The organism is Pseudomonas sp. JE3303 (genome assembly GCF_056312565.1).
The window spans coordinates 140,401-197,222 of the sequence record NZ_JBWGIF010000003.1; the positions used below are offsets into that span (position 1 = coordinate 140,401).

Annotated in this window: 52 protein-coding genes and 2 pseudogenes (1 of these 54 running past the window's edge); 23 read left to right on the forward strand and 31 right to left on the reverse strand. The window is 61.1% G+C overall.

Annotated features, from left to right (window positions below; genetic code table 11):
• From AC0ZZU_RS06135 to AC0ZZU_RS06155, 5 genes and pseudogenes are all read right to left on the reverse strand, one after another.
• The coding region (locus AC0ZZU_RS06135) for an FGGY-family carbohydrate kinase (RefSeq protein WP_476339630.1) at positions 1-1,622 on the reverse strand (1,622 nt) is incomplete at its 3' end.
• A gap of 17 nt (positions 1,623-1,639) precedes the next feature.
• Complete coding sequence (locus AC0ZZU_RS06140; RefSeq protein WP_476339796.1) at positions 1,640-2,500, reverse strand: ABC transporter permease; 861 nt, start codon at positions 2,498-2,500, stop codon at positions 1,640-1,642.
• Positions 2,501-2,609: 109 nt separating this feature from the next.
• The gene (locus AC0ZZU_RS06145; protein WP_476339797.1) at positions 2,610-3,095 is read right to left on the reverse strand and encodes an ATP-binding cassette domain-containing protein; all 486 of its coding nucleotides are present in this window, start codon (positions 3,093-3,095) and stop codon (positions 2,610-2,612) included.
• Positions 3,004-4,122, reverse strand: coding sequence for a sugar ABC transporter ATP-binding protein (locus AC0ZZU_RS06150; RefSeq protein WP_476339631.1), 1,119 nt, complete (start codon positions 4,120-4,122; stop codon positions 3,004-3,006). The genes AC0ZZU_RS06145 and AC0ZZU_RS06150 overlap by 92 nt, the downstream gene beginning before the upstream one ends.
• 73 nt (positions 4,123-4,195) lie before the next feature.
• Positions 4,196-5,121, reverse strand: a pseudogene (locus AC0ZZU_RS06155) (substrate-binding domain-containing protein).
• Between the two features lie 209 nt (positions 5,122-5,330).
• Here AC0ZZU_RS06155 and AC0ZZU_RS06160 point away from each other — a divergent pair.
• From AC0ZZU_RS06160 to AC0ZZU_RS06170, 3 genes are all read left to right on the forward strand, one after another.
• A complete protein-coding gene (locus AC0ZZU_RS06160) occupies positions 5,331-6,329 on the forward strand; it encodes a LacI family DNA-binding transcriptional regulator (protein ID WP_476339632.1) in 999 nt (332 codons plus the stop codon).
• Between the two features lie 147 nt (positions 6,330-6,476).
• A complete protein-coding gene (locus AC0ZZU_RS06165) occupies positions 6,477-7,205 on the forward strand; it encodes an SDR family oxidoreductase (RefSeq protein ID WP_476339633.1) in 729 nt (242 codons plus the stop codon).
• A 500-nt stretch (positions 7,206-7,705) separates the two neighbouring features.
• Positions 7,706-7,930: a DUF2251 domain-containing protein gene (locus AC0ZZU_RS06170; protein WP_476339634.1), complete on the forward strand. Its 225-nt coding sequence runs from the start codon at positions 7,706-7,708 to the stop codon at positions 7,928-7,930.
• Positions 7,931-8,321: 391 nt separating this feature from the next.
• Here the strand turns inward: AC0ZZU_RS06170 and AC0ZZU_RS06175 are convergent, their stop codons facing one another.
• From AC0ZZU_RS06175 to AC0ZZU_RS06205, 7 genes are all read right to left on the reverse strand, one after another.
• Positions 8,322-9,329 (reverse strand): Ldh family oxidoreductase, encoded by a 1,008-nt coding sequence (locus AC0ZZU_RS06175; protein WP_476339635.1) that lies wholly within the window; start codon positions 9,327-9,329, stop codon positions 8,322-8,324.
• Between the two features lie 165 nt (positions 9,330-9,494).
• The gene (locus AC0ZZU_RS06180; RefSeq protein WP_476339636.1) at positions 9,495-10,328 is read right to left on the reverse strand and encodes a substrate-binding periplasmic protein; all 834 of its coding nucleotides are present in this window, start codon (positions 10,326-10,328) and stop codon (positions 9,495-9,497) included.
• Positions 10,329-10,386: 58 nt separating this feature from the next.
• Positions 10,387-11,046: an amino acid ABC transporter permease gene (locus AC0ZZU_RS06185; protein WP_476339637.1), complete on the reverse strand. Its 660-nt coding sequence runs from the start codon at positions 11,044-11,046 to the stop codon at positions 10,387-10,389.
• Positions 11,043-11,684: an amino acid ABC transporter permease gene (locus AC0ZZU_RS06190; RefSeq protein WP_476339638.1), complete on the reverse strand. Its 642-nt coding sequence runs from the start codon at positions 11,682-11,684 to the stop codon at positions 11,043-11,045. The genes AC0ZZU_RS06185 and AC0ZZU_RS06190 overlap by 4 nt, the downstream gene beginning before the upstream one ends.
• Positions 11,684-12,493, reverse strand: a complete 810-nt coding sequence (locus AC0ZZU_RS06195) for an amino acid ABC transporter ATP-binding protein (protein ID WP_476339639.1) — start codon at positions 12,491-12,493, stop codon at positions 11,684-11,686. The genes AC0ZZU_RS06190 and AC0ZZU_RS06195 overlap by 1 nt, the downstream gene beginning before the upstream one ends.
• 13 nt (positions 12,494-12,506) lie before the next feature.
• On the reverse strand, positions 12,507-13,814 hold the full coding sequence (locus AC0ZZU_RS06200; protein ID WP_476339640.1) for a M24 family metallopeptidase: 1,308 nt from the start codon (positions 13,812-13,814) through the stop codon (positions 12,507-12,509).
• A gap of 125 nt (positions 13,815-13,939) precedes the next feature.
• Positions 13,940-15,976 carry an oxidoreductase gene (locus AC0ZZU_RS06205; RefSeq protein ID WP_476339641.1) on the reverse strand — a complete coding sequence of 679 codons (2,037 nt, stop codon included), beginning with the start codon at positions 15,974-15,976 and terminating at the stop codon, positions 13,940-13,942.
• Positions 15,977-16,101: 125 nt separating this feature from the next.
• Between AC0ZZU_RS06205 and AC0ZZU_RS06210 the strand changes: the two genes are divergently transcribed.
• Together AC0ZZU_RS06210 and AC0ZZU_RS06215 are read left to right on the forward strand one after the other, a co-directional pair.
• Complete coding sequence (locus AC0ZZU_RS06210) at positions 16,102-16,749, forward strand: TetR/AcrR family transcriptional regulator (RefSeq protein ID WP_476339642.1); 648 nt, start codon at positions 16,102-16,104, stop codon at positions 16,747-16,749.
• A 416-nt stretch (positions 16,750-17,165) separates the two neighbouring features.
• Positions 17,166-17,354, forward strand: a pseudogene (locus tag AC0ZZU_RS06215) (DUF3077 domain-containing protein); the annotation flags it as partial.
• Positions 17,355-17,424: 70 nt separating this feature from the next.
• On the opposite strand, the gene yddG reads toward AC0ZZU_RS06215, so the two are convergent.
• Complete coding sequence (yddG, locus tag AC0ZZU_RS06220; protein ID WP_476339643.1) at positions 17,425-18,342, reverse strand: aromatic amino acid DMT transporter YddG; 918 nt, start codon at positions 18,340-18,342, stop codon at positions 17,425-17,427.
• Between the two features lie 269 nt (positions 18,343-18,611).
• The gene (locus AC0ZZU_RS06225) at positions 18,612-19,709 is read right to left on the reverse strand and encodes an oxidoreductase (RefSeq protein ID WP_476339644.1); all 1,098 of its coding nucleotides are present in this window, start codon (positions 19,707-19,709) and stop codon (positions 18,612-18,614) included.
• 116 nt (positions 19,710-19,825) lie between these two features.
• On the opposite strand from AC0ZZU_RS06225, the gene AC0ZZU_RS06230 reads away from it, so the two are divergent.
• Together AC0ZZU_RS06230 and AC0ZZU_RS06235 are read left to right on the forward strand one after the other, a co-directional pair.
• Positions 19,826-20,707: a LysR family transcriptional regulator gene (locus AC0ZZU_RS06230; protein ID WP_476339645.1), complete on the forward strand. Its 882-nt coding sequence runs from the start codon at positions 19,826-19,828 to the stop codon at positions 20,705-20,707.
• An 86-nt stretch (positions 20,708-20,793) separates the two neighbouring features.
• Positions 20,794-21,801, forward strand: a complete 1,008-nt coding sequence (locus tag AC0ZZU_RS06235; protein WP_476339646.1) for a zinc-binding alcohol dehydrogenase family protein — start codon at positions 20,794-20,796, stop codon at positions 21,799-21,801.
• 67 nt (positions 21,802-21,868) lie between these two features.
• On the opposite strand, the gene AC0ZZU_RS06240 is transcribed toward AC0ZZU_RS06235, so the two are convergent.
• Complete coding sequence (locus AC0ZZU_RS06240) at positions 21,869-22,678, reverse strand: DUF1206 domain-containing protein (protein ID WP_476339798.1); 810 nt, start codon at positions 22,676-22,678, stop codon at positions 21,869-21,871.
• A gap of 96 nt (positions 22,679-22,774) precedes the next feature.
• Positions 22,775-23,608 carry a LysR family transcriptional regulator gene (locus AC0ZZU_RS06245; protein ID WP_476339647.1) on the reverse strand — a complete coding sequence of 278 codons (834 nt, stop codon included), beginning with the start codon at positions 23,606-23,608 and terminating at the stop codon, positions 22,775-22,777.
• 169 nt (positions 23,609-23,777) lie between these two features.
• On the opposite strand from AC0ZZU_RS06245, the gene AC0ZZU_RS06250 reads away from it, so the two are divergent.
• From AC0ZZU_RS06250 to AC0ZZU_RS06300, 11 genes are all read left to right on the forward strand, one after another.
• Positions 23,778-24,515, forward strand: a complete 738-nt coding sequence (locus tag AC0ZZU_RS06250) for an AzlC family ABC transporter permease (protein ID WP_476339648.1) — start codon at positions 23,778-23,780, stop codon at positions 24,513-24,515.
• Entirely contained in the window at positions 24,512-24,850 is a 339-nt protein-coding gene (locus tag AC0ZZU_RS06255) for an AzlD domain-containing protein (RefSeq protein ID WP_476339649.1), read from the forward strand. The genes AC0ZZU_RS06250 and AC0ZZU_RS06255 overlap by 4 nt, the downstream gene beginning before the upstream one ends.
• Positions 24,851-24,993: 143 nt before the next feature.
• A complete protein-coding gene (locus AC0ZZU_RS06260) occupies positions 24,994-26,094 on the forward strand; it encodes an LLM class flavin-dependent oxidoreductase (RefSeq protein WP_476339650.1) in 1,101 nt (366 codons plus the stop codon).
• A 316-nt stretch (positions 26,095-26,410) separates the two neighbouring features.
• On the forward strand, positions 26,411-27,463 hold the full coding sequence (locus AC0ZZU_RS06265) for an ABC transporter substrate-binding protein (protein ID WP_476339651.1): 1,053 nt from the start codon (positions 26,411-26,413) through the stop codon (positions 27,461-27,463).
• 322 nt (positions 27,464-27,785) lie between these two features.
• Positions 27,786-28,715 (forward strand): ABC transporter permease, encoded by a 930-nt coding sequence (locus AC0ZZU_RS06270; RefSeq protein ID WP_476339652.1) that lies wholly within the window; start codon positions 27,786-27,788, stop codon positions 28,713-28,715.
• Positions 28,716-29,510, forward strand: a complete 795-nt coding sequence (locus tag AC0ZZU_RS06275; protein ID WP_476339653.1) for an ABC transporter permease — start codon at positions 28,716-28,718, stop codon at positions 29,508-29,510.
• A gap of 223 nt (positions 29,511-29,733) precedes the next feature.
• Positions 29,734-31,194, forward strand: coding sequence for an NAD-dependent succinate-semialdehyde dehydrogenase (locus tag AC0ZZU_RS06280; RefSeq protein ID WP_476339654.1), 1,461 nt, complete (start codon positions 29,734-29,736; stop codon positions 31,192-31,194).
• A 159-nt stretch (positions 31,195-31,353) separates the two neighbouring features.
• Complete coding sequence (locus tag AC0ZZU_RS06285) at positions 31,354-32,442, forward strand: ABC transporter ATP-binding protein (RefSeq protein WP_476339655.1); 1,089 nt, start codon at positions 31,354-31,356, stop codon at positions 32,440-32,442.
• 267 nt (positions 32,443-32,709) lie between these two features.
• The gene (gene gabT, locus AC0ZZU_RS06290; RefSeq protein WP_476339656.1) at positions 32,710-33,999 is read left to right on the forward strand and encodes a 4-aminobutyrate--2-oxoglutarate transaminase; all 1,290 of its coding nucleotides are present in this window, start codon (positions 32,710-32,712) and stop codon (positions 33,997-33,999) included.
• A gap of 97 nt (positions 34,000-34,096) precedes the next feature.
• Positions 34,097-34,783, forward strand: coding sequence for an HAD family hydrolase (locus AC0ZZU_RS06295; protein ID WP_476339657.1), 687 nt, complete (start codon positions 34,097-34,099; stop codon positions 34,781-34,783).
• Positions 34,784-34,821: 38 nt separating this feature from the next.
• A complete protein-coding gene (locus tag AC0ZZU_RS06300) occupies positions 34,822-35,313 on the forward strand; it encodes an Lrp/AsnC family transcriptional regulator (RefSeq protein ID WP_158458069.1) in 492 nt (163 codons plus the stop codon).
• A gap of 58 nt (positions 35,314-35,371) precedes the next feature.
• Here the strand turns inward: AC0ZZU_RS06300 and AC0ZZU_RS06305 are convergent, their stop codons facing one another.
• The 4 genes from AC0ZZU_RS06305 to AC0ZZU_RS06320 form a co-directional block, all read right to left on the reverse strand.
• The gene (locus AC0ZZU_RS06305) at positions 35,372-36,082 is read right to left on the reverse strand and encodes a cupin domain-containing protein (protein ID WP_476339658.1); all 711 of its coding nucleotides are present in this window, start codon (positions 36,080-36,082) and stop codon (positions 35,372-35,374) included.
• A 15-nt stretch (positions 36,083-36,097) separates the two neighbouring features.
• Positions 36,098-37,381: an NAD(P)/FAD-dependent oxidoreductase gene (locus AC0ZZU_RS06310; RefSeq protein ID WP_476339659.1), complete on the reverse strand. Its 1,284-nt coding sequence runs from the start codon at positions 37,379-37,381 to the stop codon at positions 36,098-36,100.
• A gap of 58 nt (positions 37,382-37,439) precedes the next feature.
• The gene (locus AC0ZZU_RS06315; RefSeq protein ID WP_476339660.1) at positions 37,440-38,144 is read right to left on the reverse strand and encodes an HAD-IA family hydrolase; all 705 of its coding nucleotides are present in this window, start codon (positions 38,142-38,144) and stop codon (positions 37,440-37,442) included.
• Positions 38,145-38,284: 140 nt separating this feature from the next.
• A complete protein-coding gene (locus AC0ZZU_RS06320; protein ID WP_476339661.1) occupies positions 38,285-39,232 on the reverse strand; it encodes a LysR family transcriptional regulator in 948 nt (315 codons plus the stop codon).
• Positions 39,233-39,371: 139 nt separating this feature from the next.
• Here AC0ZZU_RS06320 and AC0ZZU_RS06325 point away from each other — a divergent pair, with 139 nt between their 5' ends.
• The gene (locus tag AC0ZZU_RS06325) at positions 39,372-40,799 is read left to right on the forward strand and encodes an aldehyde dehydrogenase family protein (RefSeq protein ID WP_476339662.1); all 1,428 of its coding nucleotides are present in this window, start codon (positions 39,372-39,374) and stop codon (positions 40,797-40,799) included.
• 35 nt (positions 40,800-40,834) lie between these two features.
• On the opposite strand, the gene AC0ZZU_RS06330 is transcribed toward AC0ZZU_RS06325, so the two are convergent.
• The 3 genes from AC0ZZU_RS06330 to AC0ZZU_RS06340 all read right to left on the reverse strand — a co-directional run bounded on the left by AC0ZZU_RS06330 (position 40,835) and on the right by AC0ZZU_RS06340 (position 44,750).
• Entirely contained in the window at positions 40,835-42,568 is a 1,734-nt protein-coding gene (locus tag AC0ZZU_RS06330) for a GMC family oxidoreductase (RefSeq protein WP_476339663.1), read from the reverse strand.
• A gap of 14 nt (positions 42,569-42,582) precedes the next feature.
• Positions 42,583-43,632 carry an ABC transporter substrate-binding protein gene (locus AC0ZZU_RS06335; protein ID WP_476339664.1) on the reverse strand — a complete coding sequence of 350 codons (1,050 nt, stop codon included), beginning with the start codon at positions 43,630-43,632 and terminating at the stop codon, positions 42,583-42,585.
• Positions 43,633-43,838: 206 nt separating this feature from the next.
• Positions 43,839-44,750 (reverse strand): LysR substrate-binding domain-containing protein, encoded by a 912-nt coding sequence (locus AC0ZZU_RS06340; RefSeq protein WP_476339665.1) that lies wholly within the window; start codon positions 44,748-44,750, stop codon positions 43,839-43,841.
• A 108-nt stretch (positions 44,751-44,858) separates the two neighbouring features.
• On the opposite strand from AC0ZZU_RS06340, the gene AC0ZZU_RS06345 reads away from it, so the two are divergent.
• Both AC0ZZU_RS06345 and AC0ZZU_RS06350 read left to right on the forward strand, forming a co-directional pair.
• Positions 44,859-45,938: a tartrate dehydrogenase gene (locus tag AC0ZZU_RS06345; RefSeq protein WP_476339666.1), complete on the forward strand. Its 1,080-nt coding sequence runs from the start codon at positions 44,859-44,861 to the stop codon at positions 45,936-45,938.
• Positions 45,939-46,045: 107 nt separating this feature from the next.
• Positions 46,046-46,972 (forward strand): 2-hydroxyacid dehydrogenase, encoded by a 927-nt coding sequence (locus AC0ZZU_RS06350; RefSeq protein ID WP_476339667.1) that lies wholly within the window; start codon positions 46,046-46,048, stop codon positions 46,970-46,972.
• Between the two features lie 15 nt (positions 46,973-46,987).
• On the opposite strand, the gene AC0ZZU_RS06355 is transcribed toward AC0ZZU_RS06350, so the two are convergent.
• From AC0ZZU_RS06355 to AC0ZZU_RS06375, 5 genes are all read right to left on the reverse strand, one after another.
• Positions 46,988-47,926, reverse strand: a complete 939-nt coding sequence (locus AC0ZZU_RS06355) for a SphA family protein (RefSeq protein ID WP_476339668.1) — start codon at positions 47,924-47,926, stop codon at positions 46,988-46,990.
• 61 nt (positions 47,927-47,987) lie between these two features.
• The gene (locus AC0ZZU_RS06360; protein ID WP_476339669.1) at positions 47,988-49,181 is read right to left on the reverse strand and encodes an acetyl-CoA C-acyltransferase; all 1,194 of its coding nucleotides are present in this window, start codon (positions 49,179-49,181) and stop codon (positions 47,988-47,990) included.
• A gap of 42 nt (positions 49,182-49,223) precedes the next feature.
• A complete protein-coding gene (locus AC0ZZU_RS06365) occupies positions 49,224-49,994 on the reverse strand; it encodes a crotonase/enoyl-CoA hydratase family protein (protein ID WP_476339670.1) in 771 nt (256 codons plus the stop codon).
• 1 nt (position 49,995) lies between these two features.
• Positions 49,996-51,645 carry a (2,3-dihydroxybenzoyl)adenylate synthase gene (locus tag AC0ZZU_RS06370; RefSeq protein ID WP_476339671.1) on the reverse strand — a complete coding sequence of 550 codons (1,650 nt, stop codon included), beginning with the start codon at positions 51,643-51,645 and terminating at the stop codon, positions 49,996-49,998.
• Between the two features lie 78 nt (positions 51,646-51,723).
• Positions 51,724-52,488 (reverse strand): SDR family NAD(P)-dependent oxidoreductase, encoded by a 765-nt coding sequence (locus AC0ZZU_RS06375; RefSeq protein WP_476339672.1) that lies wholly within the window; start codon positions 52,486-52,488, stop codon positions 51,724-51,726.
• A gap of 132 nt (positions 52,489-52,620) precedes the next feature.
• On the opposite strand from AC0ZZU_RS06375, the gene AC0ZZU_RS06380 reads away from it, so the two are divergent.
• Entirely contained in the window at positions 52,621-53,250 is a 630-nt protein-coding gene (locus tag AC0ZZU_RS06380; RefSeq protein WP_476339673.1) for a TetR/AcrR family transcriptional regulator, read from the forward strand.
• On the opposite strand, the gene AC0ZZU_RS06385 is transcribed toward AC0ZZU_RS06380, so the two are convergent.
• The 3 genes from AC0ZZU_RS06385 to AC0ZZU_RS06395 all read right to left on the reverse strand — a co-directional run bounded on the left by AC0ZZU_RS06385 (position 53,195) and on the right by AC0ZZU_RS06395 (position 56,229).
• Positions 53,195-54,499: an MFS transporter gene (locus AC0ZZU_RS06385; protein ID WP_476339674.1), complete on the reverse strand. Its 1,305-nt coding sequence runs from the start codon at positions 54,497-54,499 to the stop codon at positions 53,195-53,197. The two genes, AC0ZZU_RS06380 and AC0ZZU_RS06385, sit on opposite strands and share 56 nt — an antisense overlap.
• Before the next feature lie 85 nt (positions 54,500-54,584).
• Positions 54,585-55,388 carry an enoyl-CoA hydratase-related protein gene (locus AC0ZZU_RS06390; protein WP_476339675.1) on the reverse strand — a complete coding sequence of 268 codons (804 nt, stop codon included), beginning with the start codon at positions 55,386-55,388 and terminating at the stop codon, positions 54,585-54,587.
• Between the two features lies 1 nt (position 55,389).
• On the reverse strand, positions 55,390-56,229 hold the full coding sequence (locus tag AC0ZZU_RS06395; protein WP_476339676.1) for an amidohydrolase family protein: 840 nt from the start codon (positions 56,227-56,229) through the stop codon (positions 55,390-55,392).
• Positions 56,230-56,431: 202 nt separating this feature from the next.
• On the opposite strand from AC0ZZU_RS06395, the gene AC0ZZU_RS06400 reads away from it, so the two are divergent.
• On the forward strand, positions 56,432-56,822 hold the 5' portion of the coding sequence (locus AC0ZZU_RS06400) for a TIGR03885 family FMN-dependent LLM class oxidoreductase (RefSeq protein ID WP_476339677.1). 569 nt of this gene lie beyond the right edge of the window; the window shows 391 of its 960 coding nt (coding positions 1-391); the start codon lies at positions 56,432-56,434; its stop codon lies off the right edge, out of view.

Genomic DNA, 56,822 nt, shown 5'->3' on the forward strand with positions numbered 1-56,822 from the left:
CCGCGCCCACCCCACCACCCCCACCCCCCGCACCCGCGCGGGGCCCCCCCCCCCCCCCCCCCCCCCCCCGCTTCCGGCTGTTTTCCACTCAGTTCGGCCAAGGCATGCATGCTCGGTCTCAAGGTTTGGTAAATACCGCAGTATTGCTCGAACATCAGGTCGTACATGTGCTTGTTCTGGGCATCGGGCAGGGCACGCGTGCGCAGCGTGCGCCAGTTCCGAACGTGCGCCAGGCTTTCTATCTCGCCTATCGCCAGTGCTGCCAGCATGGCACCACCCAGCGGAGCCTCCACCGCCTGCTCGATGGTCAGCACGGGATACCCGGTGATATCGGCGATGATCTGCATCCACAGGTCCGACGCCGTGGCGCCGCCCACGACGATGAGTTCGGGGTCCAGCCTCAACGCTCCCAGTTGTCCGCGCTCCATGTTGTGGCGCAAGGCAAATCCCAGGCCTTCCAGCACGGCGCGGTACATGTGCGCCCGGGTGTGGAATAGCGACAGACCGACGTAGGCACCGGACGCCTTCGCATCCCATACCGGGCTTCGCTCACCCATCAGGTAAGGCAAGAACACCAGTCCTTCCGCGCCCGCAGGGGTCTTGGCGGCGTCAAGCTCCATCAACTGGTGCACTTCCATGCCTGGCAACTGCGCCGCCGCCTGTTTCTCCTGTGCGCAGAACTGCTCCCGGAACCAGCTGACCGAGGCCCCCGCTGCAATAGCGCCACCGAAAATGTAGATATCCTGCTTAGCGTCATGCACGTACGGCATGCTGATCAGGCCCAGATCGGCATCCGTGCGCTGGTTGATGAAGCCCCAGCACATACTGGTCCCCAGCATCGCGACATGGTTGCCTGGCTCCAGTACCCCTGCAGCCAGGGTCGCCATTGCGGCATCCACACCGCCGGCCACCACGGGCGTCCCGGGACTCAACCCAAGTCGCCGCGCCGCGCCTGGCAGCAGCCCGCCGACAATCTCGCGGGACTCCACCAGGCGCTCGGGCATCAGGGCGGGGTCGATACCGAGCGCCTCGAGCATCGGGAGAGACCAAGTGCGGGCCTCGATGTCGTAGATGCCGCCGATATTGCCTGCCGAGCTGTGGTCCACGGCCAGCTCGCCGGTGAGGTGATAGTGCACATAGCTGTTAGGCGGCAGCAGATACCGCGTCCGGGCCCAGATCTGCGGCTGATTGCGTTTGATCCAGAGCATCTTGGTGTAGCCGTAATAACTGTCCACGCCGTTGCCGCTGATACGCTTGAGTTCCGTGACATCCAGATGCTGGCGCACCCACTGCACCTCCGCGGTGGCGCGCCGGTCCATCCAGATAAGACAGGGATGCAGCGGCTTGATCTCGGCGTCGACCGGGATTCCCGAGCCCCCGTACAAGCTGCTGACGCAGATCGCCTTGATTTCAGCGGCCGGGACAGGGCTTCGCGCAACCACTGCCGCCACCGTTTCATAGACTGCGTCCAGCCAGACGTCCGGCCACTGCTGCGCCCAGAGCGGGCGCGGCTGCTCGACCTGGTAGCTCACTGAAGCCTGCGCCAGGATCTCGCCCTTGGTCGACATCAGCAATGCCTTGGTACTTTGAGTACCGATATCCACCCCGATCACGTGGCTCATGTCTTGCTCCTTTCAATTTAACGGTCGCGGCTGCGGCTGATATAGATAGCCAGCAGGATGATCGCGCCCTTGATGATGTTCTGGATGTAAGGGGAGATGCCCATCAGGTTGAGCCCGTTGTTGAGCACACCCAGCATCATGGCGCCGATGAGGGTGCCGAGAATGGCGCCACGGCCGCCTGCAATCGCGGTACCGCCCAGTACCACGGCAGCGATGGCATCCAGCTCGAAACCCGCGCCGGCGTTCGGCTGCCCGCTCATCAGCCGCGAGCTCAGGACAATCCCGGCTACCGCGGCGGTCAGGCCGCTGAGGGTGTACACCAGCAGCTTGTAGCGTGAAACGCGCACGCCACTCAGGCGGGCTGCCTCTTCATTGCCGCCGATGGCATAGATGTATCGGCCGATGGGCGTCTTGTTCAGCAGGACGTAGGCCAGCGTGTACATCACGGCCATGACCAGGATCGGCACCTGTACGCCAAGCAGTTCGCCACGGCCCAGGAAGGCAAACCCATCCGGCAATCCGGATATCGGGTAGCCACCGGTGTAGACCAGTGCCAAGCCCCGGGCGATGCCCATTGTCGCCAGTGTCACGATGATCGGCGGCATCCTGGCATACGCGACGAAGATGCCGTTCCCGGCACCGAACAGCGCGCCCACGGCAAGGCCTGCGAGAACTGCCAGCTCAAGCGGAAAGCCGGCTACCATCAAGCCGGCGCTCAAGGTACCTGACAGCGCCATGACCGGACCTACGGACAAGTCGATACCGCCGGTAAGGATCGCGCAGGTCATTCCCACCGCGATGATGGCGATGATCGATACCTGGCGCAGGACGTTGCTGAGGTTGCTGGTGGTAAGGAAATTGTCGTTCGCCAGGGACATCGCCACGAAGATCACGATGAATCCCACCAGCGGATAGAAGACCGGCGACTTGCGCCATTTGCCCAGGCGCACGGCCAGCGGAGAGGGCGCCTGGCCTTGAACAGCGGTGTCAGTGACATTGTTCATCATGGGATGCTCCGGTCGCATACAGCATTATTTCGTTGGAATTCACCGCCGCGCCCGAGAGGGTCGTGACGATCTCGCCGTGCCGGAACACCGCCACCCTGTCGCTGAGCCCGACGACTTCGGGCAGGTCCGAAGACACCACGATGATCGAGACCCCGAGCCCCGTGAGCGCACGCATCAACCGGTAGATTTCCGCCTTGGCACCGACGTCGATTCCGCGGGTGGGCTCATCGAAGACCAGCACCTTGCAGGTGTGGTTGAGCCAGCGCGCGATCACTACTTTTTGCTGGCCGCCGCCGCTGAGGTTGTTCACCTGGCAGTCGTGATCCGGTGCCTTGACCTGCACCTTGCGCATCAGCTCGTCGACCAACCGGCCCTCATCGCGGCGATCGATGATGAAGCTCCTGCCGCAATGCTTGAGGAGATTGTTGAGGGTGATGTTTTCGCGAATCGAGAAGGGCAGTATCAGGCCCTCGGTCTTGCGGCTTTCCGGTAGCAGTCCGATACCAGGCCAGCGCATCGGCTGGAGACTTGAGGGACGCGGGCCGACCGCCAACCCGGACATCCTTGTGATGGAACGCATGCGCACCCAGCAGTCCCATGACCAGTTCGGTCCTTCCAGAGCCCACCAGGCCCGCAAAGCCGAGGATTTCACCCTTGTGCAAGTCGAAGCGGTTGACCGGGGCGCCTGGGTGAAGCTGGATGGCACGCACCTCCATCACTACCTCCTGGCCGTCGGCGTGGGCAGTCTTGGGCGGGTAGCTCTGCTCGACGGTGCGGCCGACCATCATCTGTACCAGCGCATCGACACCGGTGTTTTCCACCTCGCAGGTCGCCACTTTGCAGCCATCGCGCAAAATGGTGATGCGGTCACAGATTTCGTAGATCTCGTCCATGTGGTGGGAGATGAAGATCATGCCGACGCCTTGGGCTTTCAGTTCGCGCATGACCAGGAACAGCTGCTCAGCTTCGGCAGGCGTCAGGGTTGCCGTGGGCTCGTCGAGGATCAGGATCCGTGTGTCCAGGGCCAGCGCCTTGGCGATCTCCACGAATTGCTGTTGCGCAACGCTGAGTGCTTCGACGGGCACGGTCAGGTCGATCCGCACACCCAGTCGCTGGAAGAGCGCCTGCGCTTCATCCTGCATGAAGCGCTTGTCCAGCCAGCCGAAGCGGTTGCGGCGCTCCCGGCCGAGGAAGATGTTTTCAGCGGCTGACAGCGAGGGAACAAGGCTGAATTCTTGAAAGATGATGCCAATGCCAGCACTGATGGCGTCGTGGTAATTGTGGAAGCGCATCGGCTGCCCATTGATTTCGATCGAGCCGGTGTCGGGGGCGTGAATGCCCGACAGGATCTTCATCAAGGTGGATTTGCCAGCGCCGTTTTCACCGAGCAGCGCATGGATCTCACCCTCCTGCAGTTGCAGGCTGATATCGGTCAGCGCCTGCACCCCGGGAAAGCTCTTTGAAATGTGATCAAGCGTGAGAAGGCTGGACATGAGTTGAGACCTGTGTGATCGAGGAGGGGCGTCCCACGGATCCGCAAACGTCCCGTGGGAACGGTGCAGGCGCCTACCAGCTGAAGCTCGCCGCCTTTGCCCTGTCGATCAGCGCAACGTCGACCGGAATGGCCGGCGGCACGTTGGCTCCCCAATGCTTGGCCAGGCCAATGCCCAGCCCGAGCAGCACCAGATCGCGGGGGAACTGGGCCGAGGTGGCAATGAACTTGGAGTCGGCGCGCTGTATGGCCTTGATGGCCTCCGGCGTACCGTCGACACTGACCAGCTTGACATCCAGGCCACTGGCTTCGATCGCCGTCAACGCGCCCAGGGAGCCGGTATCGTTGACGCTGAAGATGCCTACCAGGTTGGGGTTGCCCTGCAGCATGTTCTCGGTGACGCCCAGCGCCGTATCCCGCTGCTGCTTGCCGTTTGCCGCGCAACGATGTTCAGTCCCTCGAATTCATCGATCGCCGCTTCGCACCCGCGGATGCGCTCCAGGATCGGCACCACCGGGATACCGTCGAGTATCGCGATCTCGCCCTTGCCACCCACCTGTTGCGCCAGGTACTTGCACGCCTGGTAGCCGGCATCGTGGTTTTTCGAGCCGACGAATGCGTCAATCGGGCCTTGTGCCTGGGCATCGATCGCGACGACAACGACCCCCGCGTCATGCGCGGTCAGTACCGCGGACTGCACCCCGACCGAGTCGGTCGGATTGAGCAGCAGAATGTCGACGCCACGCTGCACCAGATCCTCCACGTCACTGATCTGCTTGGCCACGTCGTGGCGCGCATCGGTGACGATCAGCTCGGCGCCCAGCCCGGCCACCGCCGCCTCCAGGGACTGCTTCATCGTGACGAGGTAAGGATTGTTGAGCTCCTGGAACGACATGCCGATCTTCAACCGATCGGCATGGGCTGCTGGAACAGCCAGCACAACCCCGCAGAAGGCAGTGGCGAGATAGGAGGCAAGCTTGGATTTCTTGAACGCATTCATCGAACGTACCTTTGATTATTGTTATTGGGCACAACGCATGTAGACGTTAACATTTTGTGTCTAAAAAAAAGGCCACTCGCGTTGGAGGAGGGTTGTGCAACCCGTGTTCAACCAAGGCGTGGCGCAAATGTCAACGTGTACATCGAATTCAAGCTAGCATACGGATATTCGCATTACAATAAGCCAAACCCGTCAACGCAGGCCTTCTCATGACAAGACCCGGTAAAGCCACGATCACCGACATCGCCAAGCGCGTGAACATGACGACCGTCACGGTTTCGCGGGCGCTCAACCAGCCGGAAAAGGTCAAGAAAGACACATTGGCGCAGATTCTCGCGGTGGCCCGCGAGCTCAACTACGTGCCCAACGCACTTGCGCGTAACCTCAAGGGGCAGCAGAGCCGCCTCTTTGGCCTGGTCACGGCCAGTCTGGACAACCCGTTCTACGGCGAGACCATCAAGGCGATCACGCGGGAAGCGAAAAAGCGCGACTACTCGCTCATGCTGTTCGACACCGACGGTTCGCCCGAGCTGGAAGCGCGGGCGGTCGACACACTGCTCAGTTACCAGGTTGCAGGCATCATCCTGTCGGTCATCTCCGATGACGACGACTACCAGCCGAGCTATCTGCCCAAGCTGGAGATGGCCGGCATCCCCGTTGTACAGATCGACCGCAAGCTGCCCAGTGCGCCATTCCCAGGCGTGTACCTGGACAACGAGCAGAGCGGTTTTCGGGGCGCGCAGGCGTTGCTTGAGCAAGGACATCGGCACTTTCTGGTCGTAGGCGGGCCGCAGCGGTCGAACATCACGCTGTCGCGAATCGCAGGTATTCGTCGGGCGCTCGAGCAGTGTGATGAGACGACATCACTGGAAGTGCTGCACGGGGATTACACACAAGCACCGGCACGGGCTGCCGTGAGTGAGTACCTGGCTAGCGGCAAGCGCCCTGATGTCATCTTCGGGCTCAACATGCTGATAACCCTGGGGTCGCTCGAAGCCATCCGCCAGCAGGGGATGAGCCGGGCGGATATCGCGTTGTTCAGTATCGACCAAGTCCACTACGCCGAGATTTATGGCGACCCCATTGCTTGTGTACGTCACAGCTGTACTGAGCTTGGGCTAACGGCGATCAATATGCTGTTGCAGAAGATCGACAACCCCGACTCCACCACGGTCGACCAGATGCTGGAAGGCGAGCTCCAGCGCTAACCTTGGCAGCGCTTGTGGAATGTAGACGTTGACATTTTGAATGCTCAGCTTCTACATTCCTCGGCGATGACGTTTACTTGCAGGAATGTAAACGTCAACATACCTCCCAAAACAAGCATAAGGGCCACATGGTCTTTAGGAGCGCGCATGTCAAAGAAACTTGAAGGTAAGGTCGCGGCGATTACGGGGGCCGCCTCGGGCATAGGCCTCGCGACAGCTGAAGCGATGCTGGCAGAGGGTGCCCGCGTCGTATTGATCGACCGCGACGAGGTCGCGCTCGCCCGGGCCTGTGATCGCCTGGGTAAGGATGCCATGCCCTTGGTCATCGACCTCCTCGAGCCGGCCAGCTGCGCCACTTTGGTCTCGGGCGTACTGGAAAGAGCAGGGCGGTTGGATATCCTCTGTGCCAATGCCGGTAGCTATATCGGTGGGGATGTTGTCGACGCCGATACAGCCGGCATCGACCGCATGCTCAATCTCAATATCAATGCCGTCATCAAGAACGTGCACGACGTGCTGCCGCACATGATCGCCCAGGGCGTGGGCGATATCGTCGTAACCAGTTCGGTAGCGGGTCACTATCCCGTTCACTGGGAACCGGTGTATTCAGCCTCCAAGTGGGCGATCAACTGCTTCGTGCAGACTGTGCGCCGTCAGGTGAATACCAAGGGCATCCGCGTTTGCGCGGTATCGCCAGGGCCCGTGATCAGTGCGCTGCTCGCCGACTGGCCCGAGGAGAACCTGAGGAAGGCGAAGGAGAGTGGCAGCTTGATCGAACCGACTGAAGTGGCGGACGCGGTGATGTATATCCTGACCCGACCGCGGAATGTGACCATTCGGGATATGGTCATCCTTCCTTCGGCGTTTGATATGTAGGTATAAATAGTGGTCTTCATTACGCGCTCGTCGTAGGGCGCGTATTGGAGGGTGAAACAATAACTCTACTAAATAACCATTTGGTTGAGTAAACATTGAAACTGCTGAATAGGCTGGGTCAAGAGGGATAGGTGCGTGGCAACTTGGATAGTTGTAGAGGCTACGTTCGGCATACCGATCTTGCCCGCGATCCGAGCGTGTTCCGGGCCATAAACCGGCTCTGTCCTGTCATCGAATAGTCGGGGATTTGCCCGTATTTACAGGGGTTTGAGCCGTGTAGAGCCCGGGTTTGGCACCTTTTGCAGTATGTCTTTCCCACCCAAGCATCATGAAGCTTAAAGCCTTGTATCCCTTGCAACAGGGCTTTCCCGATGCCCATTTACCTGACAGTCAGTGCTGAACTCAAGGTTGGCCATTCCACCGTAATCGAGACGCCTGCACAAGATGGGTCCTTTGTCGCCGTGCTTGAGAATGACGAACGCAGTGGATACTTCTAGGCAATGGACACTACCAGCGGCGGCAACCCGATCAAGGATGCCATGCAGATCTACGCCGTTGCACATGTCTCGAACCGCGAGAAACCCTGCACGTTGAGGAATCGGCTGGCGGTGGATCACAGCAAGGTCGTGCTGCAGATCAACGATTATCCCGGCGCGGTTTTTGACCTTGAGGTGAAGGAAGGTTTCTGCCGGTCGGGTTTACCTAGGTCCATAGGTAGTGGTTAGTTGGAATGTGGGCATGACTGGAATGATGGGGCGTTGGGGTTGTTTGCGTAGCGATGCGTGGAGCGTCGGCGTGACTTCGGGGTTTGGGGTGAAATCGTAGGGGACGTATCTTAGAATCTGGCTACCTCGGTCTTTGGTGGTGTAATACGAACCTGCGCATAATGTATATTATGTTAAACCTGATATTGCTTGGTTAAGCCAAGCGACACCATGACGCGTAAATTGCTCGCGGCTTGAGCGCTCACCCGACTCAGCCCATCATCTAAACAGCGCTCGGCGATGCCCATTCGAGTCAACAGCCAGCTGGTTAGAGCCGCAAAACAAGCACGGCCCAGCGTGCCGGCTGCGCTTGAGCGTTTTCTGACGCGGCCGGCAGTGGCGAAGATTTTGACTATTCCACCTGCGCCTTAAACGCGTCGTACGCCGAGAACGGCAGACTGATGCCCTCGCGGACCGCACGGGCATAGGCTTGCTCTTTGGCCTTGCCCGGCAGGTAAACGCCCAAGGCTTCAAGCCGCGTCATCTGCTCGCCCAGCCGTGAGGCAAAGCACTCGTCCAGCAACCTGGGAGCAATGCCAATCACCAGCATGCCAGCCCCTGGGGATTCACTGCCGGCACGGAAATCTGCTGCATCCAACGACCAATTGGCCCCCGTCAAACCCGCCGCGAGTACTTCGACCATCAACGCGATGTTGGCGCCACGACCGCCCCCGAATGCCAGCAACGTCCCGCGCAGTGCCTCTCGCGCGCTGCGCGTTTCATTGCCTTGTGCATCAACCGCCCAGCCTGCCGGTATCACCTCCCCCGCTTCAGCGGCCCGAAGCAGGTTTACATAGGCCGTGGCACTGCTGGCTTGGTCAATCGCCAGTAAACGACCCGCAGCACTGGCGGCGGCAAATGCGATGGGGTTGGTGGAGTACAGCGGCCGGCTCTGGCCCGCCACGGTGAGCAGCGGTGAGCCATTGGTGAACGCTAACGCGACCAGCCCCTCGCGGGCCAGGCGACGGGTGTAATAGCCCAACTCGCCACAGGTGAAAGCGTTGAACTGTGCAAACAGGGCGATACCCAATTGATGCGCATTGCTGCACAGCACTGGGAACGCGCGATCGAACCCCAGTTGCGCGATGCCTTGGGCTGCATCGCAGCGGATCATGGCCGGCGCGACCTGGGTCACGATGGGCTCGGTAGCCAAAGCGATTCGGCCGGTGGCAAAGCCGCTGAGGTAGTCAGGCAAATGGCCGAAACCGACTTCGTGTTGGCCATGGGCCTGGGCTGATACCGTGGCGCTGGCAAGCGCCGAGGCCACGGCGTAACTGGTGCCGTGGGCTAGGCAGAGCTGTTGTGCGAAGGTGGTGGCAGCGGTCAGAGACAGGCGCTTGTCGGGTTTGTCGTCGTCCATGGTGGCTTCAGTGTTCTCGCATTGTAGGCGTGCCGCAGCTTGAGAACCTGCAGGAGCGGCTTTAGCCGCGAATAAACGATAACGCGTACTTCCTGAAAATTCGTGGTGCGTTCATTCGCGGCTAAGGCCGCTCCTACAAGATTGGTGTCGATCAGCTGATTATCTTTACTGAATCATCCTCGGCTCACCCACTTGCGCAGCCTCGCGGGCCAGGCCAAACGAGGCGAGGATTTCAGCGATTTCGCCCGAGGCATGCAAGGCCTGGATGTTCTCGCCCAGCGCCTCGCCCAAGGCTGCATTGGACTTGGTGTAGGGGAAGGCGCTCTGCCCAGGCTCAAGCGTGGCCTTGACCCGTTGATCGGGCTCGGACACCTTGATGCTCTTGCCGGGGTACGCGCCCTTCTGCTGCGAAGAAACCCCCACCGCGAAGCTGTCCGCGCCGACCTGGATGCGCTTGGACGCCAGGTCCTGGGCCATGGCCACCGGGTTCGGGTAGAGCACCAGATTATCGCCAAAGGCCTTCTTCAAATCGTCCACCCACAGGTAGCCCTGGACGGTGCCGATGCGCTTGCCGTCCAGTTCGGAAATCTTCGTGTAACCCTCATCCGAAATAATGCCCATCACGTCCAGGTACAACGGTGCCGACAACCCCAACGCCTTGCTGCGCTCTGCCGTGCGGTACCAGTCGCCGATGCCGACATCGGCGCGCTTTGCCACCACCGCCTGCACCACAGCTGCGGTGTCCACCACCATGGTCTTGACCTTCAGGCATTCGCGCTCGGCGATGCGCTTGATGATCTCGCCATCCACGCCGCTCAACTGGTTGTTCGGCCCCGGTATCGAGTAAGGCGGGAAGACATACGCCGCCACGGTCAGCACACCCGGCGTAATGGTTTCAAACTGGTTCGCCGGGGTGCATTCGGCCAGGGCGTACGGCGCGCCGGCCAGGGTCGAACACAAGAACATCCAACGGGTAAAATGTTTAAATGAGCGAGTCATGACGTCACCTTTGCAATAAGGGAGCAGCAGCCGAAAACGGCGTGAGTGGCATTTGTTGTTATAGCTGGCTGGGTGCCAGTCTTTTTTCCAGCGCTGCCACGCCCAGGGTCGCCGGAGCACAGACAGCGGCATACATCAAACCGGCCAGGATCAGCACCGGCATGTACTCAAAAGTGGAGGAACCAATGGAGGACGCCCGGCTGACAATTTCTGGCAGGGCGATGGTGAAACACAGCGACGAGGCCTGGAACATCATGATCGAGAACCCCAGCAGCGACGGCAGCGCTACACGCAAGGCTTGAGGCAGGATCACAAAGCGCAGGGCGTCGAACCGGTTGAGGCCGATCACCTCAGCGGCCTCGGTTTGCCCTGGGGCCACTGCCTCGATGCCACCGCGAATGATTTCACTGGTGTAGGCCGCCGTGCAGTACGCCATGGCCAGCGCGGCAGCCCAGAACGAGGTCAAGGTCAGGTTGACGCTGGGCAGGCCAAAATAAAAATACTGCAGCAGGATCAACGCCGGCGCACCGCGCCCCAACTCCACGATGACCAAAGACGGGTAACGCAACCAGCGGCTCGGGGCCGAGACACTGAGCGCCAGCACCAGCCCCAGTGCAATACCCAGGCCCAGGCTCACCGCCGTGACCTGCATCGACAGCACAAAACCCTTCCACAACTCCGGCAGCCATTGGGCCCACATCGTCAGCAGTTCGCTCATCGGGCAATCCTCTGTTTCAACGAGGCCGAGAGCCAACGGGAGAACAAGGCCACCGGCACGCTGAGCACCAGGTAAACCACCGCCGCCGCGCTGTAGACGCTGAGGCCCTGAAAGGTTTGTTGTGAAACTTGATAGGCCTGGAAGCTGATATCGCCGACGCCAATGGTCGAGGCCACGGCCGAATCCTTGAGCAGGCCAATGGCGTAGGTGGCCGAGGTGGGAATGGCGATGCGCACCAACTGCGGTAACACCACATCGAAAAACCGTTGCGATGCCGAGAGGTTAAGCACATAGGAGGCTTCGAATTGCCCGGTGGGAATCGCCGCGAAAGCACCGCGGTACACCTCGGACATGTGCGCCGCCGTAATCAGCCCCAGGCCCACCACTGCCGCGGTAAACGGCGACAGGCTGATATAGCCGCCACCGATGCCAAAGAAGATGAAAAACAGCCAGACAATCGGCGGAATGGAGCGCAGGGTCAGCACCAGCATGGCCGCCAGAAAACGCAGGGGCTTGACCCTGGACAGGCGCAGGGCACAGATCGGAAACCCCAGCACTACGCCGACGCAGAAGGCGAGCACAGTGACAGCAATGGTCCACGGCACACCGTTCAACAGCATCATCAGGATGTTTTGCATCAGCGATTCCTCACGGCCTGGAGGAACTGGATCACCCGTTCATGCTCGGGCTGGCGCATCACTTGCTGGCTCGGCCCCTGCTCGATGATTCGCCCCTCGGCCATCACCACCACGCGGTCGGACACGGTTTCGGCGAAGTGCATTTCGTGGGTCACGACGATCATCGACATTCCTTCGCAGGCGAGCTCTTTCATCACCGCCAGCACCTCCAGGCCCAGTTCGGGGTCCAGCGCCGAGGTCGGCTCATCGAACAGCATCAATTCAGGGTCCAATGCCAGGGCTCGGGCGATGGCGATCCGTTGTTGCTGGCCACCGGAGCACCGCGCCGGATAATGCTGGGCCTTGTCGGCTAACCCCACGCGTTCGAGCAGTTGCATGGAGCGGGCGTCGGCCTCTTTGGCGCTGCGGCCCAAGGTACGGATTTGCGCCAGGCTGACATTGCGCAGTACCGTCAGGTGCGGAAAAAGATTAAACGTCTGGAACACCATGCCAATGCGTCGGCGCAGCTTGAGCATCTCTGTACGGGGCAACGTCTTGCCAGCTTCGATGTGCACGCCATCCATACTGACCCGGCCCTGGGTCGGCGGCTCCAACTGATTGATACAGCGCAGCAAGGTACTCTTGCCCGAACCACTAGGCCCAATAATGGCCACCACCTCGCCCTTGCTCATTTCAAAACACACGTCGTGCAGGACGGGATAGGGGCCAAACTGTTTATGAATTCCCTCCAGGCGCAAGAACGGCTCGGCGCTGGCCACTGGGCGCGGCGCCAAGGAGGGCGCGGTTTCGATCACGGTCATACTGCTCATGGTTTTGCTCCAGCTATCGATCGCCGTCGACTAAGGGCGTGCGCGAAAGTTTTATCGGCCCGTTGGCGCTGATCAGCACCTGTTCTTCGAGCTTCACCCCTTCCCCACCGCCTTGTTTACCGATGTAACTTTCCACCGACACCACCATGTTTTCCTCGAACAGGCCGTCGTAACCCCACTCGGCGAAATCCACGGCGTAGGCGACGCTGGGGTACTCGTCCACCAGGCCGACGCCGTGCAGCATCATCATGTAGCGATTGTGCTCAAAGCGCTTGGGCACAGGCCAACAGTGTTCGGCAAACTCGCGAAAGGACAGGCCCGGGCGCAGCAGTTCGACGTTGTGGTTGATCTGCTGCGAGGCGATTTCCAGCAAGTCGCGCTGGGCCGTTGTCGGCGCCTTGCCGGGGCAGACGAAGCTGCGAGAGATGTCCGAAAGGTAACCACCGGGGCCGACCATGTCGGTGTCAAAACAGACCATCTCACCTGCCTTGATGACTTTGTCGGTGGCGTCCTGGAACCACGGGTTGGTGCGCGGCCCGGAGCTGAGCAAGCGGCTTTCGGCCCATTCCCCGCCGTGCGCGACATTAGTCCCGTGCATGATGCTCCACAGCTGGTTTTCAGTGACCCCCGGCACCAGGCTTGTGCGCATCCTGGCAATGGCCAGGTCGCACACGCCCATGGACACCCGGTGACTGGCGACCTCTTCAGCCGATTTGATCAAGCGCGCCTGCTCCATCAACGGCTGCGCATCGAATAACTCAATGCCCCTATGGGTCAGGCGCTGCGCGCCCCAAGGGTCACAACGGTCCACCGCCAAGCGGCGATTGCCCCCACCGTGGCGGGCCATCAGGTCCGCCACTTCCTGGGCCCAGCGCTCGGCTTTTTCCTGCACGCGGGGGCCGGCGAGAAAATACAGCCAGGGAATCGCCGGGCGAATTTCATCGATGGTTTCCACGTGCTCGCTGTTGTGCCGGCTGCTGGTGAACTCGAACAGCACCACCGGGCCGTCGGTGGCCACAAACACATAGCGGCTGGGCGAGTGCATTACCCACAAACCGAGGTTATTGGTGTCGGTGGCATAGCGAATATTGATCGGATCGGCCAACAGAATGCCGGCGTAATCCTGGGCGCGCAGTTGCTCGCGAATGCGCTCCAGGCGGTAATGACGCAAGGCCTTGCGGTCGATGGCGGTATACGCATCGAGTAACGCCGTGTCGACCGGCGCCAGGGCATGTTCAGTGACCTTGGCATCGCTGCGAAAAAGCAGGTCGCGTTCGGTTAACGCAGTGAGCAGCTCAATGGAGTCAGAACCCGTATGCATGCAACAACCTCCGCTGGAAGAGTTTGATGTTCATCAAATTCAATAAGACCAACTGTCGGGGCAGTAACTAAAGGCTTCTAAATCAGGTGACGGCTGTCTTTATTATTGTGGGCGACACACGGCAGCTAGAGGTCCTTGACCAGCCGCAGGGCATCGTAGATGGCCGCATGGGTATTGCGCGACGCCACGGCATCACCAATGCGGAACAACTGGAAGCGCCCTTCGGGGTTGCTCGCAAGGGTTTGCGGCTTGCCGACAATCAGGTCCATGTACTCCAAGGCGCCTTCGTTGCTGGCCAAGGGTTTGAGTTCGAAATACAGCTCGTCCAGCGGCCGGGTGCCGTGGTTGACCACCACCTGATCCACCAGGCGTGTTTTAGTCAGGTCACTGTAATCGGTGCCGATCGTAGCCAGCAATTGGTCGCCTTGTTTCTCCACAACCTTAAGCCGGTAGGTGACAGTAAAGGTGGTGTCCAGTTGCTGCAACGAGCGCATGTAGGGAACAAGGTTCATGCCCATGACTTCCGGCGCGAACGAGCGGTCGGGTGTCATGATTTCAGTCTTGGAGCCACTGCGGGCGATGAATTCGCTGGCTTGCAGGCCGGCGTGGTCGCCCGCATCGTCGTAAACCAGCACATTGCGCCCAGGCTTTACGTCGCCGGAAATAATATCCCAGCTTGAAACCAGGAACTGATTGCCGTGTTCCAGCACTTCGGTGTGTGGCATGCCCCCGGTCGCCACGATCACCACGTCGGCATTTTCATCGAGAACAATCGCGGTGTCGGCCCAGGTGTTGAAGTGAAACGTCACGCCAAGGCGCTCGCATTGCGCCATGCGCCAATCGATGATGCTGATCATTTCTTTACGCCGCTCGGACTGCGCGGTCAGGCGAATCTGTCCGCCGGGTTTGTCCGCCAGCTCATACACCACCACCTCGTGGCCGCGCTCTCCTGCCACCCGTGCCGCTTCCAGGCCACCAGGGCCGGCGCCGACGATCACCACTTTGCGCTTCTGCGCAGCCTTGGGTATTTCATGAGGCATGGTGGTTTCACGCCCGGTCGCGGCGTTGTGGATGCAGTAGGCAGCGCCAGCGTTGTAAATGCGGTCCAGGCAATAGTTGGCGCCCACGCAAGGGCGGATATCGTCTTCACGGCCTTCGATGATCTTGCGCACGATGTGCGGGTCGGTCATGTGGGCGCGGGTCATGCCGACCATGTCCACCAACCCCGAGGCAATGGCATGACGCGCCGTGGCCACGTCGGGAATTTTCGCTGCATGGAAGGTCGGGAAGCCAGTCAGCGCCTTGATTTCGCCGGCAAAGTCCAGGTGCGGGGCATTGCGCATGCCCTGGATCGGGATGATGTCGGTCAGCCCGGCGTCGGTGGCGATGTTGCCGCGAATCACATTAAGGAAGTCGATCATGCCACTGTCTTTCAACAGTTGGGAGATCTGCAAGCCCTCCTCTTTTTTCAGGCCGCCGGCGAGGACTTCGTCCCCGGTGTAGCGAATGCCGACGATAAATTCCGAGCCCACGCGTTTGCGAATCGCCGTGAGCACATCGAAGGTAAAACGCAGGCGGTTCTGCAGCGAGCCGCCATACGGCCCTTCCAGTTCGTTGGTCAGTGGCGACCAGAACTGGTCCATCAAGTGGCCGTAGGCTTGTAGCTCGATGCCGTCCAGGCCGGCGGCTTTCATGCGTTCGGCGGCATCGGCGTAGTCGCGAATGATGCGGTCGATGTCCCAGTGTTCGAGCTGCTTAGGGAAGGCGCGATGTGCGGGTTCTTGATTGTGGGAGGGCGACACCACCGGTAGCCAGTCGCCTTTGTCCCAGCGGGTACGCCGGCCCAGGTGAGTGAGCTGGATCATCACTGCCGCGCCATGTTCGTGGCACTCGTCGGTCAGGTCTTTCATCCAGCCGACCACTTCGTCCTTGTAGGCCAGAATGTTGTTGAACACGGGCGGGCTGTCACGGGAGATCGCGGCGGAGCCTGCGGTCATGGTCATGGCTACACCGGCTTTGGCACGTTCAACGTGGTAGGCCCGGTAGAGCTTTTTCGGCATCCCGTCTTCCGGGTAAGCCGGTTCGTGGGAGGTGGTTATGATGCGGTTGCGCAGGGTCAAATGCTTGAGGCGATAAGGCTGAAGTAGCGGATCGTTTTTCATATCGGTCTCGCAAACAGGTCATCAGGCACGCTGACAATATGCTTCTGTGTACACCAGTGTCAATACTCGTGACACTGGTGTACAGTTGGCCACGAAAAGCACTTTTAAACATGGAAGAAACACCCATGAAAGCAACCACCTCAACGGCGGAACCGGCAGGCCGAGGCTCACTGGAAGGCTGGCTTAACGCTGCTTATGAAAGTCTGACTGAATCAGGCGTCGATGCCGTGCGAGTTATGCCGCTGGCGAAAAAACTGAATTTGTCGCGAACCAGCTTCTACTGGTTTTTCGATGACCGCGATGCCTTGCTCGTAGCGTTGATCGAGCAATGGAAAAACAAGAACACTTTCAACCTGGTGACCAAATCCCAGGCCTACGCTGAGTCCATCACCGAGGCGATTCTCAACGTCTTCGACTGCTGGCTGAACAGCGAATTGTTCGACTCGCAGTTCGAATTCGCCATGCGCAGTTGGGCGCTGCAATCACCGGAAGTGGCGCAAGAAATCGGCCAGGCTGACGCGCAGCGCGTCGAGGCATTGCGGCAGATGTTCGACCGTTTCGGCTTTGAACACGATGCTGCAATTACCCGCGCCCGCTCGATCTACCTCACGCAAATCGGCTACATCAGCATGAAAACCCGGGAGCCCCTGGCCCAGCGCATGCGCTACATCCCCGAGTACCTGAAGATTTTCACCGGCAGGGAGCCGGAAGCCCGTGAGCTGGAGCGCTTTTATCAGCGCAACGGTTTCAGCGGTGCCGACTTAAACGTCTAAAACATCGGCTCACAAGTCAGTTTCTTTGAAGATGCTCGTGGTCCACCTTGTTTTCGAACCTGTCTCGGTCTTCCCGATACCTGACTGAATTGGCTGCATGAGGCAGTCCTGGACGGACGCCAGGGCGATTCGCTCATTTGCAGTGACCTCTTTTAACCGATTTCTGTCTGTCGTCACCGCTCAGCTTGGGTCGTTTGCCGCCCGCGACGGGCAGAAATCGGCAGGCGGTCTTACCAATTAATGTTTAAGCCCGATCGGGCTGATAACGGACAAGCGCTATGACGTGGAGTCTCTGCGGCATTGATGACATTGGTGAGCTCCAGCTCACAGCGTTCAATACGCAGATAAGGATCGCCCGCCTGTGACCGCGGCGTACCCAAAACCCACGCTGGCCAGTTGTGAGCCCGAGCCGATCGTTTCGCATCGAACCCGGCATTCCTTGCCGGCATGCCCGGGAGCAGGCGTCAGAACTGATGGGCTATGTACGAGACATGACCATCACCGGGCTGATGGACGACAAGCCCGAGCTGCTCTGGGCCTCGCACTACTTGAGTGCCTTGGCCAAGGCACTGTTAGATGATGCCGAATTGGGCATGATGAACTGACTGGATTGACCCTCTAGGCGGAGGGTAAAGCGCCTCCGCCTCAAGAACTATGCGTCGCGACTCGTAAGCCCTACGCATGCTCCGAATCATGCCCAGTAGAAGGCAAAACCTCACGCGTCGCATGCCAGCAAAGCAAAGACCCGACGGTGACAAGCATCGCGCCCTGCCAGAATTGGGCGCTGAGCATGGCTCCCAACCAAACCGTTGCGAACGCCGAAGACAACACCGGGGCAAAGTACGAGGCGGTAGCCAGGAGCGTAAGATTCCCGCGCATCAGCCCGATGTTCCAAAGTGCGTACCCGCCGGCCACCGCCAACGCAGCGATCGCTAGCTCCAGGCTGCCCACGAGGGTGAAACCTGGCAACTGCTCATCGCTCAGCAGGTACTTCGTCCAAAGCGCGCAGGTGGAGAGGATGAAGAAGAAAACAATCTGGTTTCCTGCTCCTGCATAACGCCGGGTGATGTTGCAGTACACGGAGAAGCTGAGGGCGCAGACAAAAGCGAGAGCAAATGCGAGCGGGTTGGAACTGACGCTGGCAACCAGGCGTTCAAGCGACAGTCCATCCCCCGCTACTACCCAGAGAATTCCGAAAACGGCCAGAACCGAGCCAGGTACGACAATCCATCGTGCACGCTGTCCATTCATCCAGATCGAGAGCAAGACCGTGAGGCAGGGCCAAAGATAATTGACCACGCTGACCTCGACGGCCTGGGTGTCAGAATGGGCGTAGCCAAGAGCCAGTGACATACAGACGTCGTAGGTGACAAACAAGGCCCCGCCGGTCACCAGGTAGAGCCAGGATGACGTTCTCAACCGAGGTTTGCCGAGCAGGACAAGCAACAGCAGTGTGCCCAGCGTGTAGATCAACGCGGCCCCACCTGCCGGGCCGAAGGTCGTCGTTATGCTCCTGATCAAGGCAATCGACATGCTCCACATTGCGATCGCCACCAACCCGCATAACGTGGCACCGCGCTTACCGCTAATCATCACAAACCCTCGTAAAAAAGGGCGCGGATAATACAGGGCCGAGACTCGCTTCGCATGTCTGGAACGGACAGCTTGTGGCGCATCCTGCCTGGAGCGGCAAAATGCCTCACTTCTGATCAGCCTTCAGCCCTGGGCTTGGGCTGAATGGGCTTGATAGATGAGACTCAGCTCCAGCAACAGCGTCATTGCAGGGCTTACCGCCGACGGTGGCACACTAGCCATCCATAATCTGGTCATAGTTCCTCCCACCCTATCAGCCAACCAAAACCTCAGCCCAACTCACTGTCTTTGATATCTGCAACAGGGCCAAGAATCGAGGGATCGAAATCGACCAAGGATTCACCACTTGCGAAGCGATTTGGGAAATCAGGGTTCGCCAGGGCACCTTTGCCCAATGCGATGATATCTGCACCCGCCTGGAGAACATCCTCGATGTGTTCCACTTGATGCAGGCCTCCATTGGTAATGATCGCCTGATGAGGAGCATATCGACGCGCCAACTTGACGAAGCTGTCCCCACCTTCTGCAAATGCCGGCTTCCAGGCTTCGAATTCGGTTACGTGAATGAAGTCGACGCCTGCGTCCGCCAACGAGCCGAACACGACTTCTGCAGCGGCTTCGCCTTCTGCCCACTTGTGGAGGAAATCGTTGACCTTGCCTTGGGAAATACGAACCCCGACGGGAGCGTTGCCCACGGCATTACGCACGGCCTTGTAGACCTCCAGGATCAGACGGACACGGTTTCGTACATCACCGCCCCATTTGTCAGTCCGCTGGTTAGAGACATCCGTCAGGAACTGGTCAAGCAAATAGCCGTTGGCACCGTGGATCTCGATACCATCGAAACCGGAAACTTCCATAGCTCGCCGAGCCGACTTCGCGAAGCCATCAATGGCGTCCGCGATATCTTCCTCAGACATTGCTTCAGGAACCGCGTACTGGCCGTTACCGTAGTAGAAGCCCATCTGCTGACCCTTCGGGAGAACTGCCGATGGGCCGGCAGTGACTTGCGAGAAACGGTTGCCTTGGCTGAGGGCACCAGCATGCATCAGCTGGGCGAAGATCTTGCCTTCATGCTTATGGACTGCGCTGGTCACTGCATGCCATGCCTGGGCTTGCTCCAGATCAGTGATACCCGGCTGGAACAGGTAGCCCTGGGAAAACTTCTGGTCGATATAAATGCCTTCGGTGATGGTGAGGCCAAAGCCGCCTTTCGCGAACCGCTCGTAATAATCCACCTGGCGCTGCGAAGCGAGGCCTTCTTCGCTTGCACTGACGCGGGTCATCGGTGCTACCGCGAATTTGTTCTTCAGGCCAACCTGGCCAATATCGAAAGGAGTTAGAATCTCCTGCTTGTTGAGCGTCATCTCGTATCCACCTCGGTTAGGATGAAAAGCTTGCGTGGCAGGCAATGTATCTACATTCCAGGGGTAGCAGAAGCCGCGCTATCCGATAAGGCGCTTTAACGATATGAGATATCAAGATGCAAGTCGCTGAAATCGAGGCCTTTGTCGCCATCGCCGCAAGCAGCAGCCTATCGGGGGCTGCACGAAGGTTGGGCGTTTTGCCAATGACTATTTCCCGACGGCTAGCTTCGCTGGAAGAAGAACTCGGTGTCAGGCTCGTTCACAGAACCACTCGGGCTGTAGCGCTCACCACTGAAGGCGAAGTCTATCTTCCTTACGCACAGGCCATGCTTGATGCGGATGAAGCAGCACGGGCAGCGATTCTCTCAGGCGCCGGGGCCGCTAGCGGCGTGCTCAAAGTGACTGCCCCGACGGTCTTCGGCCAGACGGTGATCCTCCCCATGATTCCGGACCTATTGGAGGAAAATCCCGCTTTGGAGATTGACCTTACCTTATCGGACAGCATCGTGGACATTGTCGGCCTTGGAATCGACGTAGCCATCCGAATCGCCGCTCTACGCGACTCTGCGTTGATCGCCCGTCACTTGGCTCCGAATCCTCGCGTCATCTGTGCAAGCCCCTCCTACCTCAAACGTAAGGGCATCCCTGGCACCCTGGAAGATCTGAAGGCTCACAACTGCATCGGTTTGCACGCAATGCCGCACTGGCCGTTGATCAAGGATGGAGAAGGCTGCTCTTTGAAAGCCAATGCCGCATTCAGTGCCAACAGTGTGGAGGCAGTCAGGTCGGCAGCTAAGTTGGGCCTTGGTGTTGTGATGCTCTCGTTCTGGGATGTCCGCACCGACCTGGCGGACGGAAGCCTGCAGGAAATCACGCTGGGCGACGCCGCTCCAGAGCATTTATCGATCACCGCGCTACTCCCGACCAGGCAGCAAGTGCCGCACAGGGTAAAGGTGTTCCTTGAAAGGTTGGGAGAGGTGCTGGCCGCGGCACCATGACCGTCAGCAGCGACTGCTAACGCCTTTCCAAAGAAGGCCGGCACGAATACCCTGCTACCACCTCCAACCGCTCAAGGACTCCCTCCATGAAAGCCATCGTTTTCGATACCCCCGGTTTGCCAATCGAGGACACGCGTTCACTGTTCGAGCTCGACCTGCCCAAGCCAACACCCGGCGCCAGGGACTTGCTGGTCGAAGTGAGGGCCATCGCAGTCAACCCGGTGGATACCAAGGTACGGGCGCGTAGCACCAGCGAGCAGCCACAGGTATTGGGTTGGGACACGGTCGGCATCGTGCGTGAGGTCGGCAGCGACGTGTCCCTGTTCAAGGCGGGTGATGAAGTGTTTTATGCCGGTGCCATCGACCGGCCGGGCAGCTACAGCGAGTTTCACCTGGTTGACGAGCGTATCGTCGGTCACAAGCCCGGCACGTTGGACAACGCCAGCGCCGCTGCCTTGCCGCTGACGTCCATCACGGCCTGGGAACTGCTGTTCGACCGTCTCGGCGTGCAGGAAAACGGCGGGCAGGGGCAGCGTCTGCTGGTCATTGGTGCAGGTGGCGGTGTGGGTTCGATCCTCGTGCAGCTCGCCCGCAAGCTCACTGGGCTTACCGTGATCGGCACTGCCTCCCGGCCGGAAACCCAGGCATGGGTGAGTGAGTTGGGTGCTCACCACGTCATCGATCATACGGCGCCCTTCTCGTCCCAGCTGGAACAGCTGAAATTCGATTCGGTGGATTACGTCATCAGCCTGACGCACACCGGTACTTACCTGCCACAGATCGTCGAGGTGCTGCGCCCGCAGGGCAAGCTCGCGCTGATCGATGATCCCGACCATCTGGACATCATGCCGCTCAAGCGCAAGTCGCTGTCGGTGCACTGGGAGCTGATGTTCACGCGGTCGCTTTACCACACCGATGACATGATCAAGCAGCACCAGCTGCTGGAGAGGATCTCCGACCTGATCGACGAGGGCGTGATCAAGACCACCCTGGGCGAGCACTTCGGCACCATCAGCGCGAGCAATCTGAAGCGTGCCCATGCGCTGATCGAAAGCGGCAAGGCCAAAGGCAAGCTTGTCCTGGAAGGCTTCTGAATTACATAGCGAAGACAGTTGTGCCTGGCAAGGTCCACCGGATTGGCGGGCGGACCATGCCTATACCCTAATCAACCCCAGGCACATCCATGTTGATCCTTCGCCAGGCCGCTTCCGAAAAGCTGTAGATCGAAAACGCGATCATCCCCAAGGCCATCACCAAAAGAATCAATCCGCCCGCCGGCAGGTTCTGCAGCGCATCAAGCGCTTCTTTCATGCCTGGCGGATCCATGGCTTTGTAGATGGAGCCGCTGATCATCAGCAGCAGCGCTATCTCGATAAGGACGACACCGCGGGCGATCAGGCCGAACCGGGATACCGGGCGAACATACCGCATGACCTCCTCGTCGGCTTCGAAGTATCGCTCGAATGTCGCTCTCCATCCCTTGATGATGTGAACGATGCCTACTCCGAGGGGTACCAGGGCGACGACGTACACCAGCAGGTTCGAGTGTTCCCAGGACAACAGATGGGCCAACAGGTCCTGGGTTTTCCCGTTTCCCGAATCACCCGAGCTTCTGATGCCGCTGATGAGCAGGCCCAAGGCAAACAAGGCCAGCGCGCCGTTGACCATGCCTCCTGCCAACAAGCCTGCGCGGATGATCAGCCCTTTCAACGTTGTCCCGTGGTTATCCACGTCGCGCAGGGCCTGCAACACTCGCCAGGCAGCGAAGGCAAGCAGGCCCGCGACCATCAATCCGACCAGGACATGACCAAATGGCTGGCTCAACAGTGCTTCCAGGCTTTTGTGACTGTCCTTGGGCTTGCTCGAGTCGAGTGCCGCAAGTAGAGCGAAAATACCGATGATGAGATAAAGCGCGCCTCGGGCGGCGTAACCGCATCGCGCGAACAGGACAAGGCTTTGGTGCGGGGACATGAAATCGAATCCAGGGGGAGTTGGATCAATAGACCTATCGAGAATAGAGGGGTTCGACGAGATCAAGGCCCGGGGCGAAGGCCAAGGTGCCAAGCGTCATGCCAACCCCAGCATCGCCTCCTCCACGGCACCCACCAACGGGTTTCCACCAGCCCCTGGCAACCGCCACGCCACGATCGACATCCCTAAGGGCGCCGGCCGGCCCACGGGCGCTACCAGCGCCCCGCTGTCCAGGTACGGCTGAACCAGGCTCCTGCGCCCGATCAGCACTCCAGCGCCCAGCAGCGCCTGCTGCACCGCGATCGAGTACAACGAGAACCCAGGCCCACGCGCCACCATCGGCTGGTTCGGCATCACCGAGCCGGACCACACGTCCCAGTCCTTCCACACCACATCCTTGATGCAACGGGCATCGACCAGGTCTTCGGGAGCCGCTATTCCGGCGGCCAGGGCAGGCGTGCACACGGGCAGTATTTCTTCTTCCGCAATCAAGCGCTGGCCGCGCCCCGGCTTGTCCACGTAGAACAGGCACAGGTCGAACGGACTGCGCTTGAGGTTGGGCGGCTCGTCGACCGCCGTTATCGAGATTTCGACAGGCGCGAGCATCTCGGTCAGCCGCGGCAGGCGTGGCCCGATCCACAGCTGCGCGAGCGCGGGCGAGGTGACGATATGCACCCGCTGCGGGGCGGCCAGGCGCCGCAGGGTCCGGGCGGCCTCCTCCACCGCATCGAACGCCTGGGTGAACTGCGCCTCCACGCTCTGGCCCAGCGCGGTCAGCCTGACGCCCCGGGCGTGGCGCTCGAACAACGCCGCGCCGTACTGCGCCTCCAGGGTCTTGACCAGCGCCGCGACGGCGCCGGGTGTCACTCGCAGTTCCTGTGCGGCCTGCGCGAAGCCGCCCAGGCGCGCCGACGCTTCGAATGCACGCAAGGCGTTTAGCTGGAGGGTGTGCCGGGTAGGTGAGCCGAGATACATGCGATGAGCCCTAGTTATTATAGGCCTAATATTCCAGAAATCTGCGTTGTGGCCAATGGTCGGGCGTCTTAATTTGAGCAGACGCCACAGGTTGATGGCTGGCCAGAGAGATCAAGGAATCCACATGCACTTTCAGAGTGGGAAACAGGCGTTCAGGGAGGGTGCGCACAGTGTTCTCCCATTGACCACCGGCGTTGTTCCGTTCGGGCTGATCACCGGCGTGACCGCCATCGAGATGGGCATGTCGCCCCTCGACGCCCTGGGCATGACCCTGCTGTTCTACTCAGGGTCTGCGCAGATGGTTGTCCTGCAGCTGATGCAGAACGGTGCCTTGCCCTTGACGATGGTGGTCACGGCACTGGTCATCAACCTGCGCTTCCTGATGTACAGCGCTGCGCTTGCGCCCAGCCTGAGCGCCATGCCCCGGCGCCGCACGTGGCCCATGTCCTACCTGCTGTCAGACCAGTCGTTCGCGCTGTGCAGCCTGAGGTTCGCGTCCGGGGAACTGGGCCGGTTCGCCTTTCCCTACTATGCGGGCACGGCGATCACGATGTGGTGCGGCTGGAACCTGTCGGTGCTGGCTGGGGTTTACCTGGGCACCGGCATTCCCGAGACTTGGTCGCTGGGTTTTGCCATCCCGCTCTCGTTCCTGGCCCTCCTCATCCCTAACCTGCGCAATCCCCCGACCCTCGGCGCTGCAACGGTGGGTGGCACGCTCGCGGTAGTGGCCGTGGACCTACCCTACAACCTCGGCCTGCTGGTCGCTTCATTGGGTGGCGTGCTCGCGGGTCTGATCATCGAGCACTTGCGAACGGCCCCTCGCGTCGAGCCCAGTAGTGACATCAAGCAGGAGGCTTCATGAGCGAGTCGTCCCAATGGATCACCTTCCTGCTGATCGGCCTGGGCACTTTCACGCTGCGCCTGTCGTTCATCGAGTTCTACGGTTCTCTGCGGATCCCGCCGCTGTTCAGCCGTGCCTTGGCGTATGTGCCCGCGAGCGTGCTGGCCGCGCTGGTAGTGCCAGCGGTAATGATCCAGGACAAACATGCTGGCGTCGACTGGACCAACCCGCAGATTCCCGCCGCGATCCTTGCAGGCCTGGTCGCCTGGCGCACGCGTAGCACACTGCTGACACTGGGGGTTGGCATGGGGTCACTGTGGCTTATCAAGATCAGCCTGGCGCATTTCATTGGCTAATATGTATTTGTATTTCGCATAATTAGCTTAGAACTACAAAGCCTTTCACAACGCCCTTCACCACCCGTTATGTTCCTTGGCGTCGCAGCCTGGGCCCGTGGGTCCATGGCCGCTCGCCCGCCTCACACAAGGAACAGTCCCCCATGAGTCTCGAATTCATCGGCCTTATCGGCCCACAGGAAGGCAGCGAATCCCAGGCCCCACGCGGCCCTCTGGTCGACCTGGAGTTCATCAAGGCCTTTGCCCAGGCCCAGGAATACGGCGGCTTCGACAAGGCCCTGCTGGCGGTCAACACCAGCGCACCGGACTCGATGATCCTCGCCAGCTACGTCGCTGCGCTGACCGAGCGCATCGGCTTGCTGGTGGCCCGCCGCCCAGGGTTCCAGGCACCCACCTTCGCGGCGCGCCAGTTTGCCACTCTGGACCAGCTCAGCCGCGGCCGCGCCTCGATCAACGTGATTACCGGCGGCGACAGTGGCGATCTGCAGCGCGACGGCGATTACCTCGACAAGGACGCCCGCTACGCGCGTACCGACGAGTACCTGCAGGTGATGCGCCAGACCTGGACCGGCACCGAGCCGTTCGCGCATCAGGGCGAGCACTACCGGGTTGAAGACAACCTGACGCTGGTCAAGCCGGTGCAGCACCTGCCCATCTACTTCTCCGGCGCCTCCGATGCAGCGGTGGAAGTGGCGGCCAGGCATGCCGATGTCTACATGATGTGGGGCGAGCCGCTGGAGCAGGTTCGCGAGCGTATCGCCAAGGTGCGCAAGGCGGCGGCGCGGTATGGTCGTGAGCACGAGATCCGCTTCAGCCTGTCGCTGCGGCCGATCCTCGGCGCGACCGAGCAAGAGGCCTGGGCGCGTGCCGAGCGTATCCTCGAGGATGCCCGGGCAAATGCCGGGTTGCGACAAGGCAAGCGCCGGGACAAGAACGTCGGTACCAGCAACGCAGGCTCCGAACGACTGGTCGAGCTGGCCAGCCAGCGCAAGGTGCATGACACCCGGTTGTGGACCGAGATCGCCGCGTTGACGGGGGCGGCAGGCAACTCGACGGCGCTGGTGGGGACACCGGACCAGGTGGCTGAAGCGGCGTTGGCGTACTACGAGCTCGGGGTTACGACGTTCCTGTTCCGTGGGTTCGATCAGCTGCGAGATGCGGTTGAGTATGGGCAGCAGTTGCTGCCGCGGATTCGGGGGCTGGTGGAGCAGCGGGAGGCTGCGCGGAGCGTTCGTCGCGCGTGATTCTTTGCCTCGGAGGGCCCTTTCGCTGGCGGGTCGGGGCGTCGAACTGCCGCGATCCCTTGCCTACAAGGGCCATACGCTCGCGGGGTCAGCAATGGCCTCATCGCGGGCAAGCCCGCGCCTACAGGTACAAGGGTCGGCGCACGAAATACCGTAACCCCTCCGAATTTCGCAATAAACAGCTTTTCACCAGCAGAATTGAAGCTGCTTCGTTCATGGACATGCCGGTACATTAGATCTCCATGGTCCCGCAGAGCGACCGACAACAAAACCTACAGCTCGCCCAAGAAATCTGCCAACCATTCGGAGTCTCTCCATGAGCACGTTGCGTACTTCAGCCTTCAAACTCGCAAGCCTCGCCCTGTTCATCGGTGGCGCCACGCAGGCCATGGCCGAGGACATCACATTCGTTTCCCAGGGCGGTGCCTATCAGGAAGCCCAGAGCAAGGCAATCCTCGAACCTGCGGCCAAGAAGCTCGGCCTGACGCTCAAGCAGGACAGTTCGCCAAAGGCTTACCCGATCATCAAGACCCAGGTCGAGAGTGGCAAGGTCACGTGGGATGTCGTCGACCTGCCCACCGGTGACTGTATCCGCGGCGAAGCCGAAGGGCTTTTCGAGAAACTCGACTTGACCCTGATTCCAAACGCCGCGCAACTACCCGACAACCTCAAGGATGACTACAGCGTCGGCTATATCAGCTACTCCACGGTGCTGGCGTATCGCACGGACGCATTCAAAGGCGCGGACGTGCCCAAGACCTGGGCCGATTTCTGGGACACCAAGAAGTATCCAGGACAGCGTTCCCTGCGCAACTTGCCGCGCCCGACCCTGGAAATAGCCTTGCTGGCGGACGGCGTCCCGATGGACAAGCTCTACCCGCTGGACGTGGAACGCGCCTTCAAGAAGCTCGAGCAGATCAAGCCCGACATCGCTACCTGGTGGACCTCCGGCGGGCAGTCGGCACAGCTGATCAGCGACGGCGAAGTGGACATGATCCAGGCCTGGAACGGCCGTATCACCGCGGTGCAGGAGGCCGGAGCGCCCGTGGCGTTCGATTACAACCAGGGCGTGCTGGAAACCAACTCGCTGTGCATCCTCAAGGGGACGCCGCACAAGGTGGCGGCGATGAAGTTCGTCAACGAAGCCATCGACGCCAAGCTCCAGGCGGCGCTGCCGATGATCATCGACTATGGCCCGCTCAACCCCGAGGCATTCAAGACTGGCGTGATCCCGGCCGACCGCGAGGCGAGATTGCCTTCCTCTCCCGGCAACATCTCCCGCCAGGCCCTGCTCTCCGCCCAATGGTGGGCTTCGGAAGCCGGGGTCAAGGCCGAAGAACGCTGGCTGGCCTTCGTCCAGAAAAAGTGACTTCCGACTGTCGCTGCGCCGCAGGCCAGACGCCTCGGCGCAGGACATGCCGTCCGCCTCGCCGATTTCGACATAAAGCACTTCGGCACCGGCCAATTCCACCCGCTTCATCCGGTGGCATCCCGGTACATTAGGCCTGAGGGTCCCGCAGAGTGACCTGTGCAGACAGCTCGCCCCCGCCTCAAGTACCTGCCCACCATTGGGAGTTCTTCACATGACACTATTCGAGCACCGCTTGCCGTCCGCGAGGACGATTGCCGCCGCCGGCGCTACCCGCCGGTGCTGGGTTCCCTCCAGCCCTGCGCAATGACGAGAGGTCATCATGTCCAATACCTACCTCGCCAAATCGATACCTGGTTCCAGCGACCATCAGCACCAGCCGCCGCTGACCAGCGAAAACGCCCTGGCCCGTGAAGAACGCAGGGAACACACCTCGATGCTCTTGCTGCTCACCCCCGCGCTGGTCATGGTGGTGGTGCTGCTGATCATGCCGCTGTGCTGGCTGGCCTTTCAGTCGGTACAGACCGAGGAAGGGTTTTCCCTGGCCAACTACATCCGGATCTTTCAGGAAGCCATTTACTGGGACACCTTCGCCCTCACCTTCAAGATCAGTTTCCTGGTCACGGTGCTGTCTATCCTGATGGGCTTTCCCATCGCCTACGCCGCCTCGCGCCTGCAGGGCTTCTGGGCCAATCTGATCCTGATCTGCGTGATCCTGCCGTTCTGGACCAGCGTGCTGGTGCGTGCCTATGCCTGGCTGGTGTTGTTGCAACGCCGGGGCCTGGTCAACCAGACGCTGATGGACCTGGGCATCATCGACCAGCCGCTGACGCTGATGCACAACACCACCGGCACGGTAATCGGCACCCTGCACGTGATGCTGCCATTCATGGTCCTGCCGCTCTACTCGGTGATGAAAAAGATTCCCCAGGACCTCATGCAAGCCTCGGAGAGCCTGGGCGCCAAGCCCTTCTACACCTTCCGCCGCGTGTTCCTGCCAATGGCGGCACCGGGGGTCATGGCCGGTTCGATCCTGGTGTTCGTCATCTGCCTGGGCTTCTTCATCACCCCCGAACTGCTCGGTGGCGGCCGCACGATCCTGGTGTCGATGCTGGTGCAACGCAACGTCGAGCTGTATCACGCCTGGGGCGCGGCCAGCGCAGTCGGCCTGGTGCTGCTGTTCGTGGTGTTCCTGATTTTCTGGGGCATCAATCGCTTCATTCCCATCGAACGCATTCTGGGGGCGCGCTAAATGAACCTGCTTGCCAACCTGCGTCACCTTCGCCTGTCGCACCTGCTGTTCACCCTTGTGGTCGCGGCGATCCTGTTGTACCTGATCATCCCGGTGTTGATCGTGGTGCCGATGTCGTTTTCCGAAGCGCGCTTCCTGCAATTCCCGCCCAAGCAATGGTCTTTCCATTGGTACGAGGCGTTCTTCAACAGCGCGGAATGGATGTCGGCAGCACGAGTCAGCCTGATCACGGCATTTTTCACCATGGCCGTCAGCCTGCCGATTGGCATGGCGGCCGCTTACGCCATCAACAATTCCAGCTTGAAGGTCGTGCGCACGCTGCAGATCATCCTGCTGCTGCCGATGATGGTGCCGATCATCCTGATCGCCGCCGGGGTGTTCTTCGTCTATGCCCGGATTGGCCTGATCAGCACGCTGACCGGGCTGGTGCTGGCGCATATCATGCTCGCCCTGCCCTACGTGATCATCGCGCTGCTGGCTGGCCTGCGTAACTTCGACATGTCGCAGGAAATGGTGGCGCGCAGCCTGGGCATGAATCGCTTCCGGGCGTTCATGGCCGTGACCCTGCCGCAGATCAAGCCGAGCGTCGTCTCGGCCACGCTGTTCGCCTTCATCACCTCGCTGGATGAAACGGTGGTCGCGCTGTTCATCTCCGGTGGCGACAACCAGACCCTGACCAAACGCATGTTCACGGCGCTGCGAGACGAGATCGACCCGACCATTGCCGCCATCAGTTCGATCCTGATTCTGGCGTCCCTGATCCTGGTGGTGGTCGCGGGGCGCAACAAGCAGTAGTCACTGACGCATCCCTGACCTGAACGACACACTTGCCCGCGATTGCGGGCAAGTGCGTTTTTGCGTCTGGCGCTGTATTGCAACCGATCGGAAAGCCCAGCACAGCCTGCCGTCATTCACCGCATTTCAGCATCTATGACCGTGGGCAGCCGCATCTCGGCATCGGCCACTGAACGGGGCTTTCTACAATGGGCCCATCGTCTGAACCCTCAAGGCCCTGATCATGTTGAAAGACCAACTGCGTGACCCTTCCCTGCTTGTCGAACGTGCTTATGTCAACGGTGCCTGGATCGAGGCCGATGATGGCGCAACCATCGACGTGACCAACCCCGCTGACGGCAGCGTGATCGCCCGAGTCCCGGCTCTACAAGGTGTCGAGACTCGCCGGGCGATCGAGGCAGCCCAGGCGCGCTTCGTCACCTGGCGCGAGGTGCCAGCGGCCGAACGTGCACGTTACCTGGAGGTGTGGTTTGGCCTGATCATGGAAAACCAGGAAGACCTGGCGCTGATCATGACCACCGAGCAAGGCAAGCCATTGACTGAGTCACGCGGCGAGATCGCCTACGGCGCAAGCTTCGTCAAGTGGTTCGCCGAAGAAGCGCGGCGCATCTATGGCGACACCATCCCTTCGCCTGCCGCCGACCGGCGCATCCTGGTGCTCAAGCAACCCATCGGTGTCGTCGCGGCCATCACGCCATGGAACTTCCCCAACGCGATGATCACCCGCAAATGCGCGCCTGCCCTGGCAGCCGGTTGCACGGTACTGGTCAAGCCTTCGGAAATGACCCCGCTGTCTGCGTTGGCGCTGGCGGTGCTGGCTGAGCGCGCGGGCATCCCGGCGGGCGTGTTCAACGTGTTGACCGGCCTGCCCGCCGGGGTCGGCGGCGAGATGACCGCCAACCCGGATGTACGCAAGCTCTCGTTCACCGGCTCCACTCGGATCGGTCAGCTGCTGATGAGTCAATGCGCTTCCTCCATCAAGCGCCTGAGCCTGGAGCTGGGCGGCAACGCGCCGTTCATTGTGTTCGACGACGCCGATCTTGACCTGGCCATCGCCGGTGTCATGCAGAGCAAATTCCGTAACGCTGGGCAGACCTGCGTCTGTGCCAACCGCATCCTGGTGCAGGACGGCATTTACGACCGGTTCGCCGAACGCCTGAGTGCTGCCGTCGCCGAACTGAAAGTCGGTGACGGCCAGCACAGTGGTGTCACCATCGGCCCCCTGATCAATGCCGCCGCCGTGGACAAGGTCGCTCGTCATATAAACGACGCTCTGGAGAAAGGCGCGAGCATCGCGATCGGTGGCGCGCCCGCAGGCGAGGGGCTGTACGTGCAGCCAACCGTCCTGCGCGATGCCAACGCCAACATGCTGCTGGCAACCGAAGAAACCTTTGGCCCGGTCGCCCCACTGTTCCGCTTCAAGGATGAGGCCGAGGCACTGGCCCTGGCCAATGCCACCCCCTATGGTCTGGGTGCGTATTACTTTACCCAGGACATGCGCCGCGCCTGGCGTGTGGGAGAGCGCCTGGAGTTCGGCATGGTCGGCCTCAATACGGGGATCATCTCCATGGAAGTGGCGCCCTTCGGCGGCATGAAGCAGTCGGGTACCGGCCGCGAAGGTTCCAAGTATGGCCTGGATGAATTTCTCGAGGTGAAGGCCTGGCACATCGGCGGCCTGGGCTGATCGACGGCGGCGCAAAGCAGCCTGTAGCCCTCTTCCCACGCCGGACAGCAGATCCTGTTGGTCCGGCACGCCAAAACGGCACGGATCAGGCCTGCGCCTGTGTTCAGATAACAAGCAGACTTATCGGGCAATCCCTGGTTTTACAGAGGACGACGCGTCATGAATTTCACTGAAGGTTTTGAATCGGTCAGCGTTAACAAGGTGTGCAAGCACTACGGCAGCCTCAAGGCTTTGAACAACGTGGACCTCAAGGTCGAAGCCGGGGAATTCATGTCGTTGCTCGGCCCATCAGGCTCGGGCAAGACCACGTTGCTGAGCATTCTGGGTGGTTTTATCCGGGTCAGTTCCGGGAGCATCCTGTTTGGTGCGCGCGACGTTACCCTGATGCCACCGCACAAGCGTGAAATCGGCGTGGTATTTCAGAACTACGCTCTGTTTCCGCACATGACCGTCGGCGAGAACGTGGCTTTTCCGCTGCGCGCCCGTGGCGAAAGTGCCACCAAGAGCCGCGACCGGGTCAAGAGCGCCCTGGCGACCGTCGAGCTATCCGGTTACGAAAACCGCAACATCGCGGCGCTGTCTGGCGGGCAGCGTCAGCGTGTGGCCCTGGCCCGCGCGATCGTCTTCGAGCCCAAGCTCATTCTGATGGATGAGCCCCTTTCGGCACTGGACAAGCAATTGCGCGAAATCATGCAGATCGAGCTGCGCGCCCTGCACAAGCGCCTGGGTGCCACGATGATCTACGTGACCCACGATCAGCGCGAAGCCCTGACCATGAGTGACCGCATTGCGATCATGCGCGGCGGACAGCTGGTGCAGGTCGATACCCCGCGCCGCTTGCACGATCACCCGGCTGACGATTTCGTTGCCAGCTTCATAGGCGAAAGTACGCTGGTGCCTCTGCAGCGCGGCTCTGGCAACGCCTTGAGCCTGGGTACCACGACCTTGCGCACGACCCGCCCGGTCCCGGCGTCGGGGGACGTGTTCCTGGCCCTGCAATCGGAAAAACTGCTCCTGGACAACGCGAGCTCGGGTCCGGAATGGAACCGTCTGCGTGGCCGGGTCTCCGACATCGTCTTCCAGGGCGAAAGCCTCAAGGTCTTCGTCGACCTCGAAGGCGGGCCGACTGTCAGCCTGCGCCAACCCAGCCATCATGAAGGCAACCTCAGCCTGCCGCCGATTGGCGCGCCCATGATGATGCGCCTTCATCCGGAAGACACCATTGTCGTGCCACGCGCCGTGGCTTGATCGACCCGATCCGGAACACATCGGCCTGTAGCAGCACGGCTTTTGGCGATAGCGATATCTGACTCTTCGCCGCCAGACCGTACTGCCACAGGCCGATGGCGTTTCTACCCCGCACAAGCCTTCATCCCTGCACAGCGAATTATTCCGCAACACACCTGCAAAACAGTCGATCACAGCGCCCGACACGCCAAGTTCAGCGCTTGTGGCTACGGCCAGTCCTTATCCTGATGTCATCAGCCGCCACCTTCGGCGCTCACGGAGATCGAGATGAATTCCGCACTTACTGAAAACCAACGCCTGCTGGCCCTGCGCGAACAACACGTACCCCGTGGTATCGCCACCGCCCACCCGATCGTCGCGGCACGGGCTGAAGGAGCCGAGCTGTGGGATGCCGATGGCAAGCGCTACCTGGACTTCGTCGGGGGTATCGGCGTCCTGAACGTGGGTCACAATCATCCAAAGGTGGTCGAGGCAGTGCGTCGCCAGGTCGGCGAGATCTCCCACGCGAGTTTCCAAGTCGTGGCCTACGAGAACTACATCCAGGTGGCGGCTCGCCTGAACAAACTGGTCGGCGGTACCGAACACTACAAGAGCGTGCTGTTCACCTCCGGCGCGGAAGCGGTCGAGAACGCAGTGAAGATCGCGCGGGGCTACACCAACCGCACAGCGGTGATCTCCTTCCGGGGCGGCTTCCACGGTCGGACCCTGCTCGGCGTGACCCTGACGGGCATGAGCCAGCCCTACAAACAGAACTTCGGCCCCTTCCCCGCCGACATCTATCACGCCACCTACCCCAACGCCTATCGGGGTGTCAGCAGCGACAATGCACTGGCCGAGCTGGATGAGCTGTTCGCCACCGACGTGGCGCCGGACCGTGTTGCCGCGATCATCATCGAGCCGGTCCAGGGCGATGGCGGTTTCCTCGCCGCCCCCAGGGAATTCCTGCAGGCCCTGCGCGCCCGCTGTACCCAGCACGGCATTGTGCTGATCCTCGATGAAATCCAGGCCGGTTTCGGTCGTACTGGCACGATGTTCGGTTACCAGCACGCCGACATCCAGCCTGACCTGGTGACCGTCGCCAAGAGCCTGGCCGGTGGCATGCCGCTGTCCGGTGTGGTCGGACGCGCCGAAATCATGGATGCACCTACCCCGGGCGGCCTGGGCGGGACCTATGGCGGCAACGCCGTTGCGTGTGCCGCCGCGCTGGCCGTGCTCGACCTGTTCGAAGAGCAGGATCTGCTGGCACAAGGCGAGAGACTGGCGACACAACTGCATGAAGGCCTGCTGGCCCTGCAGGAACGTTACCCGCGAATCGGTGACGTGCGTGGTCTGGGCTTCATGCAAGCGATCGAGATGGTCGCCGACGATGCCGCGCAAAGCCCCGACGCAGCGTTGGCGCAAAAGGTCATCGATGAGGCCCGGCAGGCAGGTTTGCTGGTCATCAAGTGCGGCGTCCATCGCAATGTGGTGCGCTTCCTCGCCCCGCTGGTGACCACACGGGAGCAAGTGGCGGAAGCCTTGCAGATGCTCGACAGAGCATTGGCGGCAGCCTGCTGAACACGAGCTCGGTAATACCCGGCCCGACCTGTCCCGGCAGTGTCGGGCCTTCGGCTGAATCATGCTGCAACCGGCACGGCGTACTCAGGAGCAATTCATGAGAGTCACCCATTACAAGGCGTTGGGCCTGTCCTTCGGCACGTTGGTTGACCGCGAACGGGGCATTCTCGAAGGCCTGCGACCACTGGCAGTGCAGAGTGAGTCCAGTACCAGCGATGCGCAGTTGCTCAGTACCTACCGACAGGTAGCTCAAGAGCTCGCCGGCAGCGCGCCGCAGATGAGCGCAGCCGCTTTTCACGGCCAGCTCTACCAACGTGTGGCGCAACAATTGCACACCATTGCAGGCTGGGATGAAAGTGTGGCCTTCAGTAGCTCTTCATCCCTGTGGCCCATTTACGAAGATGCTCCAGGTGCCCTTCAGTACCTGGGCAAGTTCTACCGTTTGATACTGATCGCCCCACCTCAGGGTATCGATGTGATGGCCCTGTCCCGTCGTCTACCGGTCGAATTCGATGCGATTGTCGAACCCCGCGACGAGGACTGGCACAACAGCCTGGAGAGCGAGCTGCATCGCCTGGGACTGGAGCGTTCGCAACTGTTACCCGTGCGCAGCACGGAAAGCGATGACCCGTGGAATGAGCGGGTGGATTTTCCGGTCTGCACACTCCGTCGCGGCCATGACCAGCCGTGGAACCATTCGCCTCAGGCAATGGACGGCAAGCGCTGTGAATACGCAAGCCTCGCTGACCTGGCCCATGCCCATCAAAAGGCATTGCACGCCTGAGTACGACGGCCCTGACTTGACTTTGCGAGGACTGATCGATGGACGCTGCAACCAAGCTCGACCGTATCGACATCAACATCCTGGTCCAATTGCAGAAGGACGGGCGCATGACCAATGTCAGCCTCGCCGAAGCCGTTGGACTCTCGCCCAGCCCTTGCCTGCAACGCGTCAAACGCCTTGAGGCCGCCGGTTACATCAGCGGCTATGAAGCCCACGTCAACCTGGCCAAGTTCGCAAATTCGGTAACCGTGTTCACCGAAATGACCCTCTCCGACCATAAGCGTGCCGACTTCGTGAAGTTCGAATCGAGCATCCGCAACATCGACGAAGTGCTGGAGTGCCACTTGATCAGCGGCGGCTACGACTATCTGGTGCGCTTCCTGTGCAGCAGCATCCAGCATTACCAGGAGCTGATGGAGTCGATCCTCGACAAGAACATCGGCATCGACAAGTACTTCAGCTACATCGTGATCAAGTCGCCGGTGGTCAAGAGCACTGTGCCGCTGCGCAGTCTCGTCCGGGCAGTCTGAAAAAACCTGTTGCCATCCCGGACGGCAACAGGTTGTCTGTCTACGCATTTTCAAGACCTCACGACAAGATGCAGAACACCTTGCGCACCATCTCTTCGCTGGTCCAGGCGTTGGTGGCGCCTCTGGGAACGATCACCGTTTCTCCCGCCCGTACATGATGGCTCTCGCCGTGCGGAGTCTGAAGCGTCACCGCACCTTCGAGGATATACATCAACTCGCTGTAACTCGGCTCGACCTGTTTGCGAGCGTACGCCTCGCATTGCCACAGTCCGATACGCAGGTTGCCACCGCTGAACAGGGTTTTGCTCCAGGCCCTGGGCGTCGCGGTCAGCAGCACGCTGGCAGCGGGTGGATCAGACTGCGCCAGATGCTGGGACAGATCGATCCTGAGGGGCGCGTCGGGCATCTCTGTACCGGCTGAAAGCCCCGGGAACGCCATGAACACTCGGCGCAGCTGCCCGCGCTGCTGCCAGTGCACGCGGACTCCCCGGGGTACCACGAAGCAGTCCCCTGCCACGAGCTGCAGGTCGAAACCTTCACCCTGCAAACGCAGTTCTCCTGCTTCGATCACACCCAGTTCGACCCAGGGGAACGCCTCGATCAAAAGGTCAGCGCCCGTGCTGACGCTACTGCCGGCGGCATAGCCCTGCAATGGGTCATGGAAATGAAGAGTACGCCCGGCCGCCAGGGGATCGCCCTGCAGGGCAAGCGTGGCGCTGGGCAGCTGGCGGTCAGCGCAGGGATGGGAGTAATGCAGAATCGGTTGCATATGCTGGGTACTCACTCATCGGCCGATGATATCCAGGAACTGCTGCCAGCCCGCCGCCAGGCGAACGCCCGGCGCGCGGAAGGCATGCAGAGGAATGGGATTGAAATGGTCGCCTGCGAGCAAGCCCAGCTCGACCTTCTCGCCTGCTGTCATGGCTGCCAGCTGCTTGCCCATCCACGTCGACATCGCGACGCCGCCGCCGTTATAGCCAATGGCATAGAAGCTGCGCTCGTCGAGCTGCCCGGCATGGGGCAGGTAATCCAGGGTCATCGCCACCAGGCCCGACCAGCGATAGGCGATTTTCTGCTCGCGCAGGATCGGGAAGACCTCGTTCATGCTGCGCTGCAAGTCATCGAATGCGCTTTGCGAGTCGCCTTTGCCAAACGCGCCCCGTCCACCGAAAATCAGGCGGTCGCCGATCACCCGGAACCAGCGCAGCATGCGCTTGGTGTCACCACATACCTGCCCGCCCGGCATGATCGCTGCCAGTATGTCCGGCGGCAGCGGTTCAGTGGCAATGATTGCACTGCGAAACGGAATCAGCCGCCGATGCAGCGTCTCAGTGGCACGGGTCTGGTCGGAATAACCGTTGGTGGCGTAGATCACCTGCTTGGCACTGACCCTGCCTTGCGGAGTCTGCACGATGACTCGATCGCCCTCACGCCTTACCTGTTGGGCCGGACTGTTGATGAATATCCTGACGTCCTGATCGACGAGATGCCGTGCAATGCCGCGCGCATAGTTCAAGGGATGGATCCCGCCGGCCTTGGGTGTCAGCAAGCCACCGCAAAAGATCGTCGAGCCGGTCATCTCCCGTACCTGATCGGCCGAAATCATATGTGATGATGTGCCGCCGGTTTCACGCTTGATCCAGTTAGCGGTAGCCTCCAGCCCGCCCAGCGCGTGGACGTTGTGCGCCGCTGCGATATGTCCGCCCATGTGCAGGTGGGCGCCGGTCAGCCCGAGGGTTTCGACCATTTCCACCAGGCTGTCCACCGCGGCATAACCGGTGCGGTACATCTGCAGCGCCGTGTCGCGGCCAAAACGCGACATGAGTGCGGGAAAGCCCACCCTGAACTTGGGCGACACCACGCCGCCATTACGGCCGCTCGCGCCCCACGCCAGGGTATTGGCCTCGACGATAAGTGGCTCGCGGCCGCTGCGGGCGATGTGATGGGCTGCCGAGAGGCCGGTGTACCCCGCACCGATGATCACCACGTCGCACTGGCGCTCGCCTTCCAGCGATTGCAGCGCAGGCGCGGGTTGGGCGGTAGCCGCCCATAAGCTCTGAACAGTCATGCCAGCCTCTCGACTCAAAGGACTGGCGCTCACGGCCAAGGCCCGAGCGCCGGGGGAATCAACCCAATTCTTGCTCGACCGCGTCGGCCAGCTGTGCCAGCGAAGTGAAGTGGTAGTGCGGCTCGGTGCGCTCGGACTCCAGGGTGCCGCCGGTGCCTTTCTGGGCAAAACGCCGCTCGATCCAGCAGGTCTGGTACCCCAGGCGCATGGCCACGCCGATGTCGTGATACTGGCTCTGGGCAACGTGCAGGATGTCTTCGAACAGGATGCCCTGGGTCGCCAGCACGCCCCGGGTGTAGGCGAAGAACTGCGGATCAGGCTTCTCGAAGCGCACATCGTCGACGGTCACCCGGACGTCGAACGGCTGGTCGAGGGTTTCGGCCATGTGGTTCAGGGCCCAGATCCGCGAGTTGGTGGTAGCCACCAGCTTGAAATGCTTGCGCAGGCGCTTGAGTGCCTCAACCGAGTCTGGGAACGCCGGGAAGTTCTTCACCGACTGCGCCAGGCCCTTGGCATAATCGTCGTTGTCCGGCAGGCCTAGCTTGGAGGCGATGATGTGGTAGCAACGCTCCAGGTCATCCGGCCACCAGCCCGAATCGCTGGAGGCGCGGGCTTCGCGATAGGCGGCGAGAATGTCGTCATCGCTGCAGGCCTTGCCCGCTTCACCCGCGACTTCACGGACATGGGCGAGAATACCGGCTTCGAAATCGATCAGGGTACCGACAACGTCAAACGTCAGGGCTTTGAACTGCTTGAAAGACATAGGGCGCTCCGCAAGATAGTCGTAGGGTGAAGCTGACTGGACAGGCCCATTATCTGCCCGCCTTCTCGCGCAATATTCTGTTTTGCCCTGCACCAGAGGCATAACCTACTGTTTTTCTACTCGACGAACCGCACCCGTGCTCAATGGGTCGATTCCAGGGTCGCAGCCAATCCCAGGTGAGGATAAAGCTTGTCGATCCTGAGCATGTCTTCGCGCATCTCTTCGATGATCCAGTCACGCACATTTTCAACGATCGGGCGCACCGGGCGATTGGCCGGGACGACCAGGCAGCAGCGTCGGGAGTGGACTCGAAAAGCGTCCGCTGCCGGCACCAGCTCCCCCTTGCACAAGGAGTTCGACACCACGTTCAACCACCCCAGCGCCATGCCCTGGCCCAGCAATGCGGCCTGCACCACGACGGCATAATCGGAGAACACCAGCGTATTGTCCGCACGTCCCGGCGTCTCGAAAGCGGCCGCCCAGCCGCGCTCCTGGTTGTCCATGCTGATCAGCGTCCCCACCTGTCTTCCGCCCTTTGCCTGGACCACATCGGCCAAGTACTGGGCGTTGCACACAGGCACGGTTATTTCGGGGATGACCAATGTATCCGTGGCTTTCAGGCTACCGGCTTCGAGATAACGCATGCCCAGGTCGACATCTACCAAGGGGCCGCCGATCTTGCCGGACATCAACTGATAGCGCATGTCGACGGTGGGGAACCGCTGGTTGAAACGGCTCATGCGCGGCATCAGCCAATGGGTGGTGAACGCAGTCGAGACCGACAACGTCACGGTCTCCATACCCGTCGCCCGTGCTTCGATTTCACTGATCGCCGACTCGATGGTACTGAAGCCTTCCTGCACCCGGCGATACAAGATGCTGCCACTTTCAGTCAGCCTCGCCCCGCCACGCACACGCTCGAAAAGCTGCACGCCAAGGTGCTCTTCCAGACGCGACAACATACGGCTCACAGCCGGCTGGCTGACACACAGTTCATCCGCCGCCCGGGTGAAGCTGCCACACCGGGCCGCCGCTTCGAAGACGAACAATGAACTGGAACTGGGGACTTTACGGCGCAGGTTAGACATGACCTGAGTTTATGCCTGGCACAACTATTAGTAAATTGTTCTGGGCAAAATCCCCCGCCTATCCTGTTGTGCGGCTGCGCAGGCAATTCATGTGTGCCCGGCGCTGATCCACCCTCATCCCGACGAGACCCTCCTCTTCATGAAAAACACCCTGAAGTTCTACATTGATGGCCGCTGGGTGGAGCCCCACAGCCGCGAGCGCCTGCCAGTGATCAACCCCGCCACCGAGCAACCGTTCTGCGAAATCGCCATGGGTGACCTGACCGATGTCGAGTCCGCTGTCATGGCCGCCCGACGTGCCTTTCCACCATTCGCCAGCACTTCACCGGCACAGCGCAAGCAGCTGTTGCAGCAGGTGCTGGATGTTTTCATGGAGCGCTACGACGAAATCGCCGAAGCCATCGTTCAGGAAGTCGGTGCACCGAAGGGCTTGTCCCATGACTGGCAAGCCGGCATCGGCAAGCGCCACCTCGAGCAACTGTTGCGTACCCTGGACACGTTCGAATTCCGGAAATCACGTGGCACCACGCTGATCACCCATGAGCCCGTAGGCGTGGTTGCGTTGATTACCCCCTGGAACTGGCCGATCAACCAGATCGTCTGCAAAGTCGCGCCGGCCCTGGCGGCAGGCTGCACCATGGTTCTCAAGCCGAGCGAAATCGCGCCGGTCAATGCCCTGCTGTTTGCCGATGTCATGCACGATGCGGGGGTGCCTCCGGGTGTGTTCAATCTGATCAATGGCGATGGCCCGACAGTCGGCGCCGCCCTGGCGGCACACCCGCAAGTGGACATGGTGTCGTTTACCGGCTCGACCCGCGCGGGTACGGAGATCGCGCGTCTTGCCGCGCCGACGGTGAAACGTGTGCACCAGGAACTGGGCGGCAAATCCGCGAACATTCTGCTCGACGACGTCGATCTGCAGGCTGCGGTAACCAGTGGCGTGGACAGTTGTTTTGGCAATAGCGGCCAGTCATGCAACGCGCCCACCCGCATGCTGGTGCCCGCCGCGCTGCATGACCGGGCCGTGGACATTGCCCGCCGCGCCGCGCAAAAACACATCGTCGGCGCTCCCGGTGAAGCCACCACGACCATGGGACCGGTGATAAGCGAACGCCAGTACGACAGTATCCAGCGGATGATCGGCCTCGGTATCGATGAAGGCGCGCAGCTGGTGTGCGGCGGGCTGGGTCGACCCGGACATCTTGACTGCGGCTACTATGTGCAGCCGACGATTTTCGCCAATGTCACCCAGGACATGACCATCGCCCGTGAGGAAATCTTCGGTCCGGTACTGGTCATCCAGGCGTACGAAGGTGACGCGCAAGCGGTCAGCATGGCTAACGACAGCGTGTTTGGCCTGGCCGCCTACGTGCAGTCGGCGGACCGTACGCGCGCACGGGACGTCGCTTTGGAAATGCGCGCTGGCAGCGTCTACATCAACTATCCGAGCTGGGATTCCGGGGCGCCGTTTGGTGGCTACAAGCAATCGGGCAATGGCCGCGAATATGCCGAATGGGGACTGGAGGCGTTTCTGGAAGTGAAGGGAATCGTTGGCTGGGGAGCCTGACTCCCCCAGCCTGCGAGTTTGTCAGTACACGGGTCCTACAGGTTCTCCAGCGCTTTGGCCCCATAGCCCGGCACCTTCGCCTGAGCCTTGATCAGATCGGCAATCCGCTCGGCGATCATGATGGTCGGGACGTTGGTGTTGGCACAGGGAATCGAAGGCATCAGCGAGGCGTCACACACCCGCAGCCCTTCAACGCCGATCACCCGGCCGTCACCCGTGGTGACGGCCAGCGCGTCGTCGACGCGACCCATGCGACAGGTGCCTGACGGGTGCCAGGTGCCACCGACGTTGCGCTGCACGAACTCGGTCAGCGCCTGGTCATCGGCGAGCAGCTTTTTCAAGGTGATGCCTTGAGTCACCAACCCATGGACCAGCATTCCACGCAGCGGCCCGGCGATGTCCAACAGCAGGCTCAGCGCACCGCGTTGCAATGCATTGATCCAGCCGGGCATCGCAACCCTGGCCACGCGCGGTGAATAGCTCGATGGAAACACCACGCTGCACTCGCGCTGCAACGCCTGGGCCGATAACGTCTGGGCCCCAAAGCGCAGCGCCTGCTTGAGGCGTTCGAGATCACGGGCATCGGAAAGCATGTCGAAGCGCACCTGCGGCTCGTCATGGGGATCGCTGGACGTCAGGCGAACGCGCCCCCTGGAGTAGGATTTGTTGACCCAGAAAAAGATCGTCCCCAATCGGTAACCAATCGAATGCCAGCCTGAGCGCGAGAGGATTGCGCCATGCATGTCACACGGCACCGTGTCAGCCAGCCCTGAGGAAAAACGCACGATGGCCTGTTCATGGTGTTCGTCGGGAAACGCCGTACGGCCTTCGCGGTTGAGCAGCGCCGACACCGCGATCGACGGATGCTCCATCAGGTTGGCGCCCACGCCCGGACGATTCGCCACCAAGGCGATGCCCAGTGCAGCCAGGTCATCCGCCGGGCCGATGCCGCTGCGCAGCAACAACGCCGGACTGTGGATCGCGCCGGCACAGACGATGATTTCACGCGCCGTTAGCAGCTCGTCGACGCCGTCGGTGCCGATAATCCTGGCACCTGTCGCGCGACCGGCTTCGACCACTACCCTGTCCACCACGCAGTGAGTTCGGATGGTCAGGTTCTTGCGCTTGCGTACCTCATCGGTGAGATAACAAACCGATGTGGGGATTCGCTCCCCCTGCTCGCTGACGCCAATGGCCCCGACGAACACGCCCTCCTCCCATGGGCCATTCTGGTCCGCCTTGTGGGCAAGGCCACGCCCGCCCAGGACCTTCATGACGCCTTTGACGAAGGGCGAAAGCCGCTCGGATGGGGTACGCCGGATTCTCAACGGGCCCTCGCAGCCATGCAGCGCATTGTCCATCGGTGCGGAAAAATCAGTGTCGTTTTCCAGCTTGCGGAAATACGGCAGGCAGGTTTGCCAACTCCAGCCCTGCGCCCCCAGAGCCTGCCACTCGTCATAATCCGCAGGCGCACCGCGATTGGTCATGAGTGCGTTGATGGCCGAACCACCGCCTAAAATCCGGGCCTGCTCGTAGCGCCGCTCGGCACTGGCGCGATTACCCATCAACGCCGTCAGGCGGTGCCAGATATTGCTGACATCCAGATAAGCCCGTCCTGGGTACCGGGCACGAATCTCCGGGGGCATGGTGTGCCCCGAGATATCACGCCCGGCCTCGATCAGGCACACCTGCTTGGCGGGGTCTTCCGAAAGTCGGGCGGCAAGCACGCACCCCGCCGATCCACCGCCGAGAATCAAATAATCGATCATGCCGGTATCCAACCTTACTGAACGAACTTCAGCCAGCGATCCTTGGCGGCAATCCCCTCGGCCGATGCCCACCACTCTTCCGACATCAGCGCTTGCCTGGCCGCGTTGTCTGGCGAACTTGGCAGTTCCTTGGCCCGCTCGGCAGTGATCTTCCCCGTGTCGAACGCCGCCGGGTTACCTGGACCGTAGTCGATATACAGCGGCAGGTTGGCTTGCAACTCGGGCGACACCGCTTCGTTGACGAACTTCAGCGCAGCGGCGTAGTTGGGCGCGTTCTTCAGGATGCACAGCTGCGTGTTCTGCAGCAGACCGTCGTTGTAGGTGAAGCCCACGTCCGGGTTGCTCTTCTGCACGGCGCTGGCGCGGCCGTTCCAGATCATCAACATGTCGACTTCACCGTCGGCGAGCAATTGCGCCGACTGGCCACCCGAGGTCCACCACACGGCAATGTCAGGCTTGATCTGCTCGAGACGCTTGTAGGCGCGATCGACATCCAACGGGTAGAGCTTGTCGCGAGGAACCCCGTCGGACAACAGCGCAGCCTCCAGGGTACTCATCGGATCGTTGCGCAGGGCACGCATGCCGGGGAAGTTCTTCACGTCCCAGAACTCGGCCCAGGTCTGCGGTACTTTTTTCAGGTTCTTCTTGTTGTAACCGATGACCGACGAATAGAACTCGTAGGCCACCGAATACGGTGTGCGGTAGGCAGCAGGCATGTTCTGCACGTTCGGCAGCTTGCTCAGGTCCAACGGTTCGATAAGCCCTTCGTTGCCACCGCGTACACAATTGGACGGCGGAGTATCGATCACGTCCCACACCGGTTTTTTCGCTTCGCCCTGGGCCTTGACCATCGGCCAGGCGTCGGGCGCACTGTCCTGTTTGATGGTTATGTTCAACAGCTTTGCCGCAGGGTCCAGAATGGCCTTGGTCTGGGCCTCCTGGTAAGTGCCCCCTTGGGAAACGAATGTGATCTGATCGGCTACAGCGGGCATCGCGTACGCCACCGAAAGGCTCAACAGGGATATGACAGAGCCGAAAGCTTGAGCAACAGACAAGGTTTTCATGGGCAATCATCCTGGACGTGGATTTTTTCGGCAGTGTTGAAACCTCGACTGAACACCCAGTACCAGCGCGCGTTGCCCAGGTTTGATTTTGTTGTTCGACCGAGCGGGACATTTTCACGTTACAAGAGCATGACGCCCCGCGGCAATGCACCAATAGTCAGGATCACCATAACTTCAGGACATGTACGCGTGGCCCGCTGGCGAACTCACTTGAGCGCCGCAAACGGCAAGCGTTTCGCCAGCTCCTGCGCGAGGTACTGGGCGAAGACCGAGATGCGCTGAGGAATATGCCGGCGATGCTGATACACCGCGTAGATATCGGCCCTGGGCGCCTGATGGTCGTTCAGCAGAGCTCGCAACCGCCCGCTTTCCAGGTGTTCCTGAACATCCCACCGCGACCGCAGGATCAGGCCATGCCCGTCCAGGGCCAGGCGCAATGCAACCTCGCCGTCGTTGCTCGACAGAGTGCCGCTGACTTTGTGCGAGTAGTCCTGGCCCTCCTTGCTGAACCGCCAGATGGCGTAGTCGCTGCCAAACTGGCGTAGAACGATACAGTTGTGTTGCTCCAGATCGGCCACCGAAGTGGGTTCAGGCATAGCTTCAAGGTATTGAGGCGAGGCACAGAGGATGCGTGGGTTTTCCAGCAGGCGCACGGCGATCAATCGCGAATCAGGCGGTTCGCCCATGCACACGCTGATGTCGAACTGATCGTCCAGGAGGCTCGAAGGCTGGCTGGACAGTTCCAGGGCCAGTTCCAGCTGCGGGTGCAATCGGGCGAAGCTGGAGACCACCGGCGCCAGGTGCTGCCGGCCGAAACCCAGGGTGCCATTGATCCGCAAAAGTCCCTGCAAGGTCGGCTGCCGGCTGTCGAGCGCGCTTTCCAGCTCTTCAAGCTGCCGCAGGATCGGCCGCCCTCCTTCCAGGTACAAGGTGCCTTCCGAGGTCAGCGAAAGCCGTCGCGTGGTGCGCTGCAGCAACTGCACCCCCAGCCGCGCCTCAAGCTGGCTCAAGCGCTTGCTTACCGCAGGCAATGACAGACCGAGGTGCCGGGCGACTTCAGTGAGGCTGCCGCGTGTCGCTACCTGTTGGAAGAAACTCAAGTCGTCGATCATTGCCACGGATTCTTTCCTTCAAACTAAGAATGGCTTTCGTACAAGGCTAATTATTGATGCCTGGATACTCCATACACTGGGAACCGGTCCACATCAATCCCAGGAGTCGAATCCATGAGCAACGCCCAATACAGAATTGCAGTGATCCCCGGCGATGGCATCGGCAAGGAAGTCATGCCCGAAGGCGTCCGTGTACTCGATGCGGTGGCCGCCAAGTACAACCTGGAACTGCAATGGGACTGGTTCGATTTCGCCAGCGCCGATTACTACCTGGCCCATGGCAAGATGATGCCCGACGACTGGTTCGACATTCTCAAGGGCTACGACGCGATCTACTTCGGTGCGGTGGGCTGGCCGGATGTGGTGCCAGATCATGTTTCCCTGTGGGACTCGTTGCTGCAGTTCCGTCGCGAATTCGACCAGTACGTCAACCTGCGTCCATGCCGCCTCATGCCGGGCGTGAAGGCTCCGCTGGCCAACCGCAAGCCGGGCGATATCGACTTCTGGGTCGTGCGGGAGAACACCGAAGGCGAATACTCCAGCGTCGGCGGCAAGATGTTCCCGGGTACCGACCGCGAGATCGTCCTGCAGGAAACCGTCATGACCCGCGTCGGCGTCGACCGCATCCTCAAGTTTGCCTACGACCTGGCCCAGAGCCGCCCGAAGAAGCACCTCACCTCGGCGACCAAGTCCAACGGAATTGCGATCACCATGCCCTACTGGGATGAGCGGGTCGTCGAAATGGGCAACAAATACCCTGAAGTGAAGGTCGACAAGTACCACATCGACATCCTCACCGCGAATTTCGTCCTGCACCCGGATTGGTTCGACGTGGTGGTCGCGAGCAACCTGTTCGGCGACATCCTGTCCGACCTTGGCCCTGCCTGCACCGGCACCATCGGCATCGCGCCCTCGGCCAACATCAACCCGGAGCGCAACTTCCCAAGCCTGTTCGAGCCCGTGCACGGTTCGGCGCCGGACATCGCAGGCAAAGGCATCGCCAACCCGATCGGACAGATCTGGTGCGGCGCGATGATGCTCGAGCACCTCGGCCACCCCGAGGCAGGTGCTGCGACACTGGCCGCCATCGAGGCAGTGTTGGCGATGGGGCCGGAAAACGCGCCCTTGACTGCCGACATTGGCGGCACCGGCAACACCGAGGCCCTGGGCAAAGCCATCGCTGCTGCGGTCTGAGTCTTCAGAAAACGCGCAATCTTCCGTTCACAGTCTGTGATACGGAAGATTGTTGCGTGGATTTTTGACATGGTAAGCGCATCTTCCCAGTACTTGCGAGACGTCCCATGGCCCTGCTGTTCAAAGTCGACGATGCCCGTGGCTCTGCCTGGAAATCACTGTTCGCCAAACATGCGCCTGACATCGAAGCACGCTTGTGGCCCGACATCGGCGACCCATCTCAAGTCCGCTACTTCGCCGCCTGGCAACCTCCGCAGCAGCTGCATGAACGCTTTCCCAATCTGGAAGTGATCTTTGCCACCTCGGCGGGCGTCGATCAGTTCGATCTCGGCGAATTGCCGGAGCACGTCAAGGTTGTCCGCATGCTCGACCCCGGTATCGCCCAGGGCATAGTCGAGTACGCCTGCTTCGCCGTGTTGAGCCTGCATCGCCAGATCCCGTTGTACCTGCATCAACAACAGGCCAGGCATTGGCAAGACCACCTACTGACCCCGGCGGCCCAACGCCGCGTCGGCGTCATGGGCCTGGGCAACCTGGGTGTGGCAGTGCTGGAAAGCCTGCGCCCGTTCGGCTTCGAACTGCATGGCTGGGCACGTTCGCCAAAAAACCTCGATGGCGTGCACTGCCATTTCGGCAACGACCAGCTCGAGCCCTTCCTCAACCAGTGCGACATCCTGATCTGCCTGCTGCCCTTGACCGATGACACCCGCGGCATACTGAACGCCAGGACACTGGCCGCACTGCCGAAAGGTGCGAGCCTGGTCAATCTGGGCCGGGGCGGTCACCTGATCGAAGATGACCTGCTTCAAGCACTCGATTGCCAGCACTTGAGTCACGCCATCCTCGACGTGCTCAACGAAGAGCCGCCATCGCCGGAGCATCGGTTCTGGCAGCACCCACAGATATGGCTAACACCGCACGTGGGCGCAATGACCGCCCCGGAGAGCGCATTCGAAGGGTTGCTGGCCAATATCAGACGGCATCAGGCCGGCGAACCGCTGCGAGGGTTGGTCATGCGCAACACCGGGTACTGAAGCAGACTGTCCCGCTCAGAACGGCAGGCGTGCCTGCAGCCACAACCGCGTACCTTCGGCCTTGTTCTTCGCCCCAAATTCTTCCTGTAATTTGGCCACCACGGCGAAGTCCTTGGTGAAGCGGTACATCACATACGGGCCGGCTGCATTGACCGAGCCGCGGTTGCCGTTGCCGTTGACCGCGTCACCGTCGAGCCGGTCGTCCGTGGTCTGGCGATAGAGATAACCATTGATACCCACACTCAGCGCCTGGTTGAAGCGATAGCCGCCACTGAACTCCAAGGTCAGTTCATCACCTGAGCGGTATTCGGTTTTCTCGTTCCTGGCGTTGATTCCATAGCGTAGCTTGGCACTCGCCTCCCACCGTTCCGAAGGTAGCCAGGTAAGCGCATAGAAAGGCGCGACCTGGTAGTAGTTTCGCCCGGTGTTCACGGGCTCATCCTTGTCGTAGTCCCCCGTAGGCAGAAAGGTCTCGATGCCGGCAGTCTGGTGCAATGTCCTGCCATGCCAGCCGAGCAATACCGGAGCGAAGCTGAGGTCACCCAGGTCGGTGGACGTACCGCCTTTGTCCAACGGGGCCAAGGGCGCTGGTCGGGCGACGTCCAGGGTGAGGTCGATGGTCGGTACCGCGAGCGCCGCGCGGGTCTCGACGTTTGCGCCCAGCCATTTGACGCCCGGCCACACATAGCTCAGACGCAGGGACACCGTGTCGGACTTCAGGCGGTAGCGGGCGATATTAGGATTGTCTCGACCATCATTGGCCTTTACGTGAGAGGCCTCGTAATGGGAGTAGTACAACAGGGCAGTGAGCCCTTCGGGCAGCATGAGTCCAGACATATTGGTCTCCACACCCAGCGGGTAGGAGTTGCCATTGCCCTCAGTGGCGCTGGCAGTGCCTTGCAGGCAGATCAGCAAACCGGCAACTTGCAGTACACGTGCGTGAACAACCTTCATGGACAGTCCCTCTTTTTGTTGTTGTAGAGACGCAGCGATGGGCAATGCCGGGGTTCAGCCGTCAGTCATGACACACCTCGAATAGCGCGGCGGCGCCCTGCCCGCCTCCCACGCACATGGTCACCACGACAAACCGCGCCCCGCGCCGACGCCCCTCGAGCAGTGCATGCCCCGCCATGCGCGCACCCGACATGCCATAGGGATGCCCAAGGGCGATGGCACCGCCGTTGACGTTCATATGTTGCAGTGGGATGCCCAGCTGGCGCTGGCAATACAGCACCTGGGAGGCGAAGGCCTCGTTCAGTTCCCACAAGTCGATATCACCGATACCCAGGCCGTGGCGAGCCAACAGCCGAGGTACCGCCAGCACTGGACCGATGCCCATTTCGTCCGGAGCACAGCCAGCGCTGGCAAACCCCTTGAAGAGGCCCAACGGCTTGAGCCCCCGTGCGCGAGCCTCATCAGCGCTCATCAGCACACACCCCGCGACGCCATCGCTGAGCTGCGACGCGTTACCGGCCGTGACCGTGCGCTGCCCGCCCTCCAGCACTGGAGCAAGTGCCGCCAGCTGAGCGGCCTGGGTGCCCGGCCGGTTGCATTCGTCACTGTCCAGGCGCACGGGCTTGTCGTAATACTCGTAACTGGCCTTGTCCAAGGCCCGCGAAATGACATCCAGCGGCACGATCTCCTGCGCGAACAGCCCGTCTCGCTGGGCCTGGGCCGCCCTCTGCTGGCTGATCAAGGCATAGTCATCCTGGTCGGCCCGGGAGACGCCGTAGCGCAGGGCAACCCGTTCGGCCGTCTCGAGCATGCCGATGTAGGCATCCGGCCGGTGCTGCATCAGCCAAGGATCCAGGCCGTAGTGCTCATTGGTCTGGGCGTTCTGCACCAGGCTGATGGACTCGCCGCCCACCGCCAGCATCACTGTGCATTCGCCCAGCTGAATGCGCTGCGCAGCGCTGGCAATGGCCTGCAGCCCCGACGCGCAATGGCGGCTGACCGTCTGCGCGGCGACGCTGTCTGGCAACCCGGCACGCGCGGCACTGAGCCTGGCGACGTTCTTGCCCTGGGTACCCTCGGGTCGGCCGCAGCCCATGACGAGCTCGTCGATCTCGGCACCCTCAAGGTCGGCACGTGCGAGCAGCGCCTGAATGATCGGTGCCGCCAGGCTAGGCATTGGCGTGTGATTGAACGCGCCCCGATACGCCTTGCCAATGGCGGACCGCGCGTAGGCAACGATTACGGTGTCGTGCATGAGAACCTCCGGCCGAACGCTGGTCGCAGCGTTCGGCTGCGATCAAAACGCCTGGATGATGGCCTGGTGGGCCTCGGTGTGATGGGACAACGCCTGATAGGCCGCGGACAGTTCGAGCAACGGCTCCAGACGCGTGTGCTGCCCCTCGCGCAGCAGCTTCTTGGTCAACCTCAGGGCGTGGCCAGGATTGGCCGCGATGCGCCGGGCAAGGTCCTGGGCGGTCGCCAGCAATTCGCCAGGTTCGACAACCCGCGACACCAGGCCGTATTCAAGCGCCTGCTGCGCCGACACCGTTTCGCCGGTAAACGACAGCTCGTACGCGCGCGAGAGGTTGTTCAGCGCTCGCGGCAGCAGCCAGGCGCCACCGTCGCCGGGCACGATGCCGAGGCGCACGAAGCTTTCGGCAAAACGCGCCTGGGTCGACGCGATGCGGATGTCGCACATCAACGCGAGGTCGCAACCGGCGCCCATCGCGGCGCCGTTGACCGCCGCAATTGTCGGCACCTCCAGGTGGTACACCGCCAGTGGAATCTGCTGGATACCATGCCGATAACCGTCGCGCAGCTCATAAGGGCTGCCGGCGAACAACCCTGCGCGGGCCTTCATGTCCTTGACGTTGCCGCCGGCACAGAACGATTTGCCCGCGCCGGTGAGAACGACTACCGACACCTGCGGGTCGCGGTTGATGCGCCCGCAGACCTGGGCGAAGGCGTCGAATTGCGCCTGGTGGCTGAGCGCGTTGTGCTGCTCCGGCGCGGAGAGGGTCAGGGTGACGATGCCGTCTTCAAAGCGGTATTCGATAAAGTCGCTCATCTCAGGCTGCCTCTTCCTTGAGCTTTGCGCTGACGCGCTCCACCAGGTCTTTCTTGGACACTTTGCCGAAGGTCGACAACGGGAAGCTGTCGACGAGTTCCAGGCGTTCGGGCAGCTTGAAACGGGCGATTTCCTGCGTCTGCAGGTAGCCGACCAGGTCTTCCAGGCTCAGTTGCGCCGCTGGCTTGAGAATGACAAAGGCGCACATCTTCTCGCCCAGTACCGGGTCGGGCATGGCCACGCAGGCAACATTGGTGACCGCAGGATGCGCGAGCACCAGGTTCTCGATTTCTTCGGCGGAGATCTTTTCGCCACCGCGGTTGATCAGGTCCTTCTTGCGCCCTTCGACCACGTAGTTGCCAGAGGGCAGCTCACGCATCATGTCGCCTGAGCGGTAGAACCCGTCGGGGGTGAAGGCACGCGCGTTGTGCTCGGGCGCATTGAAGTAGCCGCGCAACGTATAAGGGCCGCGGCAGCACAACTCACCCGGCATGCCCAGCGGCACGGGTTGGTCGTCATCGCCCAGCAGCATGATCTCGTCGTCGTCGCACACCGGCCTGCCCACCGATTCGCGACGCACATCCAGCGGGTCGTCGAGGCGCACGAACATCAGCAGTCCCTCGGCCATGCCGAAGTTTTCCTGCACGGTGCAGTTGCGCAGCACCTGCTCGGTCAGCGCGCGCGTTTCCGGTTGCAGTCGCTGGCCACCGGACTGGATCACCCGCACGCTGTCCAGGTCGAAGTCGTGGACCTGTGGATCGTTCATCCACATGATCAGCAGCGCCGGCACTACATGGATATGCGTGACCTTGAAGCGCTCGATCAGCGCGAATACTTCGGCCGCGCGGCTGCTGCCATGCAGCACCACTTTCGCGCCGCAGAGCATGAAGCCCTGCAGGCCGGGACAGGCCAACGGCAGATTGTGGGCGATCGGCAGTACATCGAGCAGTACCGAATGCTCATCGATGCCCGTGTAGCGCGAAGCCAGTCGCGAGTTACATACGTAGTCGTTGTGCGAACGCGGGATCATCTTCGGAATACCCGTGGTGCCCCCCGACAACAGGAACAACGCCGGGCTACAGGGATCGATGGCAGCCTGGATCGCCTCGATCTCGGCGGAATCACGGGCGTGCTCCCGCGACAGCAGGTCACTCAGCGAGACAAAGCCCTGGGCCACTTCGCCGAGCACGAATTTGCTGCGGATGCTGCCGGTATCGGCCTGGACGCGGTTGACGATGTCGATGAAATCGCAGTCCTTGGAGCGGTCCGCGGTAATCGTCGCGGTGGCCCCCGAGAGTTCGACGAACTGGCGCAGCTCACGGTACCGATGGGTGTGCAGCGCCAGGATCGGACGCACGCCGATCTTCTGCAGGGCCAGGTAGACGAAGACGAACTCCAGCACGTTGCCCAGTTGCAGCACCACGATGTCACCCGGCACCAGGCCGGCATCCAGCAGGTTCAGCCCCAGGCGCGTGGCGATCCGATCGAGCTCGGCGTAGCTGACTTCCCGGCTCGCATCGCACACGGCGATGCGATCTGCGTACTGGCGGCACACAGCGGCAAAGGTGGTGGCCAGGGTCTGGTCTTGCCAGTAACCCTTCGCGCGATAGTGTGCAGCGAAGTTTTCTGGAAACGGCACGAATCCCATCATGGAGAAATCCTCGATGTTGTCGTTATTGTTGGAAGGATGACGCACGGCCGACGCGCAGCGACGGCCCGAAGGACAGGGTCAGGTGGTCTTGGCGAACCCGCCATCGATGACGATGGTTTCGCCGGTGACGAAGTGCATGTGCTCGATCAGGGTCAACACCACTTCGGCGACGTCCGGCATGGTCACGCACCGCTGCAGCGGCGTTGCACGGGCGCGACGGGTCATCAGCTTGTCGTAGTTGTCGCCTAGCATCCATTCCATCCACTCGCCCTCCATCCAGCCCGGTGCGATGGCATTGACGCGCACTTTGGGGCCCAGGGCATTTGCCAGGGTCTGGGTCATGCTGATGACCGCCGCCTTGGACGCGGAATACGGCAGCGGCTGCGCACCCGGGCGCATGCCCACGATCGACGCAGTGTTGACCATGCAGGGGCGCGGGGCTTCGAACAGCAAGGCCTTCGTGTGCTTGGCAATGAGGAACAACCCGCGCACGTTCACGGCGAAAACCCGGTCCCAGTCTTCCACGTCAATGAGGTCGAACTTCTTCGGTGGTGTATCGATCGACACGCCGGCGTTGCTGCATACCACGTCCAGATGGCTGTAGCGCTCGCTGATGGCCGCGACCATGGCCTTCACGCTGGTTTCATCCGACACGTCGCACTGCAGCAGCATGGTGCGGGCACCTGCTGCTTCGCAGGCCTCGACGGTGGCCCTGGCCGAGGCCTCGCTGCGGCTGTAGTTGACGATTACGTCGTAACCGGCGGTTGCCAGCGCAACCGCGACCGTAGCGCCTATGCCAGACGCGGATCCGGTGACCAATGCGACCTTTTGAGCTGTGGACATGTTCTACCTCGTTGTTGTTTTTAAAAGAACATGTTCATTTTTAGACGTGATCAGAATGTTTGTCAACGTCTGGGGCATCACTTAAGATGAGGCCTCGAAGCCCGACAAAACCAGAACAATCAAAGGTCTGACATGAACGAGAAACCGGCTGCGCCGTTGGGTTTGCGTGAACGCAACAAGCTCGACAAATTCCTGCGGATCCGTGCCGCATCGAAAAAACTGTTCACCGAAAACGGTTTCGAACCGACGACTACGCGACAGATCGCCCAGGAAGCGGATGTCGGCCTTTCGACCCTGTTTCTCTACGCCACCGACAAGCGCGACCTGCTGTTCCTGGTGTTCAACGATGACCTGGACGACCTGACCACCCGCGCATTCGCCGACTGCCGCGCCGAGGCTCCCTTGCTGGAAAACCTGCGTAACGCGCTGCAGCACTTCTTTGAGTTCTACGGACAGGACAAGGTGATCGCGCGCGACCTTACCCGCGAGATCACCTTCTATACGACGGGGATGCAGAGTGAGCGTTTCCAGGCGACCCGCGCGCGCACCATCGACTCCATCGCCACCCTGCTGGGCCATGCCCGCGCTCAGGGTGAGGTGCGCTGCCAGGAGGACGACGGCATGATCGCCAAGACCATGTTCTACCTGCTGGCAGCGGAAATCCGCATGTGGCTGGCCAGTGACTCACAAGTGCCGCAGGACGGCCTCAATGAGCTGATGAAGCGCCTGAACCTGATAATGCACGGCCTCCAGGCGGGCTGAACTGAGCAGCCTTGTCCTGTGCCTGCAGGTTCGGGTAGCGACCCACACACAGCATCAGCACGCAGGCCATCACCATGCAGCCGGCAAACAGCAGCAGCACGCTGTCGTAGCTGCCCTGCAGGGTCTGGCCCACGCCCATCAGTAGCGGTCCGAAGGCCGTACCCAGGCAGAACAGGCAGAACAAGTAGCCATATATTTCCCCGAACGCCCGCAAACCGAAGTATCGCGCGATCAGGTAGGCGATCAGGTCCACCTCCGCGCCAACCCCCAGGCCGATCAGCGCGGCGCAGAACATCGCCGTGCCGCCAGTGGCGCCGCTATGGAGCAGGAGAATGCCGATCACCGGGCCAATAAAGAAAAACACCGTGACGAAAGGCGCAAACAGGTAGTCGAGCAGGTAACCCGCCCCAACGCGGCCGGCGATCAACGCGATACCAATGATCGAGGCGATGCTCGCTGCTTCGGCGGCAGGTACGCCACGGTCGGTGAGCAACGGCACGAAGTGCACGGAGCAGCCATTGATGGCCAGCGCTGCCAGGAAAAACGCACTGCCGATCAGCCAGAACGAACGGCTGCGTACAGCCTGGCCTACGCTCAACCCGACTGTGTCCGGGGCGTGCGGCAAGCCATCGGCCGTGGGCTGGTTATCGGGGAACAGGCCAAGGTCGGCGGGTTTGTTCCTGAGCCGCCAGGCCACGCCAGCGGCGCCCAGCACAATCACCAGGCCCATCACCGCGTACGCCAGGCGCCAACCCAGCGAAGCCACGGCATGCTGGGCAAGCATCGGCATCAACGCTGCGCCTACGCCGATACCGGCCATGCTCAAGCCCAACGCCAACCCACGCCGGCGAACGAACCAGCAACTGACGGCCATGGCGTACGCCGTGGGCGTGCCCCCGGTCGACAGCAGGCCTATCACGCAGAACGCGAGATAGAACAACATCAGGTTGGCAGGCAGCAGCCCCAGCGCCATGACCCCGACGCCGAACAGCAGCAATGCTGGAATCGCCACCTGGCGTGCGCCTTTGCGGTCGATCAGGCGACCCATCCAGGGCGTGCACAAGGCCGCGGAGAGAATAGCAACGGTCAGGCCGAGTGAAACCTGAGAGCGGCTCCAGCCAAACTCGGCGCTTAACGGCTTCATGAAAATACCGAAGGTGAACACCAGGACCGGGCCCTGGCTGACGATCATTCCCATGATCGACGCGAGCACGACCCACCAGCCATAAAACATGCGCGACGTATTCATTGCCTGTTACCTGTGCATTATTGTTATTCAGGTATCGATACCGTCGTGGGAGGGTACCGTATCGGGTGAAAGCCGGTGCTGGGGTTCAGCATCCTCGCCAGTGTGGCCGTCGTTTCTCTGCAAAGGCGCGGGGCCCCTCAAGGCTATCCGCACTGACCTTGCGTCGCTCCTCAGCCTCGTAGCGCTGGCTGACCGCCTCCGGCAGTGGCAAGTCCAGGCCTTGCATGGCGCAGGCCTTCGTGGCACGTACCGCCAGGGGTGCACAGGCGAGGATGTCGGCCACCCATTGCTCTACAGCTTCATCAAGCAAGTGTGCAGGAACCACCTCATTGATCAGGCCCAACTCGTAACCGCGTTGTGCGGTCATCACCCGCCCCGTCAGCAGATAGCCCATGGCGGCCTTCAGACCGATCTGCCGCGGCAGGCGATGTACCCCGCCCGCCGTGGCGATAAGGCCGCGCCGGGGTTCCGGCAGGCTCAATTGGGCATGCTCGGCGGCAACGATGATGTCGCACGCCAATGCCAGTTCCAGCCCGCCTCCGTGGGCTGACCCGTTCAGGCGTGCAATCAACGGCTTGGAGAACTTGAACCGGTCAGTCAGGCGGGTGGTGCGTTGCCATAACGCGGCTTCAGCGTCTACTTGCTCCTGGGAAGCAGTCGCCATCGCGGCCAGCTGCTTGAGGTCGCGGCCGGCACTGAATGCCTGCTCACCCTCCCCGGTCAGCACCCCGAGCCATAACTCGGGATCGTCCTCGAGTTCGTCGCAGGCCAGGCTCAACTGGTGGTAAGCAAGCGGATCAAGAGCGTTACGGAGCTCGGGGCGGTTGATGCGTATATAGAGCACATGCCCTCGCCGCTCGGTCAGCACGTGCTGCAGCGCGCTGACCATGTCAGAGCCCCAATACGCGTTCGGCGTTCTTGTGGAAGAACAACTCAAGCACCTCTTCGGAGTAGCCCAACTCGTTCCACTCCTTGAACAACCGTTCGTGGGGAATACTGGGGTAGTCGCTGCCAAACATCACTTTATGCTTGAGACGACCGCGAATATCACGCTTGAGTGCCTCGGGCAGGTATTTTGGAGCCCAACCGGACATCTCCCAGAACACATTGCCTTTATGCAAGGCGCACACCGTGGTCTCGTCGATCCAGGGGTAACCGGGGTGAGCCATGATGATCGTCAGATTCGGAAAATCCGCCGCCAGGTTATCAATGGAGGACGGGTGCGCATGACGGGTCTTGGCGCCCATCCCACCCGGCATGCCAGCCCCCATGCCCGTCATGCCGACATCGATCATCACGGGCACTTTCAGCGCATTGATCTCTTCCCACAGCGGATAGTAGCGCTGATCGTCGACGCTGAAGTGCTGCATGATGGGATGGAAGTGGAAGCCGAGCATGTCCAGATCTCGAATCGCGTGCTTCGCTTCGTCGATCGCCACCTGCCCCATGGCCGGCTCGACAGCGCCCCACGCCTGGATGATGCAGTCATGCCGGTCGCGCATCCCGGCCACATAGTCGTTGTCGCAAGGCACTGTGTTGATCGTGGAGCGCAAGTCAAGCGCCACCAGCACCGCCTCGATGCCAGCGCTCTGGAATTCGCGCACCACCTCTTCTTCTGTCTTGGCCTTCCACTCCCGATGCCAGTACTTGGCCAAGGCCTCTACGTAGGGGCCCTGGCAATCGATCCAACGTTGAGTATTGGGATAGCAATGCAGGTCGATGCGACGCATATGATCACAGCCTTTTTGTTGTTGATCATTTATGAACATGTTCTTTATAGGGTCGATTCCAAAGGCTGTCAAATGTTCATGGGTCAACAGCTCCGTGCTCTTTGCTAGCGCCACCATTTGTCCTGAACCGGAAACCAACAGGACAGCCCCTCATCCTAATCAAGTACTCCTCACATCATGATATGGATAAATCGAGGCAATCATGGCCAAGACCGGCTACCACGCTTCACATGAACAGTTTTCCCCAAGTGAGCTCCTGGCACTGATGCAACAGGCAGAACGCGCTGGCTTCACCTCGGGGATGTGCTCGGATCATTTCCATCCCTGGATCGCCGAGCAGGGCCATAGCGGCTTTGCCTGGGCTTGGCTGGGTGCCGCCCTCCAGGCAACGAACCTGGACTTTGGCGTGGTCAACGCGCCTGGTTATCGCTATCACCCGGCTGTGATCGCACAAGCTGGCGCAACCTTGGCGCAGATGTATCCCGAGCGGTTCTGGCTGGCCGTCGGCAGCGGCGAAGCGCTCAATGAATCCATTACCGGCGAGCATTGGCCGTCCAAGACCGAGCGCAACGCCCGGTTGCTCGAGGCCGTCA

Bases quoted from the DNA above. Each gene is read 5' to 3' on its own strand.
- AC0ZZU_RS06305 (WP_476339658.1), bottom strand. From the start codon at position 36,082: ATGCAACCGATTCTGCATTACTCCCATCCCTGCGCTGACCGCCAGCTG.
- AC0ZZU_RS06285 (WP_476339655.1), top strand. From the start codon at position 31,354: ATGAATTTCACTGAAGGTTTTGAATCGGTCAGCGTTAACAAGGTGTGC.
- AC0ZZU_RS06365 (WP_476339670.1), bottom strand. From the start codon at position 49,994: ATGAGCGACTTTATCGAATACCGCTTTGAAGACGGCATCGTCACCCTG.
- AC0ZZU_RS06335 (WP_476339664.1), bottom strand. From the start codon at position 43,632: ATGAAAACCTTGTCTGTTGCTCAAGCTTTCGGCTCTGTCATATCCCTG.
- AC0ZZU_RS06230 (WP_476339645.1), top strand. From the start codon at position 19,826: ATGCAAGTCGCTGAAATCGAGGCCTTTGTCGCCATCGCCGCAAGCAGC.
- AC0ZZU_RS06370 (WP_476339671.1), bottom strand. From the start codon at position 51,645: ATGATGGGATTCGTGCCGTTTCCAGAAAACTTCGCTGCACACTATCGC.
- AC0ZZU_RS06300 (WP_158458069.1), top strand. From the start codon at position 34,822: ATGGACGCTGCAACCAAGCTCGACCGTATCGACATCAACATCCTGGTC.
- gabT (WP_476339656.1), top strand. From the start codon at position 32,710: ATGAATTCCGCACTTACTGAAAACCAACGCCTGCTGGCCCTGCGCGAA.
- AC0ZZU_RS06175 (WP_476339635.1), bottom strand. From the start codon at position 9,329: ATGGACGACGACAAACCCGACAAGCGCCTGTCTCTGACCGCTGCCACC.
- AC0ZZU_RS06395 (WP_476339676.1), bottom strand. From the start codon at position 56,229: ATGCGTCGCATCGACCTGCATTGCTATCCCAATACTCAACGTTGGATC.
- AC0ZZU_RS06260 (WP_476339650.1), top strand. From the start codon at position 24,994: ATGAGTCTCGAATTCATCGGCCTTATCGGCCCACAGGAAGGCAGCGAA.
- AC0ZZU_RS06150 (WP_476339631.1), bottom strand. From the start codon at position 4,122: ATGTCCAGCCTTCTCACGCTTGATCACATTTCAAAGAGCTTTCCCGGG.
- AC0ZZU_RS06330 (WP_476339663.1), bottom strand. From the start codon at position 42,568: ATGATCGATTATTTGATTCTCGGCGGTGGATCGGCGGGGTGCGTGCTT.
- AC0ZZU_RS06385 (WP_476339674.1), bottom strand. From the start codon at position 54,499: ATGAATACGTCGCGCATGTTTTATGGCTGGTGGGTCGTGCTCGCGTCG.
- AC0ZZU_RS06205 (WP_476339641.1), bottom strand. From the start codon at position 15,976: ATGAAAAACGATCCGCTACTTCAGCCTTATCGCCTCAAGCATTTGACC.
- AC0ZZU_RS06195 (WP_476339639.1), bottom strand. From the start codon at position 12,493: ATGAGCAGTATGACCGTGATCGAAACCGCGCCCTCCTTGGCGCCGCGC.
- AC0ZZU_RS06375 (WP_476339672.1), bottom strand. From the start codon at position 52,488: ATGTCCACAGCTCAAAAGGTCGCATTGGTCACCGGATCCGCGTCTGGC.
- AC0ZZU_RS06360 (WP_476339669.1), bottom strand. From the start codon at position 49,181: ATGCACGACACCGTAATCGTTGCCTACGCGCGGTCCGCCATTGGCAAG.
- AC0ZZU_RS06265 (WP_476339651.1), top strand. From the start codon at position 26,411: ATGAGCACGTTGCGTACTTCAGCCTTCAAACTCGCAAGCCTCGCCCTG.
- AC0ZZU_RS06210 (WP_476339642.1), top strand. From the start codon at position 16,102: ATGAAAGCAACCACCTCAACGGCGGAACCGGCAGGCCGAGGCTCACTG.
- AC0ZZU_RS06320 (WP_476339661.1), bottom strand. From the start codon at position 39,232: ATGTCTAACCTGCGCCGTAAAGTCCCCAGTTCCAGTTCATTGTTCGTC.
- AC0ZZU_RS06225 (WP_476339644.1), bottom strand. From the start codon at position 19,709: ATGACGCTCAACAAGCAGGAGATTCTAACTCCTTTCGATATTGGCCAG.
- AC0ZZU_RS06165 (WP_476339633.1), top strand. From the start codon at position 6,477: ATGTCAAAGAAACTTGAAGGTAAGGTCGCGGCGATTACGGGGGCCGCC.
- AC0ZZU_RS06160 (WP_476339632.1), top strand. From the start codon at position 5,331: ATGACAAGACCCGGTAAAGCCACGATCACCGACATCGCCAAGCGCGTG.
- AC0ZZU_RS06240 (WP_476339798.1), bottom strand. From the start codon at position 22,678: ATGTCCCCGCACCAAAGCCTTGTCCTGTTCGCGCGATGCGGTTACGCC.
- AC0ZZU_RS06380 (WP_476339673.1), top strand. From the start codon at position 52,621: ATGAACGAGAAACCGGCTGCGCCGTTGGGTTTGCGTGAACGCAACAAG.
- AC0ZZU_RS06295 (WP_476339657.1), top strand. From the start codon at position 34,097: ATGAGAGTCACCCATTACAAGGCGTTGGGCCTGTCCTTCGGCACGTTG.
- AC0ZZU_RS06140 (WP_476339796.1), bottom strand. From the start codon at position 2,500: ATGTCCCTGGCGAACGACAATTTCCTTACCACCAGCAACCTCAGCAAC.
- AC0ZZU_RS06255 (WP_476339649.1), top strand. From the start codon at position 24,512: ATGAGCGAGTCGTCCCAATGGATCACCTTCCTGCTGATCGGCCTGGGC.
- AC0ZZU_RS06270 (WP_476339652.1), top strand. From the start codon at position 27,786: ATGTCCAATACCTACCTCGCCAAATCGATACCTGGTTCCAGCGACCAT.
- AC0ZZU_RS06280 (WP_476339654.1), top strand. From the start codon at position 29,734: ATGTTGAAAGACCAACTGCGTGACCCTTCCCTGCTTGTCGAACGTGCT.
- AC0ZZU_RS06185 (WP_476339637.1), bottom strand. From the start codon at position 11,046: ATGAGCGAACTGCTGACGATGTGGGCCCAATGGCTGCCGGAGTTGTGG.
- AC0ZZU_RS06355 (WP_476339668.1), bottom strand. From the start codon at position 47,926: ATGAAGGTTGTTCACGCACGTGTACTGCAAGTTGCCGGTTTGCTGATC.
- AC0ZZU_RS06325 (WP_476339662.1), top strand. From the start codon at position 39,372: ATGAAAAACACCCTGAAGTTCTACATTGATGGCCGCTGGGTGGAGCCC.
- AC0ZZU_RS06310 (WP_476339659.1), bottom strand. From the start codon at position 37,381: ATGACTGTTCAGAGCTTATGGGCGGCTACCGCCCAACCCGCGCCTGCG.
- AC0ZZU_RS06345 (WP_476339666.1), top strand. From the start codon at position 44,859: ATGAGCAACGCCCAATACAGAATTGCAGTGATCCCCGGCGATGGCATC.
- AC0ZZU_RS06350 (WP_476339667.1), top strand. From the start codon at position 46,046: ATGGCCCTGCTGTTCAAAGTCGACGATGCCCGTGGCTCTGCCTGGAAA.
- AC0ZZU_RS06180 (WP_476339636.1), bottom strand. From the start codon at position 10,328: ATGACTCGCTCATTTAAACATTTTACCCGTTGGATGTTCTTGTGTTCG.
- AC0ZZU_RS06315 (WP_476339660.1), bottom strand. From the start codon at position 38,144: ATGTCTTTCAAGCAGTTCAAAGCCCTGACGTTTGACGTTGTCGGTACC.
- AC0ZZU_RS06390 (WP_476339675.1), bottom strand. From the start codon at position 55,388: ATGGTCAGCGCGCTGCAGCACGTGCTGACCGAGCGGCGAGGGCATGTG.
- AC0ZZU_RS06250 (WP_476339648.1), top strand. From the start codon at position 23,778: ATGCACTTTCAGAGTGGGAAACAGGCGTTCAGGGAGGGTGCGCACAGT.
- AC0ZZU_RS06190 (WP_476339638.1), bottom strand. From the start codon at position 11,684: ATGCAAAACATCCTGATGATGCTGTTGAACGGTGTGCCGTGGACCATT.
- AC0ZZU_RS06235 (WP_476339646.1), top strand. From the start codon at position 20,794: ATGAAAGCCATCGTTTTCGATACCCCCGGTTTGCCAATCGAGGACACG.
- yddG (WP_476339643.1), bottom strand. From the start codon at position 18,342: ATGATTAGCGGTAAGCGCGGTGCCACGTTATGCGGGTTGGTGGCGATC.
- AC0ZZU_RS06200 (WP_476339640.1), bottom strand. From the start codon at position 13,814: ATGCATACGGGTTCTGACTCCATTGAGCTGCTCACTGCGTTAACCGAA.
- AC0ZZU_RS06170 (WP_476339634.1), top strand. From the start codon at position 7,706: ATGGACACTACCAGCGGCGGCAACCCGATCAAGGATGCCATGCAGATC.
- AC0ZZU_RS06275 (WP_476339653.1), top strand. From the start codon at position 28,716: ATGAACCTGCTTGCCAACCTGCGTCACCTTCGCCTGTCGCACCTGCTG.